Consider the following 57,671-nt stretch of genomic DNA (forward strand, 5'->3'; position numbering starts at 1 on the left):
CAGGACCGTGAAACAACTTTGCGCCGATGATAGTGCTGCAACCAGTGTGAAAGTAGGTTATCGTCAGGCTTGTTATTTGCTGAAACAGCCGCCGGCTGTTTCACCTAGAAAAAAACCCGCTCAGCAATGAGCGGGTTTTTTTTCGTCTGGCGCTTCCTTGCCACTCCTTTCCTTTTCAGGCACCCACCTGGTGTGCATAAAATACAACAACTTTCAGCATTTATATAAGTGCTTATATAAATGCTGTTACTATCGTTACATGAAACAAGGACTCGGAACACAACTACGCCACCTGATCGAACTGCTGGACGGCGCCGTCCAGCAAGCCTACGCGGACGCTGGCCTCGATTATCGGCCACGCTACACGCCCGTGATGCGGGTGCTGGCGCAACAGCAGAGCGCGACCATCGGCCAGCTGGCTGAGCTGGCAGGCATCACGCAGCCAGCGGTCACCCAAACGGTGGCACTGATGAAAAAGGAAGGCTTGCTGCTGGTGGCTGCCGATGGCGAGGATGGTCGCCAGCGCGTGGTACGCCTGAGCAGCAAGGGCGAGGCACTGCTGCCCCGCCTGCAAACTTGCTGGCAGGCGACCAAGTGTGCTGCCGACAGCCTGGATGCGGAATTGGCATTTCCTTTATCCACATGCCTGGCGCAAGCCATCACGATGCTGGAACAGCGCTCATTTGGCGAGCGCATCCGGGATACAAGCAAGCAGGTAAAAACAACGCCCTGAAAACTATCTGAGGAAAGCGACGATGGACAGCACCCTGAGCATGGCAACAAAAAAATCCCCTCTGGCCCGCTTGATGGCCTATCCCCTGGTGCAGATTGTGCTGGGCATGGTTCTCACCTTTGCCGGGATACCGCTGGTGATGGGCATCGCTTCGCAACTGGTGGAAAAGCCCTACCGCATCTTGTGGCCGCAGTTGCTGGCGGCAATACTGGTGTGGTGCGGCTACCGTTTCTATGTGCGCCACATCGAAAAGCGCCAGCCGACCGAGTTGGCAATGCCGGGCATGGCGCGTGAACTGGGGCGTGGACTGCTGCTTGGCGCCGGGCTGGTCTGCCTCACCTTTGTCGTGCTGGCAGCGCAGGGCGTATATCAGTTGAGCGGCGTCAATGCCGTGCATGCCGCGTTGTTGCTACCGCTGGCCGAACTGGTGCTGGTCGGCATGGCCGAGGAAATGATGTTTCGCGGCATCCTGTTCGGCGTGACGGCACGTGCGCTGGGCAGCAAGGCCGCCATCGTGATTTCATCGCTGGTGTTCGCCCTGGCCCATTTGCCCAATGCCGGTTTTTCGCTGCTGGCCATCGCCGCGATTGTCACCTATGGCGTGCTGCAGGCCGCACTGTACATGCGGACGCGCCGCCTGTGGGTTTGCATCGGCACACATGTCGGCTGGAATTACTGTGTCAGCCAGGTATTTTCCTCGACGGTATCGGGCCATGCGGCCACGGATGGCCTGCTGCGCGGCGAACTGGCCGGCAATGTCATGCTGACGGGCGGCGCCTTCGGTGTGGAAGCGTCGCTGGTGACGATCCTGCTAATCGGCGCCGTCGCCGCCTATGTGCTGCGCCTGGCCTTTGCCGGCGCACCACGCTAGGCCGCTGCAGCGGCCTTATTGGCCAGCCACCGCCGGCGTGGCGCCGCTCCTGGCCACCCACTCGATCAGCGCATCGACGGCGGCGCGGCCATTGCCGTTGCCCACCAGGTCGCTATTGATCATGGCGACGACCACGCATAGCTGGTTGTTGGCGTCAGGTACATAGCCGGCGATGGCCACGACATTCTTTAATGTTCCCGTCTTGATGCGGGCGCGCGCGGCGGCCGGGCTGTTCAGCAGGCGCTTGCGCATGGTGCCGTCCAGCGCGACGATGGGCAGGCTGGACTGGAACTCGGGCGCCCACGGACTTTGCTGCATCGCCTGCAGCACGCCGGCCATTTGCGCTGGCGCAATGCGTCCCGTGCGCGACAGGCCGGAACCGTTGTCGACCAGCATGCCCTGGGTGTCGATATGGTGCCGCTGGAACCATTCCTGGATCACTTGCCGCGCCCGCGTGGCCGTGTCTTCCGGCGCCGCCATGGCGACGGGACGGCTGCCCAGCCATCCATCGCTTTGCAAGCTGCCCAGGCTCAGGAACAGGGTGCGGGCCAGGGTGTTGTCGGAGGTCTTGTTGATATCGCGCAAGACTTCCGGCAAGGCGCGCGCCACATGGTCGGCCAGCATGCGCGTGCCCACCGGTTCGGCCGTCGGCGGCAAGCCCGTCAACGGCGCTTCGCGCACCGTGCCCGTGATCGCGCCGCCCAGGCGTTTCCAGGTGGCGCGGAACAGCCGGTCCGCATAATCATTGCGGTCGAGCACATTGATGCTGGTGGCCTTGCTGCAATTTTGCGGGAAGGTGCCGTGCAGTATCACCTGCAGCTTGCCGCCCGCATCGCGCCGGTATTCGGGCGGGCGCCAGCCATCTTCCCATCGCGCGCAATTGCTCTTGACCAGTTTCATGTCGCTCGTGATGCTGACGTTCTCGAGCGCCGGCTGCATCAGGATGCTCAATTGCCGGTCCGTCGAGTTCATGTTGATATCGATCAGATTGGTGTTCAATAACAAGGCATCGGGGATGACGTTGTAGCGGAACTCGGCCGACTCGTCGAACGGTGGCGCACCGAGGTCGGGCCGGGCCGGCTGGAACAGCTGGCGGTCGAGGATCAGATCGCCCTTGATTTTCACGATGCCCTGGTTGCGCAGGGTTTGCAGCATGTGCGCCAGCACGTCCGCGTTGAAATCCGTGTCGGCGCCGCCGCGCAGGATCAGGTCGCCCTTCAGTACGCCATTGATGACGTCGGCGCTGGTGCGCAGTTCCGTGCGGCCGCGGAAGATGGGACCTAATTGCTCCAGGCCCACGGCCGTCGTCACCAGCTTCATGGTGGACGCGGGCTGCATGCTGCGCTCAGCTCCATGCGACAGCACGGTGGCGTTGCCGCGCAAGACGATGGCGCCCATGGCGTCTTCGGGAATATTCGCGCTGCGCAGCAGCAGGCTGACGGATTCGGGCAGTTGCGCCTGCGCATTGGACAAGCCTATGCCAGCCAGCAAGGCGGCGATGAGGATGGGACGAAACATGGCGCTCCTTAGTGGAAAAAGACGTAGGCAACGAAGACGGCCGTGATCACGCCAGCCAGATCGGCGATCAGGCCGGCCGTGATGGCATAGCGCGTCTTGCGGATGCCGACGGAGCCGAAGTACAGGGCCACGATATAGAAGGTGGTGTCGGCCGAACCCTGGAAGACGCAGGCCAGGCGGCCGACAAACGAGTCGACGCCGTAGGTGTTCATGGCGTCGATCATCATGGCTTTCGAGCCGGAGCCGCTGAGCGGCTTCATCATGGCCGTCGGCAGGGCCGGCACGAAGTCCGTATTGATGCCCAGGTTGGCGAAGAACCAGTTCATGCCGCTCATCAGGAAATTGAACACGCCCGCGTTGCGGATCACGCTGATGGCCACCAGCATGCCGACCAGGTAGGGAATCACGGTGATCGAGGTCTGGATGCCGCCCTTCGCCCCCTCAATGAAGGCGTCGTACACGTTCACCTTCTTGCGCAGCGCGCCGATGATGAAGATGGCGATGACGCTGATCAACACCAGGTTGCTGACCACCTTCGAGACCAGCTCGATTTCCTGCTTCGTCAGGTATTGGGTGAAGTACCAGATCATGGCGACGATGGCGCTCGTCATGCCGCCCATCCAGCCCAGCACGACCCTGTTGAGCAGGTTGATGCGCTGCTTGATGGACACCGTGATGATGCCGACCATGGTGGCGACGTAGGTGGCGATCATGCACGGGATAAAGATGTCGGACGGGTCGGCCGCGCCGAGAATCGAGCGCTGCGCCATGATGGCCAGAGGAATCAGGGTCAGGCCCGAGGTGTGCAGCACCAGAAACATGATCTGCGCATTCGTCGCCTCTTCCTTGTTCGGATTCAAGGTCTGCAGGCTTTCCATGGCCTTCAGGCCGAACGGCGTGGCCGCATTGTCCAGGCCCAGCAGATTGGCCGAGAAATTCATCACCATGTGGCCGGTGGCCGGATGGTCTTTCGGAATTTCCGGGAAGATGCGCGAAAAGAAGGGCGCGATGACTTTCGCCAGCCAGCCGACGATGCCCGCCTTTTCGCCGATGTTCATGATGCCCAGCCATAAGGTCATCACGCCCGCCAGCGGCAGGGCGATATCCATCACGCCCATGCGCGCCGTTTCGAAGGTGCCGTCAATGATGCGCTTGAAGATATCGGTATCGCCGAGAAACAGCCACTGCAGCACTGCGGCCAGGAAGCCAACGAGGAAAAAGCCGGACCAGATGTAATTAAGTGCCATATGCGATCAGTTCTGTATTTCGGGGAGGTGAAAAGGTGCTGCAAGCAAAGTATAGAGGCAGCCCGATACGAGTTGATGAAAGAATGCAGCAATCGCATGCCAAAAAGTTATAAGCTGGCAGCCTGTTTTCATTGGCGCCCCGTCGCTTGCCCGCGTAGTGTGGGGGATGCCCGTCGCTTATCGCCGTTCCTTACCCTTGTCTGCAATGGATCACTGATGATGTTTTTACGCAAAACCGCCTGCGCCGCCGGCCTGGCCCTGTTGACGCTATTTACCGCGCCCGGCCATGCCGCCACCGATGCCCGCGCGAACAAGACCTTGCACTTGTTTTTGAGCACCAGCGAGACGGGCCTGGACCCGGCCGTGGCGTCGGACCTGGCCAGTTTAAATTTGATGGAAAACATCTTTGACCCGCTGCTGCGCTATGACTACCTGGCGCGCCCCGTGCAGTTGCAGGGCAACACGGCGCGCGGCTTGCCCACCGTGGAAGATGGCGGCCGCACGTATACCTTTCACTTGCAGCCCGGTATTTTCTTTACCCCCGATCCCGCCTTCAAGGGCCGGCCGCGCGAAGTGACGGCGCAGGACTACGTCTACAGCCTGACGCGGCTGTATGACCCCGGCCTGAAGTCGCCATGGCTGTTCTTGCTGGAAGACAAGCTGGTGGGCGATGCGGCCCTGAAAGCCAAATTCAGCTACGACACGCCGATCGCCGGCTTGCAGGCGCTGGACAAATACACCCTGCGCATCCGCCTCAACGCCATCGATCCGAATTTCCTGTTTTACCTGGCCATGCCGGCCACTGCCGTGGTGGCGCGCGAAGTGGCCGAAGCGTATGCGGCGCCGGGGCAGGTCGGCAACCACCCCGTGGGCACGGGACCGTTCCTGGTGAAGGAGTGGAAACGCAGCGACAAGATCGTGCTGCAGGCCAACCCGACTTTCCGCCCCACCGTGTTCCATACGGAAACCAAGGCGCTGGCCGCCTTGCCGGCCGATGCGCGCGCCATCGCCGCCGCGCTGGAAGGCAGGCAATTACCGCTGGTCGAGCGCATCGAGGTGCGCATCGTTGAGGAATATCAATCGCGCATGCTGGGATTCCTGAAAGGCGAATTCGATTACCTGGAGCAAGTGCCGGAATCGATGACGGACATGGTGCTGGAAAACGGCGCCCTGAAACCGGCGCTGGCCGCCAAGGGTTTGCAGCTGACGCGCTTTCCCGTGCTGCAGACGTATTACATGTGGATGAATATGGACGATCCCGTGCTGGGCGGCACGAGCAAGGACAAGCTGGCCCTGCGGCGTGCCATCGCCCTCAGCTACAACAGCCGCGAAGACATCGCGCTATTAAAAAAGGGGCTGGCCTTGCCGGCGCAGTCGCCGCTGCCGCCGAATGTGCTCGGCTACGACAAGCACTACCGCAGCCCCGTCGGCTACGATCCGGCGCTGGCGCGCGCCCTGCTGGAGCGCTTCGGCTACAAGGCGGGCCCGGACGGCTTCCGCACGCAGCCGGACGGCACGCCCTTGATGTTGACCATGCATACGGAGCCGAGCACGGTGGGGCGGCTGCGCGATGAGTTGTGGCGGCGCAACCTGAACGCCATCGGCCTGCGCGTGGAGTTTAAAAGCGACAAGAAGACGGAAATCATCAAGGCTTCGCGCCTGGGCAAGGTGCAGATGTTCGAGACCAACTGGATCGCCGACTTCCCCGATGGTGATAACTTTATGCAATTGTTGTATGGCGGCAACGTCGGCCGCGCCAACTATGCCCGCTTCAACTTGCCCGATTACAATAAACGCTATGAGGAGGCGCGCCTGCTATCCGATACGCCGCGCCGACGCAGTCTGTACTTCGACCTGTTTCAGCTGATCCACGCTTACACGCCGTGGGTGCTGCTGACGCATCCCATCTCTGCCGACCTGCAGCAACCGTGGCTAAAAAACTACAGGCGCCACCCCGTGGAATTCACGTCCTGGCGCTATCTGGACGTCGATCCCGCCAAGGGCCGCCCCGCAGGCAAGTGACCACGTCGCTGGAAAGGGCATTCATTCCAAAAAGTTATGGTTAGGAAAGCATTTTTCATTGGCTGGGCCCGGATGCATCGCGCTACTCTGAAAATGAAAACAAATAAAGTAAAGCGCTGGCGTCATAAAAAAATGTACTGCGAGACAGACGCCGCGACCTTACAAAACAGCCTGAGCTTGAGAACTCAAGCTTCGATTGCCCAACAAGGAGAGACCAGTGAAATTGAAGAAACTAGCGCAGTTGGTGGCATTGATGGGGGTGGTGGGGCCGGTGATGGCACAGGAAGCGGCTCCATCAGCAATGCAAAGGGTCGAAGTGACGGGCAGCAGCATCAAGCGCGTCGCCAAGGAAGGCGCGCTGCCGGTGCAAGTCATCAGCTTTGACCAGATCGAAAAGCAGGGCATCACGACGGCCGAACAACTGGTGCGCACCTTGTCGGCCAACGGCACGGGCGCCGATAACATGACTTCGGGCAATAACGTGTTTGGCGCCGATGCGGACAGGGTCAGTGGCGGCGCTTCGTTCGCCTCGCTGCGGGGCCTGGGCCCGTCGAGCACCCTGGTACTGCTGAACGGCCGCCGCATCGCCACGCACGGCGCCAGCGGCAAGTCGGTCGACCTGAACTCGATCCCGCTGGGCGCGATTTCACGCGTGGAAATCCTCAAGGATGGCGCTTCGGCCATCTACGGCACGGACGCCATCGGCGGCGTGATCAATTTCATCCTGAAAACCAATTACAGCGGCGTGGAAGCATCCGTTTCCACGAATGACACGCAGGCCGGCGGCGGCGCCACGCGCCGCGCCTCCATCCTGGCAGGCACGGGCTCGCTGGAATCGGACCGCTACAACATCATGGCCAGCCTGACGGTTGATAAAGCGCAACAGCTCAATGGCCGTGACCGCTCCTTCGTCAATGGCTTCCAGCCGGAACGCGGTCTGTCGCCCGATACCACGGGCACGCCGTTCGCGAATCAATTGTCGGGCCCGGGTACGGCCTTGCAGATTCCTGATCCTAAAAATCCAGGGAAATTTATCGGCGGCTATACTTTGCCAGGCGATCCGAATGTGTATTTGCAAGCCAATCCGCTGAGTTTCCAGAGCAAGTGCGACACGATTCCCGGCATGTCGCAATACCAGACGGAACTGTGGAAAGACGTGACCTCGCCGCTGCGCACCAAGTATTCGTGCGCTTATGACTATGGCGCCGACTATGTGCTGCAATTCCCCGTAGAGCGGGCCAATCTGTTGTCGCGCGGCACCTTCCAGCTGGCGCCCGACCACCGCATGTTTGTCGAAGTGCTCGGTTCGCGCACCAAGGCCACGGCGATCCTGACGCCGATGCAGGTTCAGGCGACCGTCGCCAACAAGAATCTGTATCCGGTCGGCGGCGCGTATTACCAGGACTTGTCGGCCTATATCCCGACGTTCGACAAGAGCAAACCGATTTCCTACAAATGGCGCGCCAATGACGTGGGCAACCGCACGCAGGAAAACACGACCGACAATGCGCGCGTGCTGCTGGGTTTTGAAGGCAACTTCGGCAAGTGGGATTACAAGGCCGGCATTTCGCGTGCGGAAAGCAGTACCAAGACCAAGCTGACCGATGGCTATTCCTACACGGACAAGCTGTACGCGGCCCTGGCCACGGGCATCATCAACCCGTGGGTGGGCGCCGGCCAGAGCCAGACGGAAGCGGCCAGGCAATTGATCGAATCGACCAAGTTCCGCGGCGCCTTCCAGCACGGCAAGACGACCCTGACGCAGATCGACGGTTCCGTCTCGGGCGAGCTGTTCCAGCTGCCGGCCGGCGCGCTGGCCGTGGCGGCCGGTTTTGATTTCCGCCGCGAAGGCTATAACTTTGCGCAAGACGTCGATGCCACGCAAATTCTGCTGGCGCCAGGCAATGCAGCACTGAGCGACGCCAGCCGCACCGTCAAGGCCGTGTATGCCGAGCTGCTGGTGCCGGTCATGAAAGACCTGGAAATGCAGCTGGCCATCCGCCGCGACGATTACAGCCTGGTGGGCGCGACGACGAATCCGAAAGTGGCCTTCCGCTACCAGCCGGCCGATTTCCTGCTGTTCCGTGGTTCGGCCAGCAAGGGTTTCCTCGCGCCAAGCTTCCAGCAGCTGTATTCCGGTTCGCTGAGCCAGGAATTGCCGAACGGCGTGGTTGACCAGGAAGGTTGCGCCAAGCATCCGGGCGTGCCCGAATACTGCGCCATCGACCGCCTCGACTACAGGACGGGCGGCAACAAGAACCTGAAGCCGGAAACGTCGAAGCAGGGCAGCGTCGGCTTTGTCATTGAACCGGTGAAGGGCTATTCCGCCTCGTTCGACTACTGGGCCATCAACACCCAGGACCGCATCCTGAACCGCACGCCGCAAATCGTGCTGGCCAACTACCAGGCGCTGAACCAGTACATCCACCGCAATCCGGACGGCACCATCGAGTACGTGCAGGCGGGCTGGATCAATGCGGCAGGCAGCCGCGTGCGCGGCCTCGACGTGGGCTTGCGCGGCGAAGGCAAGATCCGGGACGCGAAATGGACGGCGACCCTGGATGGCACGTATATGGACAGCTTCAAGTTTGCGGAATATCAAGGCCAGGAATACCAGGAACTGGTCGGCAAGTTCTATACGCGCGACCTGTACTTGCGCTGGAAACATAACGCCAGTCTCGGCGTGTCGCGCGGCGACTGGAGCGGCTTGCTGGTGCAGAGTTTCTCGTCGGGCTACAAGGACCAGTTGCCGAACGGCGGCAAGGGTATGCCGCCGCCGGGCTTCAAGCCGGACGTGTCCAGCTACACCACGTATAACTTGTCGGGCACCTACACGGGCTTCAAGAATACCACCATTACCGTGGGCATCCAGAACCTGTTCGACCGCGATCCGCCGTTCACCGCGCACAACGTGGATGAAGTGGTGGGCGCCGGCTGGGACCCGCGCGTGGCCGACCCGCGCGGCCGCTCGCTGTCGTTCCAGCTGAAGTACAAGTTCATGTAAGGCGGCCATGCCGGCGGCAATCCTGTCGGCATGCTAACCTCGTGCGGCGGCGCCTGGCGTCGCCGTTTTTATTCCAGGAAAGGGCCGCATGTCCAGTCAGACCAATCTCAGCCGGCGCCGCTTCGGCGGCTTGCTGGCCGCCACCGTCGGGGCGGCAGGCACACCGGCATGGGCGGCGGCCGCGCAAGGAAAGGGCAAACGCATGCAACAGCAACACGCATTGATCAAACCGGCGCGCCTGCGCGACGGCGACCTGGTGGCCATCATCGCACCGGGCGGCTTTACGGATGAGGAGTCCATCGCCAAGGCCCAGCGCAATATCGAATCGCTGGGACTGCGCGCCAGCCTGGGCAGCAACATCCGCGCCGTGCACGGCAACTATGCGGGCACGGTGCAGCAGCGCCTCGACGATCTGCATGCGGCGTTCGCCGATCCCGAGGTCAAGGCGATCTGGGCCATCCGTGGCGGTTCCGGCTGCATTTCGCTGCTGGCGCTGCTCGACTATGGCTTGATCCAGCGCAATCCGAAAGTGCTGATCGGCTACTCCGACATCACGGCCCTGCATCTGGCCATCGCCAGCCAGACGGGCCTGGTGACTTTCCACGGGCCCGTGGCTTCATCGACGTTTTCCGACTACACGGTGACGCAGCTGCGCAATGTGCTGATGACGCCGCAAGACAGCTACACGATCCCTATGGCGCTGGACAACCACCGCCGCGCGCAGACGCAGCCGAACTTCGCCATCCGCACCGTGCATGGCGGCCAGGCTACGGGACGCTTGACGGGTGGCAACCTGTGCATGGTCAGCGCGCTGGCCGGCACGCCGTATGCGGCCGATTTCCGCGAGCACATCCTTTTCCTCGAAGAAATCAATGAAGTGCCGTACCGCATCGACCGCATGCTGTGCCAGCTCGACCTGTCCGTCGGTTTCAAGCACGCGGCGGCCTTGATGCTGGGCATCTTCGAGCATTGCGAGGCGGCCGAGGGCGACACGGCGCTGAGCCTCGACGCCACCCTGGACCAGCATTTGCAGCCCTTGCGCGTGCCGGCCGTCAGCGGCTACTCGTTTGGCCACATCCGCCACCAGTTCACGCTACCAATGGGCATATTGGCGACCCTGGATGCGGACCGGCAAACCCTGACCTTGCTGGAGCCGGCCGTCTGCTAGCGTACGGTGCAGCGGGGCGCTTGTCAGTATGCTAGTGTGATAAGGCGTGGCACGAGGCCGCGCCGCCTTCTACACCGCACCCGACATGATCAACCGCCACGCCAGTACCTACATCCTCAGCCACCCGCTGGCCTTTGCGCTGCAGGTGCTCAAGGCTTTCCGCGCCAACCAGGGCTTGCTGCTGGCGGGCGCCGTCGCGTATTACTCGCTGCTGTCCATCGTGCCCCTGCTGATGCTGGTGGTGGTGGCCCTGTCGCACGTGATCGCGCAGGATGAGTTGCTGCAAACAATCGGCCATTACCTGGAATGGCTGGTGCCGGGCCAGTCGAAGGCCATCGTGGCCGAGATCGCGCATTTTCTCGACAACCGGGGCGTGATCGGCTGGCTGCTGCTGCTGACCATGCTGTTTTTCAGCTCGCTGGCGTTTACCGTGCTGGAAAACGCCATGAGCGTGATCTTCATTCACCGCGTCGCCATCCGCCGCCGCCATTTCCTCATTTCCGCAGTCTTGCCGTACTGCTACATCTTGTGCCTGGGCGTGGGCATCTTGCTCATCACCGTGGTGGCGGGCAGTTTGCAGGTGATGAGCGAGGAAAGCGTGCGTTTCCTGCGCCACGACTGGGGCCTGGAAGGCGTGTCCGGCGTGCTGCTGTATATGCTGGGGCTGGCAGGCGAAATCCTCGTGCTCAGCTCGATCTACCTGGTCATGCCGGTGGGACGCTTGTCGATCACGCATGCGCTGATCGGCGGCGTGACGGCGGCCCTGCTGTGGGAAATCGCCCGCCATGTGCTGGTCTGGTATTTTTCGACCTTGTCGCAGGTCAATATCGTGTACGGTTCGATGACGACGGCCATCGTTGTCATGTTCAGCCTGGAAATCGGCGCCACCCTGCTGCTGCTGGGCGCGCAAGTGATTTCCGAATATGAAAGAGTGGCCCGCGGCGGCGAAGAGGACAAGCCGCTGGCGCTAAGGACTTGATTTAAAGTATGGCTTCAATTCGTTGTTGCACCGCACAAAAAGCTGTGCTATACTCCGTTCAGTGATTGAGATTTGGCAACAAATCATCTCACCATCCAGGCTCAGCGCGGCGACCGACAGGTGTAATGTCGATGGCGTGACAGTGCGAAAGCGTGGATTTTGTAATTCCGGATACGTTGGTCGATTTACACTTGGAGTCACCATGCAGATAGCATGGGAGTCCGAAAATCAGGAGGCACTTTGCAGATAGCACTGGCGTCCATGACACGATTAAAGCATTGGTAATACATTGGAACGAAGCCTACCCTGAGTAGGCTTTTTTTTCGTCTGGTGGGCGCGTTTATAAACCTACTGCGCAGCCCGCTCTCGAATCGGCGTTACTCGCCGTACCGAAGTACGGCTGCGTTACTCAATCCGATATCGGGCTTGCTCGCTACGGTTTCTAAAAGCGCCGAGACTGTTACTTCCAAATACTTTTACAAGGCCCTGGCGATCAGGATTTTCTGGATATCGCTGGTGCCCTCGTAAATCTGGCATACGCGCACGTCGCGGTAGATGCGCTCGACGGGGAAATCGGACACATAACCATAGCCGCCGTGCACCTGGATGGCGTCCGAGCAGACTTTTTCCGCCATTTCCGACGCAAACAGCTTGGCCATGGCCGCTTCCTTCAGGCAGGGCAGGCCCGCATCCTTCATGGCCGCCGCGTGGCGTATCAGCTGGCGCGCCGCCTCGATCTGCGTGGCCATGTCGGCCAGGCGGAATTGCACGGCCTGGTGTTCATAGATGGGCTTGCCGAAGCTTTCCCGCTCGCGTGCGTACTGCAGGGCCGCTTCATACGCGGCGCGCGCCATGCCCACGGCTTGCGAGGCGATGCCGATGCGTCCGCCTTCCAGGCCGGACAGGGCGATCTTGTAGCCCTGTCCTTCTTCGCCGATCAAATTTTCCGCCGGGATGCGGCAGTTCTCGAACAGGATTTGCGCCGTGTCCGACGAATGCTGGCCCATCTTCTGCTCCAGTCCCGCCACGATGTAGCCTGGCGTGTTCGTCGGCACCCAGAAGGCGCTGATGCCGCGCTTGCCGGCCGCCTTGTCGGTGACGGCCATGACGATGGCCACGTCCGCATACTTGCCGCTGGTAATGAACTGCTTCGTGCCGTTGATCACGTATTCATTGCCATCGCGGCTGGCCGTCGTGCGCAGGGCGGAGGCGTCGCTGCCCGTGTGTGGTTCCGTCAGGCAAAACGCTCCCAGCATCGCGCCTTGCGCCAGCGGACGCAGCCACTGTTCCTTTTGCGCATCGTTGGCATACATCATGGCGATGCTGCACACGGGGCAATTATTCACGGAAATGATGGTCGAGGTGCCGCCATCGCCTGCGGCGATTTCTTCCAGCACCAGGGCCAGCGACACGTAGTCGAGGCCGGCGCCACCGAGCGCTTCCGGCACGGCCACGCCAAAGGCGCCCAGCGCGGCCAGTTCCTGCAATTCTTCCTTGGGGAAATGATGTTCCTTGTCCCAGCGGGCCGCGTTGGGCGCCAGGCGCTCGCGCGAAAAACTGCGCAGCGCTTCCTGGATCATCGATTGTTCTTCATTGAGTATCATGGGACGTCGTCTCGTATATTTTTATAGTGGATTCGGGGAGTTACCAGGCGATGGGCTTGCCGTCGTAGTTGCGGAACACGGCCTTGTCCGTGGCCGGCAGGCTGGCCAGGGTGGCGCGGATGCCGGCGGCGCTTTCTTCCGGGGAAATATCGGCGCCGGCGCCGCCCATGTCCGTGCGCACCCAGCCCGGGTGGAAGGCCACGCAGCTGACGCCTTGCGGGCCATGCACGAGGGACGTGTCGATCAGCACGGAATTCAGGGCGGCCTTGCTGGCGCGGTACAGCGAACCGCTGGGGTTGCCCCGCTCGCTCAGGGAACCCATGTGCGAAGACAGCACGGCCAGCTTGCCCCTGGCATTGGCCACCAGCGGCGCCAATATCGGCAGCAGGCGCATGGCGGCCAGCACGTTGGTGTGCATGACGAGGTCGAAATCGGCCTGCGCGGGAAAACCGTCGTGGCGCGGGCCGTACACGCCCGCGTTGAGGATGGCCACGTCGAGCTTTTCATCGTCGAGCTTCCAGCCCAGGCCGGCACAGCCTTCCACGTCCGTCACGTCGAGCTGGTGCGCTTCGGCGCCCAGTTGCTTGAGGGCCTCGCAGGCGTCCGGCGTGCGCGCCGTGGCGATGACCCGCCAGCCATCGTGGCGGTATTGACGGACGAGCTCGTGGCCGATGCCGCGCGAGGCGCCGATGATCAATGCGGTAGGCATGTTTTTTCTCCCTGGTAGTCAAATGAAAAGGCGCGCACCGTGAACTGCCGTGCGCGCCCGTGCTCAGGAAGAGCTTATACCAGTTCGATCGCCATCGCCGTCGCTTCGCCGCCGCCGATGCACAGCGCCGCCACGCCGCGCTTGCCGCCCGTTTTCTTCAGGGCGCCCAGCAGGGTGACGATGATGCGCGCGCCCGAGGCGCCGATCGGGTGGCCCAGCGCGCACGCGCCGCCGTGGATGTTGATCTTGCTGTGCGGGATGTCGAGGTCGTGCATGGCGGCCATCGGCACGGCGGCGAATGCTTCATTGATCTCGAACAAGTCCACATTGCTGCTGCTCCAGCCCGTCTTGGCGTAGAGTTTTTTCACCGCGCCGATGGGGGCCGTGGTGAACTCGTTCGGCGCCTGCGCGTGCGTGGCGTGGCCGTGGATTTTCGCGAGGATGGTGCAGCCCAGTTTTTTCGCCGTCGATTCGCGCATCAGCACCAGGGCTGCCGCGCCATCGTTGATCGACGAAGACGAGGCGGCCGTGATGGTGCCATCCTTCTTGAAGGCGGCCTTTAACGTCGGGATTTTTTCCAGGCGGGCCTTTTGCGGGCCTTCGTCGATGCTGACGATGGTGTCGCCGCCGCGGCCGGAGACAGTCACGGGCACGATTTCCCAGGCAAAACTGCCGTCCTTGGTGGCCGCTTGCGCGCGTTTCACGGATTCGATGGCAAACGCATCCTGCGCTTCGCGCGTGAAGCTGTACTGGCTGGCGCACTCTTCGGCAAACGTGCCCATCGAGCGGGCATTGCCCTTTTCATCGCGGCTGTAGGCGTCTTCCAGGCCATCCATCATCATGTGGTCGTAGATCATGCCGTGGCCGATGCGGTAGCCGCCGCGCGCCTTCGGCACCAGGTAGGGGGCGTTGGTCATCGATTCCATGCCGCCCGCCACCACCACGTCGGCGCTGCCGGCGAGCAAGGTGTCGTGCGCGAACATGGTCGTCTGCATGGCCGAGCCGCACATTTTCGACAGGGTCACGGCGCCGGTGGAGTCTGGCAAGCCGGCCTTGCGCAAGGCCTGGCGCGCGGGCGCCTGGCCCTGGCCGGCCATCAGGCAATTGCCGAAAAAGACGTGCTCGACGGCGTCCGGCGCGATGCCGGCGCGCTCGACGGCGGCGCGGATGGCGACAGCGCCCAGGTCGCTGGCGGTAACGTTGGCAAAGTCGCCCTGGAAGGCGCCCATGGGGGTGCGCGCGGCACCGACGATTACGACTGGATCATTCATTTGGATCTCCGGTAGGGGGTGGGGATTGCGGCTGCTTACAGAAACGAAGGTGTTGCGGATAGGGAAAAACGTCCTCGATATGGCCGTCGAGGATGCGCTGCTTGCGCGCCTGCCAGTAGGCGGCCGTCAGCAGGTCGGCATGGTGCTGCATGAAATGCTTGCGGATACGGGGATTGCCCAGCAGAAAACTGCCGAATTGTTCGGGAAACACATCGTGCTTGCCGATGGGATACCACGGTTCGGCCGACATTTCCTCCTCCTCTGTGCGCGCCTCGGGGATGGCGCGGAACTGGCAATCGGTGATGTACTCGATTTCATCGTAATCATAAAATACGACACGCTGATGACGTGTCACGCCAAAGTTCTTGTACAGCATATCGCCAGGGAAAATATTCGCCGCCACCAGTTCCTTGATGGCGTTGCCGTATTCCACAATGGCATGCTCGACGAGGTCATCACGACCCTCCTTCTCGGCATTGCTCAGCCACATGTTCAGCGGCACCATGCGCCGCTCGATGTACAGGTGGCGGATGATGATCTGCTCGTGGTCTTCCTCGACCAGCGACGGCGCGAAATGCCTGAGTTCGGCCAGCAGTTCCTCGGCAAAGCGGGCGCGCGGGAAGGCCACGTTGGAATACTCGAGCGTGTCGGCCATGCGGCCCACGCGGTCGTGGTGCTTCACCAGCAAATACTTTTCCTTGACTTGCGCGCGCGTGGTTTCCTTCGGCAGCGGAAAGAAATCTTTGATCACCTTGAAGACGTAGGGAAACGACGGCAGCGCAAACACCAGCATCACCATGCCGCGGATGCCGGGCGCGATCTCGAAATGGTCCGAGGAATGTTTTAAATGCTGCAGGTAATCGCGGTAAAACAGCGTCTTGCCCTGTTTTTGCAAGCCCAGTATCGTATAAATCTCGCTGCGGGGTTTGCGCGGGAGCAAACTTCGGAGAAATTGGACGTAGGCGGACGGCACTTCCATATCGACCAGGAAATACGCGCGCGTAAACGAAAACAGCACGGCGATCTGCTCGTGTTCGAACAGCACCGTGTCGAGCACCAGCTTGCCGTGGCGGTTGTGCAGGATGGGCACGACGAACGGGTATTCGCGGTTGCCGTTGATGCCCTTGCCGACCAGGTAGGCGCCCTTGTTGCGGTAGAACAAACTGGTCAGGACCTGGATCTGGTGGTTCGCTTCCACCCTGTCGCCGCCGAACAGCTGATACAGGCGCGCTTCGACCTGGGCCACGTCGCGGTCCAGGTCGGCAAACTTGCAGTTCAGCTGGAAATTCGTCACCATGCGCTTCAGGGTGAAGCGCAAGCCGTCCTTGCCTGGGTAATACACGCGGTAGGTGGGCACCAGCTCTTCCGTCTCGATGTATTCCGTCGACACGACGGGGCGCACGAAAATATAATCGTTGTGGAAATAGGTGCGGTGCAGGATGTTGCAGCAGACGGAATTGAAGAAGGTTTCCGCCAGTTCCGGCTGCTTGTGGTCGCTCAGCATGCCAATGTAGTGCAGCTTGAGTTCGCGCCACACTTCGTCGCTTAACTCCGACTCTTCGTACTCATCTTCGAGCATCTGCACGCATTCCTGCACGCGCTTGTCATAAAAGCCGATGCGCTCGCGGGCTGCCGTTTGCGCCGCGGCCCACGCGCCCTGCTCGAAATACAGGCGGGCTTGCTGGCTGCTGGCGCGGAACAGCCGGTAATGCTTGTCGAAGCCGTCGCGGATGGTGCGCGCGATATCGAATGCAATCTGTGAAGAAAGCAGTTTAGGGAAGGCAATTTGCGTCATGTGTGTGCTCGCATGAAGACACCCTCACCCAGTCGATATCCGCGCAGCCGCGCTTACTTGGTTTCGGCAAACAACTCTCGGCCGATCAGCATGCGGCGGATTTCGCTGGTCCCGGCGCCGATTTCGTACAGCTTGGCGTCGCGCCACAGGCGGCCGGCGGGAAACTCGTTGATGTAGCCGTTGCCGCCCAGGGCCTGGATCGCCTCGCCGGCCATCCAGGTCGCCTTCTCCGCACTATACAGAATAGCGCCGGCTGCGTCCTTGCGCAGCTGGCGCACGGCTTCCGGCGTGGTGGCGCGGTCGCAAGCCTGGCCCACGGCGTACACATAGGCCTTGCACGCCATCATGGTCGAATACATATCGGCCAGTTTGCCTTGCATCAACTGGAATTCGCCGATGGGCTGGCCGAACTGCTTGCGGTCATGCACGTAGGGCACGACCAGGTCCATGCAGGCCTGCATGATGCCCAGCGGGCCGCCTGACAGCACGGTGCGCTCGAAATCGAGGCCCGACATCAGCACGTTGACGCCCTTGCCCAGGCCGCCCAGCACGTTTTCGGCCGGCACTTCGCAATCCTGGAACACCAGTTCGCCCGTGTGCGAGCCGCGCATGCCCAGCTTGTCGAGTTTTTGCGCGATGGAAAAACCCTTGAAATTCTTTTCGATCAGGAAAGCCGTCATGCCGCGCGGGCCCGCTTCCAGGTCGTTCTTCGCGTACACCACCAGCACGTCCGCGTCGGGGCCGTTGGTGATCCACATCTTGGTGCCGTTCAAGACCCAGCGGTCGCCCTTGAAATCGGCGCGCAGCTTCATGCTGACGACGTCCGAGCCGGCGTTCGGCTCGGACATGGCCAGGGCGCCGATGTGCTCGCCCGTGATCAGTTTCGGCAGGTACTTGGCCTTTTGCTCGGCCGTGCCGTTGCGCTTGATCTGGTTGACGCACAGGTTCGAGTGGGCGCCGTAGGACAGGCCGACGGAGGCCGAGGCGCGCGAGATTTCTTCCATGGCGATGATGTGCGCCAGGTAGCCCATGCCGGCGCCGCCGTATTCTTCGCTGACGGTGATGCCAAGCAAGCCCATGTCGCCCATCTTGCGCCACAGGTCCATGGGGAACTGGTCGGTGCGGTCGATCTCGGCCGCGCGCGGCGCGATTTCGGCGGCGGCAAATTGTTGGATCGCTTCGCGCAGGGAGGCGATGTCTTCGCCGTGGTCAAAGGTCAAGCCTGGGAGATGGAGCATGTCGTCCTCGTCGTTATAAGTGTGGCGCTCATGGGTGCCGGGTCAGTGAAGCTATGATACTCAGTTGTGACGTTTACGTAAACGTAAAGTGATGCGTGTGCGGCCTGCGGCTGCCGCGTGGCCACTCAGTTTGTTTGCGCCTGATCAAGGTTCAAGTCCGCCAGCATGCGCGCGCACGCTTCTTCGTGCGAACTGATTTCCGCCAGCGCCATTTCGATATCGATGCGCTGCTGCTCCAGCGTCTGCCGGTGCTGCGCCAGCACGCCCAGGAAGCGGTCCATCTGCGCGCGCGTGTCCTTCGGCGACTCGTACATGTCGACCAGGCTCTTGATTTCCGACAGGGCCAGGCCCAGGCGCTTGCCGCGCAGGGTCAGCTTCAGGCGGGTGCGGTCGCGCGGCGTGTAGACGCGGTTGCGTCCGCCCGCACCTTCGCGTTTCGGACTGAGCAAGCCCTGGTCTTCATAGAAACGGATGGCGCGCGCCGTGATGTCGAATTCCCGCGCCAGTTCGGTGATGGTATAGGTTGTCATTGTTGCGGGCGGTGTCAGGTGCATGGATGGTCGGTGGCTGGATGGGGGCTGGGCGGTAAGAGGGGGCAAGGTGCCGTTTACGTCAACGTCAATACTATTGTAGCGTGCCCTGCCCGTGCTGCAACAAAAGAAGGCGTAGACGGGGCAATTTGGCGAATAAGGCAACAATTACTGAAAATAAATTGATTCGTCGCCCACAAACGCGCTTAAGATCGAGAGTTGGTGGCCAACATGACACCAAAAAGAGCTTTCTTGGCGTAATGGCGACATTTTTTTCACGTCGATGGCAGTAAAATTTTTTGGCGCCAACACTTGCCAATGAGAACGACCGAAAAACAACGTTTCACTATGGGAACGCCGACATTTATGTTTCTATATTGAAAACAAAATGGCCCTTCTGAAAACTTTGTCTACGAGAAATTGTATTACACGGGCATTGCGCGAATCGGTAGACGAGGGCATTATCCGATACCGTACGTTGTAGTGCCAAACCGAGGCTTTGAATCGTGCTGCAGTGCGAAAATCAAGGCCAGCCGCGAATTTGACCCGAAGCCACGCAGGATCACAAGAGAAAATTCGGCGCAGTTTTTCACCTGAAAAGCCCTGCCGGAGTGTTAATTGTTAATTAATGCATTTTTCAAATGTAACAATCTGTATGGTCATTCAAGAAACTGACTTTCATGTTACAACATGAAATAGTACACCTATGAATTCTTCTAACGAACGCGAAAGCTTCAGCCAGCGACTTCAGTTGGCTCTCAAAAACGCCCATTATTCTCCAGACAGCCCGACCAGACTGGCCCGGGAATTCAATATCCGTTTCGACGGGCGCCCGATTACCGTGCATGCTGCTAGGAAATGGTTGGTAGGTGAAGCAATTCCCACGCAAGAGAAATTGCGCATGATTGCCCAATGGCTGGGCGTGCCTGCGGAATGGTTGCGCTTTGGCGGCCCGGAAAGCGCCACGCCGAATGGCGAAGCGGGCAGCGCCTTGTCGCGTTTTGAGTCCGCCGATGTGAAATTAATTGCCGATTTGCAAAGATTAGATGAACATCATCGTCAAATCGCGCGTGAATTTATTCGCATGCTGGTCAGAGTCAACTACCAAAAGTAATCATTCTGGCCTCTTCAGGCCGGCGCCGTCCGCTTTTCGCTGGCGGCGCATCTTATGTTCTTTTATTTGCGCAGAGTCATACTGGAGACATGATTTTGCCGCACAATAAGACCTCGCATGTTGCGCTGCAGCGGAATTATTTGACAATAATCCCGCCCGCAGCGGCGCAGCGGCCAATACCAGCGCATAATCACAGCAGAAGCAGCCAGTTCATCCACTACGGAGCCGAGCATTTGAGCCGTCTTATGAAAAGTAACTACAGCAATACCGCGCAGCTGAAGGACTTGATGACCGTGCCCCCCATGACTGCCGCGCAGCATGCGGAAGTGATGCGCAAACGGATCGCCCACCGCCGGATGGTGGAAGAGGCCAGGGATTTGAAGCAGGCCAGTGCCCACCAGTTCGACAAGAGGTGAGGGATGCCTGACCAAAGCTGCTGCGCGTCGGCATAGGTAGTCTGTGATGCTCAGCGTACTACAGTACGGTTGCGCTTCTCGACCACCTCTTCCTTCCGCTCGCTACGCTTTTGTCAGGCATCGTGATGCCAGTTAATTCGTGACGCCAACTAGAGGATAGGGGTGTCGCCAGCGGACTTCAAACCATTCCACCGTGGCGCCAGGCTATGCTCGATGCCGAGCAGGTCGATGACGCGCGCCACCGTATGGTCGACCATGTCCGCAATGCTCTGTGGGTGGTGATAAAAGCTGGGCAAGGGCGGGAAGATGATGCCGCCCATTTCGGTGACGGCCGTCATATTGCGCAGGTGCGCCAGGTTGAACGGCGTTTCGCGCACCATCAGGATCAGGCGGCGGCGCTCCTTGAGCACCACGTCGGCGGCCCGCGTGATCAGATTGTCGGACAAGCCATGCGCGACGGCCGCCAGGGTCTTCATCGAGCACGGCGCGACGACCATGCCATCCGATTGAAACGAGCCGCTGGCGATCGAGGCGCCGATGTCGCGCAGCTTGTGCACCACGTGCGCCTGCGCTTCGATTTCCTTGCGCCCCACGCCCGTTTCCTGGTGCAGGGTCAAAACAGCGGCATCGGACAGGACCAGATGCGTCTCGACGCCGGGAGTGGCGCCGAGCACTTGCAGCAGCCGCAAGCCATACACGGCGCCCGTGGCGCCCGTGATGGCCACGACGATACGGCGCGGCCGCTGCGATTGGCTATCAGGCATCGAGCAGGGACTTCAGCTCGCCCGATTCAAACATTTCATTCATGATATCGGAACCACCGATGAATTCGCCTTTGACATACAGCTGCGGAATGGTTGGCCAGTTCGAGTAATCCTTGATGCCCTGGCGCACTTCCGGGTCATCCAGCACGTTGACGGTAGCGATGTTTTCCACGCCGCATGCTTTCAGGATCTGGATGGCGCGGCCGGAAAAGCCGCACTGCGGGAACTGGGCCGTGCCCTTCATGAACAGCACGACTGGCGTGTTCGTCACGGTTTCTTTGATCCAGGTTTGTACGTCGCTCATAGCTGCCTCTGATGGGTAAATAAATAGATGCCGTCATTTTATAAGAAAACGCCGGCACGGGTATGCGCTCAAGTCATAAATCGGGCAAGTCAGCCACGTTGAGGCTCGTTGTGACGAATAACTGCTTGCCCAGGCAGGTCGATTGCGCCGCGCCCACGTATTTGCCCCAGGCAAGGACCGGCACATAGCCATGCCGGGCATAAAACGCCGCGGCGCGGGTATTCGCCACGCGCGTGGACAAATGCAGGGCCTGGTAGCCATGTGTACGCGCCTGCGCCTCCACATGGGCCAGCAGGGCCGCGCCCACGCCTGTGCTGCCGGGGCGCGCATACATGCGCTTGAGTTCGCCTATGGAACTGTCCGGCTCGCCCAGCGGCCGCAGGGCGGCGCAGCCGAGCAGGGCGCCGCTGGCATCGCGGGCCAGATAAAAGCCGCCGCGCGGCATTGCCGCCTCCACGTCGAAGGAGGAGCGGCCGCTGTCGCCATTGATACGCAGCAAGGCTGCCGATAATTCGTCGAGCAGCAACTGCGCATCGGGGCCGGCGGCGTCCACCGCCAGGATGACAAGGTCATGCCTGGCGGCCATGGGCTTAGCCGCGCAGCTTGGCGAAGGCGGCGGCCATGCTGCCGGCCGGCTCGGGCGCGTTGCGCGACTGCGACTGGTGCTGCGCCATGCTGCGGCGGTCGTTGCGGTCGCCACGCTGCTCGGGCTTGCTGCCGGCCTGCGGCGCGCTGTCCGTCAGGCGCATGGTCAGCGCGATGCGCTTGCGCTTCTCGTCGACTTCCAGCACTTTCACGCGCACGACTTGCCCCGCCTTGACCACCGTGTGCGGGTCTTTCACAAACGTGTTCGACAGGGCCGAGATGTGCACGAGGCCATCCTGGTGCACGCCGATGTCGACGAAGGCGCCAAAGGCGGCCACGTTGGTGACCACGCCTTCTAAAATCATGTCCGGACGCAAGTCGCGGATTTCTTCCACGCCTTCCTTGAAGGTGGCGGTGGTGAACTCCGGACGCGGATCGCGGCCCGGCTTTTCCAGTTCCTTCAGAATGTCGGAGATGGTCGGCACGCCGAAGGTGTCATCCGCGTATTTTGCGGGGCTCAGGGTTTTCAGCAGCGCCGTTTCACCGATGACGGCCTTGATGTCCTTCTTGATGTCGGCCAAAATCTTTTCCACCAGCGGGTACGATTCCGGGTGGACGGCCGAGGCGTCCAGCGGGTTCTCGCCGCCCATCACGCGCAGGAAGCCGGCCGCCTGTTCATAGGTCTTGTCGCCCAGGCGCGGCACGGCCTTTAACGCCGCGCGCGAGGTGAACGCGCCCTTCATGTCGCGGTAGGTGACGATGCTTTGCGCCACGCTGGCCGACAGGCCGGAGACGCGCGCCAGCAGGGGGGCGGACGCCGTGTTGACGTCCACGCCCACGGCATTCACGCAATCTTCCACCACGGCATCGAGCGAGCGGGCCAGCTGGCTTTGACTGACATCATGCTGGTACTGGCCCACGCCGATCGATTTCGGGTCAATCTTGACCAGTTCGGCCAGCGGGTCTTGCAGGCGGCGCGCGATCGACACGGCGCCGCGCAAGGACACATCCATGTCCGGCAACTCCTTCGAGGCGAATTCGGACGCCGAATATACCGACGCGCCCGCTTCCGAGACGACGATCTTCGTCATCTTCGCTTCCGGATGCTGCTTGATCAGGTCTTGCGCCAGCTTGTCCGTTTCGCGCGAGGCGGTGCCGTTGCCAATCGAGATCAGAGACACATTGTGCTTGGCGGCAAGACGGCCCAAGGTGTGCAGGGAGCCGTCCCAGTCGTTCTTCGGCTGGTGCGGGTAGATCACGGCCGTGTCGACCACTTTACCGGTGGCATCGACGACGGCGACCTTGACGCCCGTGCGCAGGCCGGGATCGAGGCCCATGGTGGCGCGCTGGCCGGCCGGCGCGGCCAGCAGCAGCGCTTTCAGATTGGTGGCAAAGACGTTGATCGCATCAAGTTCCGAGCGTTCGCGCAGCGCGCCCATCAGTTCCGTTTCCAGGTGCATGAAGCTTTTCACGCGCCAGGTCCAGCGCGCCGTGTCCGCCAGCCATTTGTCGGCCGGGCGGCCTTGCTGCTTGATGCCGAAGCGGGCGGCGATGCGGCCTTCGCACGGGTTGTGCGGCGCGTCCCATTTCGGTTTTTCCGCTTCCGTGTCCAGGCGCAGGGTGACGTCGAGGATGCCCTCGCGGCGGCCGCGCAGCAGGGCCAGGGCGCGGTGCGATGGCACTGTGGAAATGGTTTCCGAGTAATCGAAATAATCGGCGAATTTTTCGCCTTCGTCCTGCTTGCCTTCCACCACTTTCGATTCGACGATGCCGTGTTCCTGCACGTATTCGCGCAGGGTTTGCAGCAGCGTTGCGTCTTCGGCGAAGCGCTCCATCAGGATCTGGCGCGCGCCGTCGAGGGCCGCCTTGGTGTCGGCCACGCCCGGATTATTCCCGTCGGCACTGGTAAACGCCTCGCGCAGGAACTTGCCCGCTTCCGTTTCCGGCGTCAGTTCCGGGTTCTCCAGCAAGCCGTCGGCCAGCGGCATCAGGCCCGCTTCGATGGCGATCTGCGCCTTCGTGCGGCGCTTCTGCTTGTACGGCAGATACAAGTCTTCCAGCCGCGTCTTGTCTTCCGCGTGCATGACGGCGTCCAGCAGCGCGGGCGTCATCTTGTTCTGTTCCGTGATCGAGGCGACGATGGCGGCGCGCCGCTCTTCCAGCTCGCGCAGGTAGCGCAAGCGCTCTTCGAGCAGGCGCAGCTGGATATCGTCGAGGCCGCCGGTCGCTTCCTTGCGGTAACGGGCGATGAAGGGCACGGTGGCGCCTTCGTCGAGCAGTTCGATGGCGGCGGCAACCTGCACCGGTTTGGCGGCAAGTTCAAGGGCAAGGCGTTGTTCGATAGTGGGCAGCATGGTTGTTTCCAGAGCGATCAAGCCTGGAATGATACGCAATCGGCGCGATTGCGCAATCTTGACAGCGCAAATGGACTGTGCGTTGACAACAGCGTCAGCGGGGCGGCAGCAGCGGGCTGGCCGGCGGCGGCGCCGGCGGGCGCTGCGGCGTGACGGATTTGCCAAAGGCATTGCCCATGCGGTGTTCGAGGGCGGCGCGGTTGTACAGGCCCAGCTGGTTCGATGGCCGCAGCACGGTCGCTTCGGCGCCCGACAGGGCGGGCGGACGCCTGGCTGCGGCGCTGGCTGGCGGCAGTAATTTTTCGCTGAGGCAAGACATCGATTGCTCGCGCTTGCCCGCGACCTCCACTTCCACGCAGCCCGTCTCCGGCGCGGCCGCTTTCACGACGACGGTGTTGTCGGCCGCGTGCAGGGGCAGGGCGGCACAGGTCAGAAAAAGAGTCAGCAACAGACGCGTCATGGCGGCTCCCGATATGGGGTGGACAGGCTGCCAGCATAGCAAAGTCATATGTCGCAGTGATGACACGCCAGCCCGCCAACTATGTGACCCATGTCATGCAGTTGTCATTTTATGAAGCTACCATCTTGCCATTCTGCTTGAAACATTGCAGTCAAGACACTTCATACGCAGGCTCTCGTTGATTTCCCTGGAAAATGACACGAACTCACCGCCGCACCGCAACAGGCAACGCCCTGGCCCTGTCCGCTTGTTTGTTGATGACATTCATGACATTCATGCGCCCGGCGGCGGGCGCGGCCGGCAATGACGCCGGCACGCCGGCCACCGTGCGCTTCGACTTGCCCGCGCAGCCGCTCGACGCGGCCCTGGTGGCGTTCGGCGAAGTGACCGGCTATTCCGTGCTGGTCAGCAGCCAACTGGCGGCGGGGCGCACGGCGGCGCCCGTGCGCGGCGACTACACGCCGGCCGAAGCGCTGCAGCGCCTGCTGGCAGGCACGCAGCTGGGCGCGCGCTTCAGCGGCAGCAATGCCTTCACCCTTCTGGCGCTGGCCGACGCCCCCGCGGCGCCGGCGCCTGCACCGGTCGCCGCCCCAGCCGCGCCGCCGCTGCAGGGCTATGCGGCCGTCCTGCAGCGCTCGCTCACGCGCGCGCTGTGCCGCTTGCATCCGGACGCCTTCGGCCGCTACCGCCTGGCCTTCCAGCTGTGGCTTGACGAGCGGGGCAAGGTGCGCGCCGTGCATGTGCTAGAAGCGAGCGGCGTGGCGCAGCGCGACAACGCCGTGGTGCAGCGCCTGCGCAGCCTGCTGATGGACGGTGCGCCACCCATGGGCTTGCCGCAGCCGCTGACGATCCTGCTGACGCCGCGGCCCGACCCCGGCGCCGATTGCGCGCCGTATCTGGCCGTGGCCGGGGTGCCTTGACCATGCCGGAATTGTTGAAAACCACCTTGCGCAAGCTGTTCCTGGAACGCTACGGACAGTTTCGCCGCCACCTGCAGCGCCGCCTGGGCTCGGAAGACCTGGCCAACGACGCGCTGCATGAAACGTATTTGCGGGTGGAAAAGATGAACGCGCCCGAGGCGATCAGCTATCCGTCCGCGTATTTGATGCGCATCGCCATCAATATTGCGGAAGATCAACGACGCGACAATGCACGCCTGCTCAGCCTGCCCGATATCGACGATCTGTACGAGATGGCCGACGAGCTGGCCGATCCGGCCCGCACCTTCAGCGCGCGCGCCGAAATCGAGGAGCTGGAACGGGCCTTGCAGGAGTTGCCGAAACGCCGGCGCGCCATCGTCATCGCCGCCCGCGTCGACCAGTTGCCGCACCGCGACATCGCCGAGCGCTTCGGCATTTCCGCCCGCACGGTGGAGAAGGAATTGCGCGCCGGCCTGGAACATTGCTGCGCGCGCATGGGCCGCGATTTCATCCAACGCTTCGGTCCCGGGGCCGGAAAAACGTCTAAACATCATGACTGAACAAGCGGAAGACGACATGGGTGTCATCGAACAGGAAGCGCAGGCATGGGTGGTGCGGCTGGCCTCGGGCCAGGTGACGGAGCGCGACGCGCAAGTGTTCCGCCACTGGTGCGCGCGCAGCCGCAGGCATGCCAATGCCTTTGCCGAGGCGCGCGCCGTGTGGGGCGCGATGGCGCCGGCCGCGCGCGCCGTCAAGCGGGCGCAGGCGCCCGTGAACGTGGCGCGGCGCGCCTGGCTGGGCGGCGCAGTGGCCGCTTCGCTGGGCTTGCTGGTGCTGCGTCCGCCCACGGACCTGTGGCCGGCCATGGCGGGCCTGGCCGCCGACTACGCCACCGGCACGGGCGAGCAGCGCGCGCTGGCGCTCGACGGCGGCGTGCAGGTGCAGATGAATACGCAGACGCGCCTCGATGCGGCGCCCGTGCAGGACGGCACGGCGGCGCTGGTGCTGCTGGCCGGCGAGGCGGAATTCCAGGCCGGCCCGCGCGGCGCGGCGCGCCTGCGCGTGCAGGCGGGCGACGGCAGCGTGTCGGCCGGCAGCGCGCGCTTCAATATCCGGCTGTTCGGCCAGGAAGTGTGCGTGACCTGCCTGGCGGGCCGCTTGCGCGTGATGCAGGCAGGCAACGATGCGGAACTGGCCGCCGGCGAGCAGCTGCGCTACCGGCCCGAGCATTTCGGCCTCACGCGCGCGGTGGCGGCCAGCGAAGTCAGCGCCTGGCGCCAGCGGCTGCTGGTTTTTAAACAAAGCACCCTGGCCGAGGTGGTGGCGGAAGTGAACCGCTATCGTCCCGGCAAGCTGATCCTCAATGGCGAGACCCTGAAACAGACCCGCGTGCAAGCCAGTTTTTCGCTCGACCGCCTCGAAGACGTGATCGCCCTGATCCAGGATGCGTATGGCGCGCGCGTGACGCGCTTGCCTGGTGGCATCGTGCTGTTCGGCTGAGTCCCGCCTTGGCGCGCCAAGGCGGGGCACCAAGGCGGGGCGCCAAGGCGGTGCGCCAATTATGACATTTTGATGACCTTTTGCAGTCCCGGACCGTATTCCCTGTCAATGCTGCTGGAAGCCGCGAATCAGTGCCTGCCGCCCGCCCCGTGCGTGGTGCGCGCCGCCTCGCGATATCGGTCAGCAACGGAACATGAAAAGGGAATGTCGCCATGCAGCGAAGCAAGTCGGTCACGAAACACGCATCCTCCTCCGCCATGGCGGGCAACCGGACCGGGCGCCCGGTGCGCCTGAAACCGCTGGCGCTGGCCATCGCCATGCTGCTGCAGGCGGGCGGCGCGCAGGCGCAGCAGCCGTTCAGCGGCGCCTGGTTTGCCGGCAAGGGTGCGCAGCAGGGCACGGCCACCGCCACGGGACGCTTGCCGAATGGCCAGCCGGCCACGTCGCTGAACAATCCCCTGCTGCAGCAGCAGAAGGCCGAAGGCAAGCTGCAGCAATCGCTGAACAACCTGTTGCTGGCCGCGCGCGGCATCGCCGCCGAGCAGGCGGTGCAGGCGGCCGCGCGCCAGGCGGCGCTGGCGGCGGGCGGCGCGCCCGATGGCCTGGCCAAGGGCGGCTTGCAGGTCGACACGAACAGCCTGACGGCCGGCTGGCTCAATGCCCAGGGACCCGTGCAGACGCAGGCCGACGGCAAGACCGTCGTGAAGGTCGTGCAGACGGATGACAAGGCGATACTGAACTGGGAAAGTTTCAACGTCGGCAAGAACACCACCTTGCAATTCGACCAGAAATCGAACTGGTCCGTATTGAACCGGGTCAATGATCCGCTGGCGCGCCCCAGCCAGATCCAGGGCCAGATCAAGGCCGACGGCACGGTGATGATCGTCAACCGCAACGGCATCGTGTTTACGGGCAGCAGCCAGGTCGATACGCGCAACCTGGCGGCGGCCGCCATGGGCATGAGCGACAGCCAGTTCAAGAGCGGCCTGTACGGCAAGGCGCAGGGCACGGGCGCCGTGCCGACCTTCGCGAATGACTTGCTGCTGGGCCAGAATACCTCCACGCATGGCAAGGCCGAGGCGGACGTCGTCGTCGCCGCCGGCGCGCGCATCGACACGCGCAAGCCGCAGACGGTGACGGAGGGCGGCGGCTACGTGCTGTTGGCCGGCCGCGGCGTCGACAACGCGGGCGCCATCACCACGCCGAATGGTCAGACCACCCTGGCCGCCGGCGACGCCATCATCGTGCGCCCGGGCCAGGGCACGGACAAGAACCAGTACTCGAGCACGCGCGGCAATGAAGTCGAGATGCTGCGCACGGCCGGCAGCAGCGCGGGCGCCGTCATCAACCGCGGCCTGATCCAGTCGGCCGGCGGCGACATCACGCTGAGCGGCAACTCGCTGCGCCAGGACGGCATGCTGCTGTCGAGCACTTCCGTCAACGGACGCGGCGCCATCCACCTGGCGGCGGCGGGCGAGGATGCCAAGGTCACCATGGGACGCCGCAGCGTCAGCGCCATTTTTATCGACGACAACGGCGCCACGGCGCTCGATGTGCAGCGCGACACGCTGCTGAAAAATACGGGCAAGGGCACGGATACGCCGCAGGACCGGCGCGACCAGTCGCTGGTGCGCATCGTTTCGGCCGGCAACGTGGAGTTCGAAGGCGATTCGCTGACCCTGGCCACGGGCGGCCAGGTGCTGGTCGATGCGGCCCGCCGCAGCCACGTGGCGCGCGACGCCGCCATCGACGTCTCGGGCGCCGTCGGCGTGAAGGTCGACATGAGCAGCAACAATGTGCTGATCAATGTGCAGGGCAACGAACAGCGCGACGCACCGGGCAGCCGCGACGCCAAATACCTGAACAACAGCGACGTGTGGGTCGACCGCCGCGACCTGGTGCTGGTGCCGGCCGGCACCAACGGCTACGCCACCGACCGCTGGTACACGGCCGGCGGCCTGCTGGAAGTGAGCGGCTACCTGAATACCAGCGGCCACGGCATCGGCGAATGGGCGGCCCAGGGCGGCACCGTCGGCTTTGGCGGCGGCGAAGTGGTGACGCAGGCCGGTTCGCGCATCAACATCGCCGGCGGCTCGCTCGACGTGCAGACGGGCATGGTCAAGCAGACGTGGCTGAAGGGCGCCGATGGCGCGATGTACAAGCTGAGCACGGCGCCCGGCGACAACCTGTACACGGGCCTGTACCGCGGCTACGAAAGCACGCATGCGCGCTGGGGCGCGAACACGACGGAGACGTACGCGAATGCCCTGATCGGCCCGCGCGAACGCCTGGAAAACGGCTACACGGTGGGCCGCGACGCGGGCCGCGTGATCGTTTCCACGGGCGCGGCCGTGCTGGAAGGCGATATCGACACCTCCGTCTTCCAGGGCGAGCGCCAGCAGCGCAAGCGCGATGAGGGCATGGATGGCTACAAGCAGGCGCAGACGTCGGCGGCGCGCGCCGGTCAATTGATCGTGGGCAAAATGACGCCCGTCTTCGATACGCGCACGGGCCAGCTGCGCGACAGCCCGCAAGCCGTGCTGGACAAGGTGCAAATCGGCAAGGTGGCGGACATCGCCGATGGCCAGCTGCTGGGTGAAGCCTTGCCGGCCGCGCGCAGCAAGACCCTGCAGCTCGACGCCGACTGGCTCAACGGCCTGGAGCTGGGCGCCCTGAAAATCCATGCCTACGACAGCGTGAGCGTCGACGCCGACGTGCGCGTGGCCGATGGCGGCGACATCGCCCTGCACGCCACCGACGTGGCGATCAAGGCGAACGTGAGCGCGCGCGGCGGCAGCATCGCCGCCGGCGACATCGTTTCGCGCTATCTGGCGGGTGCCGGCGACGTATGGGCTGAAGGCAAGCTGGTGCCCGACAGCCGCCCCACGGGAACGGCCGGCGTGCGCGTGGCGCCCGGCGTGCGCCTCGATGCGCGTGGCCTGTGGAGCAACCTGGAGCTCGATCCGGGCGCCATTGCCGGTTTGCCGTATATCAATGGCGGCAAGGTCACCCTGAAAAGTTCGGGCGGCATCGACCTGACGGGCGGCAGCGTCATCGACGTCTCGTCCGGCGCGGCCCTGATGGGCAATGGCAGCCTGCAGGGCGGGCGCGGCGGCGACATCACCCTGGCGGTCGACCTGCCGACGGAGAAAGCGCCGACGGGCGCCATGCTCAAGCTCGACGGCGAATTGCGCGGCCATGGCGTGAAGGGCGGCGGACGCCTGGTCATCGACAGCGGCGCGGCCGTCAGCATCGGCGGCAAGCTGCTCGAAGGCGACGTATTGCCAGCCGGCAGCAGTTCACCGGTGGCCCTGCGCCTGAGCGACGAATTCCTGATCGCCAAGGGCGAGAAGATCCCCTTCGATTTTGCGCTCAGCACCAGCTTGATCAAGCCGGGCCAGACTCTGGGCAAGCCGGTGACGGCGGACGTGTCGGCGCAGAAACCGCTGGTGCTGGGGGCCGACCTGCTGGTGCCGCCGGGCGCCAATGTCGTCATCAATGGCGGCATGATTGTCTGGCAGGGGGCCATCGCCCCCGCCGGCAGCGTGCTGACGGCCATCAACAACCTGCCGGCCGGCTTCATGGTCTCGGCGGCGGTCTTTCCGAACGGCTTGCCGATCCCGCTGGTGACGACGCAGTATGCGGCCGGCAGCATCGCCGCCGACGACTTGCGCGCGCCGCGCGGCATGATGTTGCCGGCTGGCATGGTGCTGGGACGCGATGTTGCCGTCAAGCCCATGCTGGCGCTGGGCGCCAGCCTGTTACAGAGCGGTTTTGCCGACTACGCCGTCACGGGCCGCGATGGCGTCGTGGTGGTCAAGGATGCGCATATCGACGTCACCATGCCCGTGCTGCGTTTCAATCCCGCCACGGGCCATACGGTGGCAGGCGGCACCGATCCTGGCGCCGCGCTGGAACTGTGGACGCCGGAGCTGTACCAGGAAGATGCGCGCAAGGCCCGTCTGACGCAGCGCACGGGCGCCGACCTGTCGCTGACGGCCGGCAGCGCGCACGTGAAGGGGGATCTGGCGGTGGCGCAAGGCGCCGTCATCACGGTCGATCCGGGCCGTCAGATCAGCCTGACGGGCAATGCGCAGATCACCGTCGATGGCAAGCTCGAAGCCCGAGGTGGCAAGATCGCCATCTTGCCAGGCACGTTTGGCACGGGCAATGAGGTGGATGTACCGAACGGCAAGGGACAAGCCACGTCGATCTGGATCGGCGACAAGGCCGTGCTGGACGTCGCTGGCAGGGCCACGGTCGCCACCGACATGCGGGGCGGGCGCTATGGCCGTGCCGACCAGGGCGGCCGCATCGAAATCGGCGCCCGCTACAAGGCTGACGCTGCCAGCGTCGACGCGGCCGATGCCTTTGTCGTCGTGCGTCCTGGCGCGCTGCTCGACGCCAGCGGCGCGCAAGCGACCCTGGATTTGCCGAACCAGGGCACCGTCAACGTGGCCGGCAACGGCGGTTTGATTTCGCTCAGTTCCTACAACGGCATCTTTGCCGACGGCACCCTGCGCGCCGCTGCCGGCGGCGCCGGTGCGGCCGGCGGCACCCTGGCACTGGCGCTGGACACGCCCAATTACGGCAAGGTCAACCGCTACACCTTGCAAGGCGACAACGTGGACAACGCGGTGCGCGTGCCGCGCGAAATGCAACTGGCGCAGGTGCAGGGCGACAGCGCCTTGCCCGGCGACTTGCGCGCCGGCCAGCAGGACGCGGCATTGCGCTACGGCAGCGCGCGCCTGGGCGCCGACCGCGTGCAGGCGGGCGGTTTCGACAACCTGGCCCTGCATGTGAACGGCATGCTCAGTTTTGACGGCGACGTCAGCCTGTCGCTGGGCCAGAGCCTGCGCCTGAGCGCCTCCTCGCTGGGCCTGGCGCAGCAGCCTGTGCCCGATGGCCAGGACAAGGCGGGCAGCCTTGCCAGCCAGGTGCGCCTGGCGGCGCCGTACGTGCGCCTGGGCACGGCCGTGCGCGCGCAGAAGGACGACTACATCGTGCCCAATGCCGTGAAAGGCTCGAAGAACCTGGGCAAGGGACGCGGCATGCTGGGCGTGCCGCTGGTGGCCGAGGATTCCCTGCTGCAGATCGATGCGGGCATGCTCGATATCGCGGGCGAGGTCAACATGGGTACGCGCGGCACCATTGCGCAGAGCAGCGGCGCCGACCTGGTGGTCGAACGCGATGCCTTCGAGCAGCTGACCCTGAACAGCCGCGGCGACATGCGCCTGTCGAACAGCGCCGCCCTGTACCAGCCTGGCAATGCCACGCTGGTCGCCGCGCAGATCTACCCGGCCACGGGCGACAGCGGCATGGTCACGGTGGGCCAGAAGAGCGGCATCGACGAATATGGCAATATCCGCGTCTCGCTCGACCCGTTGCGCACGCTCAATGTCGGGCGCAGCGGCGACGGCGCCATGCCGAACCAGCCGTTCTCCGTGTTCGGCACCCTGAGCCTGGTTGCGCCCACCATCAACCAGCATGGCGTGCTGCGCGCGCCGCTGGGCCAGATCAACCTGGGCGCCGAAGGCTTTGAAGCCAATACGGGCCGCGTCAATCTGTTGCCTGGCAGCCTGACGTCCGTCAGTGCGAAAGGCTTGACGATGCCCTACGGCGGCACGCTCGATGGCTTGAGCTACCTGTATGACGGCAACGATGTCGTGTTCAAGGGCGTGGGCAACGGCCCCGAGATCGCCTTGACGGGCGCCGCCATCGACGTGCAACAAGGCGCCGTGCTCGACATGTCGGGCGGCGGCACCTTGACGGGCGCGGCCTTCCTGGCCGGACGCGGCGGCTCCACCGACGCGCGCCTCAATCCGCTGGTGCAGATGAAGCCGAACGGCGGTTTCACCCTGCCCGGCCTGAACACCAACCCCGTGTACGCCATCCTTCCCGGCGTGCAGCCGGACGTGGCGCCGTTGACGGCCGAGCAGGGCGCGGGCAAGCCCGCCGTGGGACGCCAGATCACCATCGGCGCGGGCGTGCCCGGCCTGGCGGCCGGCACCTACACCTTGCTGCCATCGAATTTCGCCCTGCTGCCCGGTGCTTTCCGCGTGGAACTGAATGGCCTGGCCGGCGCCGTCGAGACGGGCGGCACGATCGCCATGCGCAATGGCTCGTTTGCCACGGCGGCGCAGACGGGCGTGGCGGGCACGGCGATCCGCGACGTGGTGGCGCAACAAGCCATCCTGACGCCGGCCGACGTGCTGCGCAGCTATTCGCAATACAATGAAACGGGGTATGCCGCCTTTGCCGTGGCGCAGGCCACGCGCGACGGCGTGCCGCGCGCCGCGCTGGAGCGCGATGCCAAGGGCGTGCGCGTGCAGCTGATCGCCCCGTCCGTGCACAGCGTCAAGGACAACCATACGCCGTTGATGATGGATGGCAGCGCCCTGTATGCGCCGGCCGAGGGCGGCTTCGGCGGCTCCCTGCTGCTGGGCACGGGCAATCATGCGTCGACCCGCTACGAAGTGTTGGCCGACGGCACGGCGCCGCTGGCCGATTTCAATGGCGTCTCCGTGCATGCGTCGCAGATCAATGCCTTCGGCGCCCAGCGCGTGGGCATCGGCGGCTTGCCGCGCGTGAACTACAGCGAATTTGGCACGGGCAGCAACCAGCGCGCCAATATTGCCGCCATCAAGGAATCGGCGGGCGGCATCGTGCTGCGCGACGGCGCCGTGCTGAAGGCGGCCGAAGTGTTTCTGGTGACGGCGAGAAAAGACGACGGCATCATCCTGGAACAGGGCTCCGGCATCAATACGCTGGGCCGCGGCAAGGCCGCCTGGGATTCGCGCGACGGCTATGTGTACGAACCGATGGGCAGCGTGCTGGCCGTCTCGAACGGCTGGCTGGACATGCTGCCGGCCGCGGCGCCGTCGTCCGAATCGTATGGCCCCGGCATCATCGATATCGGCGCCTGCGCGAAAACGGGCGGCGCCTGCAGCGGCAGCACGTCGCTGTATTCCGAGGGCACCATCGCCGCCGTGACGGAGCGCGCGTTTACCCTGCGCGACAACGTGCGCTACGGCACGCGCAACCTGGTGCTGGCGATGGGTTCGATCAATGTCGGCAGCGAGGCGTCCCTGGCCGACGCCAGCGCCCGCGGCGCCTTGCCGGACGGCCTGGCGCTGAACCAGGGCGTGCTCGACCGCCTGCTGCGCGGCGACACCAGCACGGGCGCACCGGCGCTGGAAAACCTGGGTTTGACGGCGCGCAATTCCTTCAACTTCTATGATTCGTCGCAGCTGTCGACCATCGATGCGGCCACGGGCAAGTCGTCGCTGTCGCGCCTGGTGCTCAATACGCCCGCCATCTACGGCTATGGCGGCACGGACGCGCTGGCGCGCATCCACACGGACACCCTCGTGTGGCAGGGCGCGACGAATGCGCCTGGCGCCGTCGTCGCCAATGGCCCCGGCACGGGCAGCGGCCGTTTGCAGGTCGACGCCAGGCGCATCGAGTTCGGCTTCACGCCGGACAGCCGTCCCGACACCATCCACAAGCTGGACCGCCTGGTGCTGGGCTTCGGCCAGGTGGCACTGAATGCCAGCGAACAGCTGACGGCCAACAACAAGGGCAGCCTGTCCGTCTACCAGTCGCAGAGCGCGTGGGATACGGCCACCAATGGCTATCACTACAGTGGCGGCGATTTGCTGATCAGCACGCCGCTGTTGACGGGCGCGGCCGGCTCCGTCAACCGCCTCACGGCGGGCGGCGCCGTCAAGGTGAGCGCACCGGCCGGTGCCGCTGCCGCCACGCCGACGAATGCGGCGCTGGCCGGCGCCCTGGGCGCCGAAGTGGCGCTGAGCGGCAACAGCGTCAGCGTGGATACCTCGGTGGTCTTACCGAGTGGAAAATTGACCCTGTCGGCCGAGCGCGATGTATTGCTGGGCGACAAGGCCAAGCTGGACCTGGCGGGCCGCAAGATCGATTTCTACGACACGAGCAAATACAGCTGGGGCGGCGACGTGATCCTCGACAGCCGCGAGGGAGACGTACGCCAGGCGGCCGCTTCCGTGATCGACGTGTCGGCCGTGAACAACCGCGCCGGCAAGCTCAGCGTGATCGCCGCGGGCGAGGCGGCGGGCACGGCCGACTTGCGCGGCACCCTGCTGGGCGGCGCCAGCGGCAGCTATGACGCGGGCGGCACTCAGGTAGCCTACGCGGCGGGCGGCCTGGAGTTGCGCGCCCAGCATGTCGCCGACTTTGCCGGCCTGAACCAGCGCCTGAACACGGGCAAGGTGTTCGGCAGCCGCAGCTTCCAGCTCAAACAGGGTAATTTGACCATCGGCGACGAGCTCAAGGCGCGCGAAGTGAACGTCTCCATCGATGGCGGCAGCCTGACGGTGAACGGCCGCATCGACGCCAGCGGCGAACAGGTGGGGAGCATCCGCCTGGCCGGCCGCGACGGCGTCACTATCCAGTCCGGCGCCGTGCTCGATGCACACGGCACGGTGCTGCGCACGGACAGCTATGGCCAGGTGATCGAGGCGCCGAACCGCGCCGTGATCGAACTGGCCGCGCCCGGCGGCCGCCTGACCCTGGAAAACGGCGCGCGTTTCGACCTGCGCAGCGGAGACAAGGGCGGCAACTACGGCAGCATCGACCTGAACGCGCGCCGCCTGGGCGGCGCCACGGGCGACGACATCGACATCGACGCGGCCGGCGCGCTGAACATCGCCGGCGCGCGCACGATCAACGTCAATGCCTTCTGGCAATACAAGGATGCGCCAGCGGGCACGGGCAAGGATGCGGACGGCCGCAGCTACCAGGGCATCAACCAGGCTTACCTGAACGAAAAGCACGCGGACAGTCAGGCTTTCATGCTACACGCGCTGGCGAACGGCAATTTGATGAACAACAAGCTGCGCGGCTTGCGCGGCGACGCCAACGCTTTCCATGTGCGCCCTGGCGTCGAGATCGTCAGCGCCACGCCGGGCGGCGACCTGCATATCGATGGCGACATCGACCTGTCCGGCCACCGCTACGACGGCGTCAATCCGCTGGCGCGCCTGAGCGGCGTGTACGGCTCGGGCGAGGCCGGAGCGCTGGTGCTGCGCGCCGGCGGCAAGCTCAGCGTCTTTGGCAGCATCACCGATGGTTTCGATACCAGCGTCCTGCCCGTCACGATGGATGACAAGGGCTGGCAGCTGGTGAAAGGCCGGCTGCCGTGGGGCGGCGAGGTCGTCGTGCCGCAGGCGGGCCTGGTGACCCTGGCCGAAAACACGTACTTCAAATCGGGCACGAGCGTCAATTTTGCCGTGCCGATGAAAGCCATGGAGTTGCGCAGCGGCACCTTGCTGGCGGCGCGCGCCACCTTGACGGCGGAGTTGAACTTGCCTGCAGGCAGCGTGCTGGGCGGCGCCGTGCGCAATGCCGACGGCAGCGTGCTGTACGCGGCCGGCACGGTCTTGCCCAAGGCGCTGACCTTATCGAGCGGGATGCAGCTCGATGCCGGCCTGCGCCTGCCTGGCGCGGCCCGGGTGGCGGCCATGGTGTGGCCGGCGAACGTGGCCCTGCCTTTCCCGGAAGGCCGGCCGTGGGACGTGGCCGATAGCACGAATGCCGTCAATGGCGTGGTGCTGGCCTCGGCGCTGGCGCTGGACAAGGGCAGCGTGCTGCCTGCCGGCACGGTGGTCAGGCTGCCGGGCGACGTCACCATGGTGTCGCTGCGCAGCGCGGATGGCAGCGGAAGCCAGGGCCGCAACCTGGCGCTGGCGCCCATGCTGGCCCAGGGTTCGCAAGCGTGGTCGCTGCGCCTGGTGGGTGGCGCCGATACGGCGGCGGCCGACACGCGCGCGTTGAAGCCAAATGCGAAGGACGCGCATCTGATGCTGGCCGATGCGCATTACGGCCTGGGCGCGGTGACTTCCATCGTGCCGGGCACGGGTTCGCCAAACAAATATATCTTCAGCGAGGCGGCGATTGCCGAAGGATGGCCGGAAGGCGAGGTTAACATCAGCTGGTTTGGCGACGAGGCAAACATGCTGGAAAACTATGGCTATCTGGTGGTCAAGGTGGCCGACGGCACGCCGCCTGAGAAGGTGACCAGCGTGGAGCCGGCGCGCCAGCCCCTGTTCAGCGTGCTGCGCACGGGCACGGGCGACCTCGATTTGCTCGCCGCGGGCGACTTCGACATGCGTTCGCTGTATGGCGTCTACACGGCGGGCACGCAGTCGGCCTCGCCGCTGGTCAATGGCAAGGATCTGTTCAACCTGCCGCGCGGCCTGAACGCCAAGGGCCAGCTGCTCGGTGCGCTGGGCACGGACTTTACGCCGTTTGTCGATGGCGGCAGCCGGAGCCTGTACCGCGCCTGGTATCCCGAGCACGGCGGCAATCTGCTGCTGCGCGCCCAGGGCGACGTCAAGGGCGATACGCTGGGCACCTCCACGCAACGCCGCGAGGATGCCATCGGCTGGCTGCGCGCGCAGCAGGACACCAGCGACATCGGCACCTGGCTGTGGCGCCAGGGCAGCGGCAGCACGGGGGGCGGCGTGCCGACGGCATGGTGGATCAATTTCGGCACCTATGTCGCGCGTCCCGAAGGCGTCGACCTGTTCTCGGGCTTGCCGGGGCTGTCGGGCTTTACGGGCATCGGCACCCTGGGCGGCGGCAATCTGCTGCTGCAGGCGGGCGGCGACGCCGGCATGCTGGCCTCGCGCGCCGATCCGGGCGGCGAGTTCGCGCCGCGCAGCCAGGGCCTGAACGTGGCCGTGGGCAGCACGGGCAGGGTGACGCCGGACGGCAAGCTGCTGCTGACGGGCGGCGGCGACCTCGATATCCGCATCGGCGGCGGGCTGAACCCCGTGGCCGAGGTGCGCAGCTTCGACAGCAATAGCGACCGTCCTAACCCGAACACGCGTTTCGAACGCCAGGTGCCTGGCCTGAACAGCACGCTCACCAACCTGCGCGGCGCGCTGCGCCTGGAGGCGGGCGCCGTGGGCGGCATCGAATTGCGCTTCGACCGCGCCGATCCGACGGAATCGCGGCCGTATGAAACCTACACGGCGGGCACGGCGATCGCCAGCGGCGGGCCCATCCTGGTACCGGGGGACAGCGGCGTGCGCATCGATGCGCGCGGCGACGTGGTGCTGGGCGGCGTGGCCGATGCGGGCCGCGTGAAGCAACTGGGCTATGGCTCGCCGTTCAGCTACCAGGGCGTGGAGCGCACCGGCGAAGGCTGGAGCTGGTTCTCGCTGTGGACGCCGGCCACGGCCATCGACCTGTTCAGCGCGGGCGGCAACCTGACGCCCACCTCGTCCTGGATCAATGCGACGCCCGGCGACAACCACGCGCCGACGGACGGGCGCTTCGTCATGCCGTCCGTGCTGCGCGCCGTGGCCGCCAGCGGCAGCTTGTACTACGGCAATGCCAGCCTGGGCAGGCTGGGTGGTGATGGCGGCAAGGTGGACATGCCGCAAAACGGCGTGATCCTGGCGCCGTCGCCGGTGGCGCCGCAATTTGTCAGGACGGGCACGGGCCAGCTGGAAATGCTGGCCGCCGACTCCATCCATGCGGCCGGTTATCCGATCACGCCATCGGGCGCCGACCCGCGCATGCTGCCGAATCCGTTCAATCCGGGCTTCGTCGGCGCACTGAACAAGGTCTGGTTCGGCCTGCTGCCGCTGCATAACGTCAGCGCCGATGCGCTGGCGCCGGGGGCATTGAAATGGTTTGGTACGACGTCGAATGGCGCCAGCGATGCCAATCAGCAAGTGTATCCGCTGTTCAGCATGACCCCGCCGACGGTCTCCGACTATGTGCCGGCAGGCCAGTTGCCCGCGCACTTCTATGCCAACAGCGGCGACATCGTCGGCCTGCGCACGGGCGGTATCGTGTACCGGGGCAACCTGAAAGGCGTCAGCGGCGCCCTGGGCCTGTGGTACGAGGGCGGCGGCGCCGTGGCCGTGCGCGCCGGACGCGACATCGTCAACTCCGGCACGCCGCTCGGCAACGTCGAGAGCGTGCCGGACGGCGCGGCGGGATGGACCGGCCAGCCCTTTGCCAACAGTCCCGAGCTGCCGGAAAAGCCGGTCGTCTTCGGCAGCTCGTCGGCGCGCGGCAACCTGTTCGTGCACCGCCATGCCGACGACGTTTCCGTCGTCAGCGCCGGGCGCGACATCCGCTACAGCACCTTCTATGTGGCGGGGCCGGGCCAGCTCAATGTGAGCGCCGGGCGCGACCTGTACATGGCCGACAAGGCGGAATTGCGCAGCCTCGGCTCCATCGTCCATGTCGGCCAGGACAAGCGCGGCGATGGCGCCGGCATCAGCGTGGCCGCCGGCGTGGGCCGCAACGGTCCCGACTATGCGGCTTTCGCGGCGCGCTACCTGGATCCGGCCAAGCTGGCCGATCCAGGCAAGCCGCTGGCCGACCAGGCCGGCAGCGCCGTATATGTCTACGGCGGCAAGCTGACCCTGGCCGACTGGCTGCGCGGCCAGTTTGCCTACAGCGGCGACGAGGCGGGCGCTGCCGCCTTCCTCGGCACGAAGCAGGCCGAACTGGAAAAGGCAGGGGCGCAGACGGGCGGCGTGCGGCGCGACCTGGCGCGCGAATACGCGCAGGTCAGCCAGCTGCACCTGGTGAACTGGCTGACGACGCGTTTTGGCGGCGACAGCGGCCTGGGCATCCGCTACGACCCGGCCACCGATGCGCGCAGCTTCTTTGCCGCCTTGCCGAAGGAACAGCAGCAGGTGTACCTGAGCAACGTCTACTTCGCCGAGCTGAAGGCGGCCGGGCGCGAGTACAACGATCCGGACGGCGTGCGCCGCGGCAGCTATCTGCGCGGCCGCGAAGCCATCGCCACCCTCTTCCCGGCGCAGGACAAGGCGGGCAAGAAGATCGAGTACAAGGGCGACCTGACGATGTTCAGCAGCGCGCTGTACACCGTCAGCGGATACAGCGGCGTGTACACCAAGCGGCCCGTCGCGGGCGTGCGCTACCTGAGCCCGCAGGAATGGGCCGAGGCGGGCCGTCCTGACTACAACGTGCCTTACGTGACCGTCAACGACACCGGCATCCACACGGATTTCGGCGGCGACATCGGCATCACGGTGCCGGGCGGGCGCGCGCTGATCGGCGTGGACGGCGGCTATGCGCCGGGCGAAGGCTCGGGCGTGCTGACGCAGGGACAGGGCGACATCCAGATGTATGCGAAAGACAGCATCCTGCTGGGCCAGAGCCGCATCTTTACTACCTTCGGCGGCAACATCCTGGCCTGGTCGGCCACGGGCGACATCAACGCGGGCCGCGGCACCAAGTCCACCGTCGTCTATACGCCGCAGCGCCGCGCGTACGACAGCATCGGCCTCGTCAGCCTGTCGCCGAGCACGCCGACGACGGGCGCCGGCATCGCCACGCTCAATCCGATCCCGGAGGTGCCGCCCGGCGACATCGACCTGATCGCCCCGCTGGGCACCATCGACGCGGGCGAGGCGGGCATCCGCGTCTCGGGCAACGTCAACCTGGCAGCGCTGCAGGTGGTGAATGCGGAAAACATCCAGGTGCAGGGCAAGGCCACGGGCGTGCCGACCATCGCCTCGGTGAACGTGGGCGCACTGAGCAACGCCAGCGCGGCCGCGACGCAAGCCGTGACGGCGGCGCAGGACGTGCTGCAGCGCGAACGGGCCGCCGCGCGCCAGGCGCAGCCTTCGCTGTTCACGGTGAAAGTGTTGGGTTTTGGCAACGAGCAGGCGGACGAGGGCGGCGCCGGCAAGGGCAAGGGCAGCGAGCCGCAGGCGTCGAACTACCAGCCGGCAGGCGTGGTGCAGGTGCTGGGCGCGGGGCCGTTGACGGCGCCGCAGCTGCAGGCGCTGACGCCGAACGAGCGGCGCGGCCTGCAGCCGTAAGGCCTGGCTGACCGCGCAGCTTCGCCATTCCGGCCGCGGCGCCAGCGTCGCGGCCGGAGTTTTATGAACATTTGATGACAAACGGCAGTCCGCGCGCGCGGCGCGCGTCTAGGAACTGTCTTGCTGAACATGGCGCTCAGCACCGCGCTACCGGGTAGGGCAACCGATTGAATTTGAGGTGAATGGAATATGCGTGAGATGAAGAAACGAGGTAATGGCGCGCCGCAGGCGCCAGCTACCGCCTTGAGCCTGCTGTGCCTGGCGATGCTGGCCCTGCCCGGCATGGCGCGCGCCCAGGATGCGGTCCCGGCGGCCGCTCCCGTGGCTGGGCCGGAACGGCAAGTGACGATCGAGGAATACCTGGTGCGTGGCAATACCGTGCTCGACGCCCGCGCCATCGAAGCGGCCGTCACGCCCTTCCTGGGGCCGGGCCGCACTTTGAAGGATGTGGAAGGGGCGCGCGACGCCCTCGTTGCGGCATATCAAGCCCGAGGTTATCAATCCGTCTATGTCGACTTGCCCGAACAGCAGGTGGAGCAGGGCGTGGTGGTGCTGCAGGTGAGCGAAACCAAGGTGGGCCGCCTGCGCGTGGTCGGCGCGCAATACAACTCGCCGCTCGACGTGCGCCAGCAGGTGCCGGCCTTGACGGAAGGCACGGTGCCCGACTTTACCCAGGCGCAGGTGGAACTGACGGCGCTGAACCGCGGCCCCAAGCGCCAGGTGATGCCGCTGGTCAAGCAAGGCAGCCTGCCCGGCACCATGGACGTGGACCTGAAAGTCGACGACAGCAGCCCGTGGCGCGCCAGCGTGGGCCTGAACAACGACTACAGCGCCGATACCAAAAAGTTGCGTACCAGCATGTCGGTGGGCCACGACAACCTGTGGCAGCTCGGGCATAGCGCCACCATCAGCTTTTTCGGCACGCCGGGCGACCTGAACCAGACCCGCGTGTGGTCCGCCTCCTACGTGGCGCCGATCGGCACACAGGGCTGGAGCGTGGAAGCGAACGGCTATAAATCCAACAGCAACGTGGCCAGCACGGGCGGCACGAGCGTGCTGGGCAAGGGCCACGCGCTGGGCATGAAGCTCAATTACACGGTGCCCAACAGCGGCATCTGGTGGCACAGCTTTTCCGCCGGCATCGACTTCAAGGATAACCAGGAAGCGCTCAAGCTCAATGGCACGGGCAGCAATATTCCGCTCAAGTACGTGCCCCTGAGCGTGTCCTACAACGGCTATGCGCAGACGGAGGCGGCGACGTATGGCCTGGGCCTGTCGCTGGTGGCCGGCACGCGCGCCTCGTTCGGCTACGGCAGCAACAGCGCGGCCTATGACGACAAGCGCTACAAGGCCTCGCCCAGCTTCCTCGTGCTCAAGGGCGACGCCAACGCCACCTACACCCTGGGCAGCGGCGCCCAGCTGCATGGCCGCATGTCGGGCCAGCTGGCCGATGCGGCGCTCGTGTCGGGCGAGCAGATGGCTGCCGGCGGCGCCAACTCCGTGCGCGGCTATCTGTCGGCCGAGGCGACGGGCGACTACGGCGTGTCCGGCACCGTTGAATGGCGCACGCCGCAGCTGACGTATTTCAGCCGCCTGGAGAACTGGCGCCTGTATGCGTTTGCCGATGGCGCGCGCCTGCGCCTGCGCGATCCGATGCTGGAACAGAAAGACCTGTTCGGCCTGGCGTCCGTGGGCGTGGGCAGCAGCTTCCAGTTCCTGCGCTACCTGAATGGCCGCATCGATTTTTCGTATCCGCTGCGCGAAGGCCCGCGCACGCACAAACACGTGCGCCGCATCAACTTCAACCTGTCGGCCAGCTACTGACGGGCCAGCTCAACAGCACTGCACTTTTCTAGACTTTTCTTCGGAGAATCACTGTCATGCAACGTTTTCTTTTTCTGCTCACGATCCTGGGCACGCTCGTTCCCGGCCTGGCGCATGCCTGGTGGCAGCCCGACTGGGCTTACCGCAAACCCGTCACCGTCGACGCCGGTCCCAAGGCGGGCGCCGTGGGCGGCGATCCCGGCCGCATTCCCGTGCTGCTGCGCTTGCATTCGGGCAATTTCAACTTTGAAGGCGTCAGCGACAACGGCGCCGACCTGCGCTTCGTGGCCGGCGACGATAAAACCGTCCTGAACCACCAGATCGAGCAATTCAACCCGCTGCTGGGCATCGCCCTGATCTGGGTCGACGTGCCGGCCCTGACGGCCGGTACGCCGCAGCAGTTGTGGATGTACTACGGCAACCCGAAGGCGCCCGCCTCCGGCAATGGCCAGCGCACCTTCGATCCCGATTACAGCCTGGTGTACCACTTCACCGAACCTGGCGTGCCCTCGCGCGACAGCACCGCCTACGGCAACCATGCGCAGACGGCCGTGCCGGCACTCGATGGTTCCGTCATTGGCGCCGGCGCCCGCCTGGGCACCACGCCATTGATGCTGCCCGCCTCGCCATCGCTGGCGCTGGCCGCCGGCGCGCCATTCACCTTCTCGGCCTGGGTGCGCCCGGACAGCCTGGGCGCGCAGCAAGTGCTGTATGCACGCCGCGACGGCGCCAGTGAATTGCTGATCGGCGTGGACCAGGGCGTGCCGTTCGTGCAGGTCAATGGCCAGCGCAGCAAGCCCGGCCAGCCTATCCAGGCCGGCCAATGGTCGCACCTGGCCGTCAAGGCCGATAAAGCCAATGTGGCCCTGTACGTGGGCGGCCGTCCGGCCGTGTCGCTGGCCACCGCCCTGCCGGCCTTCGCCACGGCCGCCGCCGTCGGTGCCGATGCGTCGCCGGCCGCTTCCGGCGCCGCCATCCTGGCCAACTTCACGGGCGCCATCGACGAATTGCGCCTGTCGCGCACGGCCCGTCCCGACGCCCTGCTGCTGGCCGACGCCGTCTCGCAAGGTTCCGAATCGCGCCTGGCCGTGTTTGGCGCCGACGAACAGCAGGCGGGAAAAAGCCATTTCGGCTTCATCATCGCCGCCATGCCGCTCGACGCGTGGATCGTCGTCGGCGTGCTGGGCCTGATGATGGTGTTGTCGTGGATCATCATGATCGGCAAGGGCCGCAGCTATGGCGCCATCTCGCGCGCCAATGCGCAGTTCATGCAGTCGTTCCACGAAGCGGCCGGCGCGCCGCTCGACCACCTGGCGCGCAATGGCAAGCTGAGCACTGCCGTGAAGACGGATTCCTCGCTGTGGCGCCTGTATGACGTGGCCATCGACGAGATGCGCCGCCGCCATGACCGCGGCTACGACCTGAACGCCGTGTCGAACGCCACCATCGGCGCCATCCGCGCCGCCATGGATGGCGTGATGGTGCGCGAAAGCGAGCGCATGTCCAAGCGCATGATCTGGCTCTCGACCACCATCGAAGGCGCGCCGTATGTGGGCCTGTTCGGCACCGTGATCGGCATCATGCTGGTGTTCGTCGTGGCGGCCATGGCCGGCGCCGTGGACATCAACTCGGTGGCGCCGGGCATGGCGGCAGCGCTGCTGTGTACGGCTGCCGGCCTGGGCGTGGCGATTCCCGCGCTGTTCGGCTACAACTGGCTGTCGTCGCGTTCCGACGCCATCGTCGCCGATATGGCCGTCTTTGTCGACGAATTCGCCACGCGCCTGGCTGAAGAGCAGGGCGACGGACGCCAGATGCGTCCCGTGCTGCAGCAGGCGTGAGGGGCGCATAACCATGGCCACCTCCGCCAAGTTTACCCCCCGCAAGCGTAGCGGCGGCATCAACATCACGCCCTTCGTCGACGTGCTGCTGGTGGTGCTGGTGATTTTCATTCTGACCAGCAACGCCAGCATTCCCGGCATCAAGGTCGACCTGCCCAAGGCCAGTTCGGCCATGGCGCTGGAAAAACCGAAGACCAAGGCCATCACCATCGACAACGCAGGCCAGGTCTTCCTCGACGCCTATCCCGTCACCCTGCCCGAGCTGGAAGAGCGCTTGCGCACGGAAAAGGCCCTGACGCCCGACTTTCCCGTGATCGTGCGCGGCGATGCCGCCGTGCAATACGCGAAAGTGGTCGAAGTGCTCGATCTGCTGCGCCGCATCGACCTGAACCAGGTGGGCCTGGTGACCGGCAAGCCGGCATGAGGAGCGCAAGGTGAAGCGTGACGAGATGATGAAGATGGCGGCGCCGGCGCCGTCGGGCGCCGCGCAGTGGTGGCGCCGCTGGGGCGGCGTGGCCGGCGGCGCGCTGCTGGCCGGCGCGCTGGCCGCGCTGGTCTGGTATTTGCTGTCCGATACGGCGGCCACCAAGCGCGAGGTGGTGGCCACGCCCATGCTGATGCTGCCGCCCCCGCCGCCCCCGCCGCCGGAACCGGAAAAACTGCCGGAACCGACGCCCGACAAGGTGGTGCCCGAGGTATCGGAGCCGGAACCGACGCCGGCCGACAAGCCCATGGATGACGCGCCGGAAAGCCCGTCGCCGGACAAGGGCGACCCCGTCACCATCGACGGTGCGGCGCAGGCCGGCAGCGACGCCTTCGGCATCCAGGCCGGGCGCGGCGGCGGCATGACGGGCGGCGGCGGTGGCGGTGGTCTCGGCGCCGGTTCGTACGGCCGCTATGTGGCCAACGCCTTGCAGATGGCGTTTGCCCGCGATCCGCGCACGCGCCAGCTGGCGTTCTCCGACATCCGCGTCGACCTGTGGCTCGATGCGGACGGCAAGACGACGAAAGTGCTGCTGGTGCAGGGCACGGGCAATGCGCAGACGGATGAGCAGGTGCTGGCCATGGTGCGCGATTTCCGCGCCGATGAGCGGCCGCCGGCGTCCCTGCGTTTCCCGGCGCGCGTATCGATCAAGGGCCGCCGGCCGTGAACACCCGACCAAACCTGCTGCGCGTTGTGATTTGCGGCCTGCGATGCTCACTGTGCATGCGCACAGCTGCGCTTCCCGGCCACAACTCACTGCCGCTCGCGACGGTTTTGTCAGGCGTTCTTTACGACATCCATATTAATTTTTACCGAAAGAAGCGATGAACCTCCTAATTTCTTCCCCACAGCGCCTGCGCCGCCTTCCGCTGGCGCTGGCCGCCCTGGCCCTGAGCGTGGCGGCCGGCGCGGTGCAGGCGCAGGCCGTCCCGGCCGACAGCACCATGGTCAAACTGATCCGCGGCCTGATCCAGAGCGGCGCCCTCAACAAGGATGCCGGCGAGGCGCTGCTGGCGCAGGCGCAGAGCGAGGCGCTGGCCGCCGCGCAAGCCCGTCCGGCGGCAGCGCCGGCCGCGCTGGCGCAGGTGCAGCCGGGCGACGTGCGCGTGCCCTACATTTCGCAAACCGTGCGCGAGCAGATCCGCGATGAAATCAAGGGCCAGGTGCTGGCCGAAGCCAAGGCCGGCGGCTGGGCGGCGCCGAATGAAACGCCGGAATGGAGCAAGCGCATCCGCGTCGAAGGCGATGTGCGCGCGCGCTATGAATCGCGCTATTACGACATGGCCAACAGCAATATCGAGATCGACTGGCGCTCGCTCAACAGCGGCAGCGGCTACGACGTCAATTCGAATACCAACCTGGCCCTGCCGGCGCTGCTGAACACGCGCCAGGACCGCAAGAATTTGCTGCGCGCGCGCGCCCGCCTGGGCATCCTGGCCGACATTTCCGAGAACACGCAAGCGGGCATCCGCCTGGCCAGCGGCAACGACGACAGCCCGGTTTCGACCACGCAAACCCTCGGTGGCGGCCTGGGCAAGAAAAACATCTGGCTGGACCAGGCCTGGCTGTCGTACCAGCCCGCGTCCTGGCTGAAACTGACGGCCGGCCGCTTCGACAACCCGTTTGTTTCCGGCGACGAACTGTTTTCCAGTGAACTCAATTTCGACGGCATCGCCGCCAAGGTGCAGCAGCCCGTGGGCGCGAACAAGGATGTCACCGTCTTCGGTACGCTGGGCATCATTCCGCTCGAATACTCGTCGGACAACGCACCTAGCCGCAGCCAGGCAAAAATGGCGAGCGAAAACAAATGGCTGCTCGGCGCGCAAGTGGGCGCCTCGTGGAAGATCAATAGCGACCATCAATTGCGCGGCGCCCTGGCCTACTACAACTTCCGCAACATCAGCGGCGAGTATTCGCAGCCGTGCGCGCTGTACGCGGGCGCCGATGGCTGCAGCACGGACTGGTCGCGTCCGTCGAGCATGCAAAAGGGCAACAGTTTGATGCTGTTGCGCAATATCGCACTGAACCCGCTGGACCCGGCGAACACGCCGCAGCCGCAATTCGTGGGCCTGGCCTCGAAATTCCGCCTGGCCAACCTGAATGCGCGCTGGGATAGCAAGGTCGCGGGCGGCAAGGACTTGCGCATCGAGGGCGATTATGTGCGCAACATGGCCTACGACAAGAATGAAATGTGGGCGCGCGCCAAGGGCGGCATCATGAACAACTTCGGCGGCACGGGCGGCGTCTCGCAGGCCGACTTCAGGAGCGGCGGCAACGCCTACATGCTGCAGGCGACCCTGGGCAAGGCGAACACGCAGGCGCGCGGCGACTGGAACGTGCTGCTCGGCTACAAGCGCATCGAGCCGGATGCCTTGCCTGACGCCTACAACGATTCCACCTTCCACCTGGGCGGCACGAATGCGCGCGGCTACTACCTGGGCGGCGCGTATGCGATCGACAAGAACACCTGGTTCAGCGGCCGCTGGACGTCGAGCCGCGAAGTGTTCGGTTCGGCCCTGTCGATCGACACCCTGCAAATCGAACTGAACGCGCGTTTTTAAGGAGCCATGATGTTGATATTCAACAAAACGCGCTTGCCGGCTTTGCTGCTGATGCTGCTGGCCGGCGGCGCAGCCCAGGCGCAGGGACAGAAGGGGCTAAGCATGGAAGAGCGCCTGCGCGCCGAGTTGCGCAATGTCACGGCGCAATTGCAGCAGACCCGCGGCGAACTGGAATTGCTGAAAGCCAAGGGCGCGCCGGTGGCCAGGGCGGCGCCGGAGGCCGCGCCCGCCAGCGACGGCTTGAAAAAGGAACTGGCCCGCAGCCAGTCGCAGCTGGCGCAGGAGCGCGCGCAGCGGGAAAAACTGGCCGCCGAGCAGCAGCGCGGCGCCGCCGCCGCGCAAGAGGCGGCCGCCAGCCTGGCGCAGTACCGCCAGGCCGGCGAGCAGCTGGCCGCCAGCGGCAAGCGGCTGGAAGCCGAGCGCGCGCGCCTGGACGGCGAAGTGGCGGCGCAGCGTGGCGCCTTGTCGCGCTGCGAAGCCAAGAATGCCCAGCTGTATGCAACCGGGCAAGAAATCCTGCAAGCGTATGAATCGCTCGACGTGCTGGGCGTCATGAAGGCGCGCCAGCCGTTCGCCGCGCAAAGCCGGGTCAAGCTGGAACAAATCGCCCAGCAGTATGGCGACCAGCTGTACCAGGGCCGCTTTGATGCGCGTCAAACAGAAACGCCTGCCGTGCCCGCGCCGGCACCCCAATAAATTGACTTTTTTTTGAAATGAATGGAATGACGATGGAAAACACGAATAACTTGCTGACCACCCTGAATGCCGAGCAAATGGCCGACGCCATCAAGACGGCCGGCTGCGCCGTCACCAGCATCGAACACGACGGCGTGGTGCGCCTGCACAGCGCCAGCCACGGCATCGGCTTTCAGGTGCTGTGGGGTAACGAAGCTGCGCCGGGCCAGTATGCGGACCTGACCCTGAGCTGCCCGCTGCGCGTGCAGGGCGGCGACTTGCCGGCCGGCTTGCTGGCCGAATGGCACCGCAGCAAGCGCTTCGCCCGCGTGGCCCAGCATGGCGATTTCGTCGTGCTGGAAATGGATGTGCTGGTCGCCGGCGGCGTCAGCAAGGAGTACCTGAATATCAATCTGCAATTGTGGACGCAGATGATGGGCCAGTTTTTCTTGTTCCTGCGCAACTTTACGCCGGCCGATGCGGCGCCAGCCGCCCCAGAGGCGGCCGCCAGCGTGACGGAAGAAGAAAGCGTGCCAGCCTGATAAGTCGCCCGCAGGCGGCGGAAATGGCCGACGGCGGGCCATTTTTGCCGCCTGCGCGGCAAGAGTGTCGTATTAAATACTTATTTTTTAGGCATCGCGCATTAAAACTGCTCAAAGAGCGTGTGTGAATCAAGCCAGCAACGCCTGTATGGCGGATAATATTGCCTGTTGCCGATTTGGATACGACCTTTACACAATAATGCGCCCCATGGATTTTACCCGCGACGAAACCAGTGAAACCCCAGTTGCCCCGGCCAGTACGCCGGGAGCGCCTTTGCCGTATGCCGTCGCCACCTGGCTGCAGCGGGTGGAGGCTGCCGCTCATCCGAAGGCCGTGCTGACGATAGCCGAGCCTGATCCCAAACTCAACGCGCATCGCCTGATCTACGTGCTGGCGCCCACCAGCGGCGGCCGCCACGTGGCCCTGTGCCTGTACAAGGCGCGCCTGCGGCCGAACGGCGACGTGGCGGCCGCTTCGCCCATCAGCGAAATCTTTTCCCTGCTGTCGGCGCCGCCCACGTTTTTGACGCCGGCCGATGAAGACCTCGTGCGCTTCTTCGTGGCCATGCGCAGCGGGCAGAACTCGCAGACGGGCAGCGCCACGGAACCGAAAGGCAAGGTGGGCGCGGCCCTGCTGAAAATGCTGGCCGAGCAGGATAAATTGCTGTGGGCCAATTCCTGGGCCGACGTCGGCAATGGCCTCGTGTATCCATTGAAGGAAGGTCCCGTGCGCCCGGCGCGCCTGTTCTGGCGCGACGAGGGCAAGACCATGCGCCTGGGCTGGCAAGTGGACCCGCCGGAAGGCGCGAAGCACCATGGCGCCGACCAGATCGACTACATGCTGCCCACGGACCCGCCGTGGTACATCGACAACCTGTCGTGCGGCGTGCTGGAACTGAACCAGGGCGGCTCCGACATTTCCCTGGCCGACCTGCAGGCGCTGGTGGCGCAGGCGCCGCCCTTGAACGCGAACGACAAGGTGCGCGTGTCGCAACTGCTGCTGGCGCAGGGGCTGCAGCACCTGATGCCGCTGCCGCAACCGCTGCCGCAGCGCTTGCGCAAGGACGTGCCGGCGCAACCGGTGTTGCTGCTCGACAGCGCCATGCTGGCCGACGGCAGCCTGCAGCGCTGGCATGACTTCGCCGTGCTGTCCTACGACTATGATGGCGAGCGCGTCTCGTTCGATCCGTCGCAGCGCGTGGTGCGGCAAGTGGGCGAGGTGACGGAAATTATCCAGAGAAATACGGTCGACGAGGCGCGTGCCCTGGCCACCCTGGCCGAGCTGCAATTCAAGAAGCCGGGCTCGGCCCCCTTGAGCGGGCTGAAAGGCGCCTTGCTGCTGCCTTCCCAGGCGGAATGGCTGCGTTTTGCCGAGTCCGGCATCGACGCCTTGCTGGAGCAGGGCTGGATCGTGGAAAAGACGGCCAAGTACCGCTACGATGTGAGCGACGTGGGCGACTGGTACGCGGAAATCGACGACCAGGACCCGGACAGCGGCAACGCCTGGTTCGAGCTGGAGCTGGGCATCGTCGTCAACCACGAGCGCGTGCCGCTGCTGCCCGTGCTGGTGCAGCTGATCCGCAACGCGCCCAACGATTTCAACCCGAAAGTCATCGAAGCGCATGCGGACGATGACCAGATGCTGGCGACCTTGCCGGACGGCACGCGCGTGGCGCTGCCGTGGGGCCGCGTGCGTCCCATTCTCAGTACCCTGGGCGAACTGTATTTCGGCGACAAGATCAGGCATGCCGTGCGCATGTCGACCCTGGACGCGGCGCGCCTGGAAGACCTGGCGCGCGGCCTGGAGCTGCAATGGACGGGCGGCGAGCAGCTGCGCGCCATGGGCCGCAAGCTGAGCCAGTTCGGTTCCGTGCAGAAAGTGGCGGCACCGGCCGGCCTGCAGGCCACCCTGCGCGACTACCAGGCCGATGGTCTGGCGTGGATGCAATTCCTGCGCGACCACGACCTGGCGGGCATCCTGGCCGATGACATGGGCCTCGGCAAGACCGTGCAAACGCTGGCGCATATCCTGGTGGAAAAGGAAGCGGGCCGCCTCACGCATCCGGCCCTCGTCATCGCGCCGACCAGCCTGATGGGCAACTGGCAGGACGAGGCGGCAAAATTTGCGCCCGGCCTGAAGGTGCTGCTGCTGCAAGGCAAGGACCGCGCCCAGCAATTCGACCAGATCGACCAGTGCGACCTGGTGCTGACGACCTACGCGCTGTTGCCGCGCGACGAGGAAACCCTGCGCGAGCATGATTTCCACCTGGTCATCCTCGATGAATCGCACTACATCAAGAATACGCGCAGCAAGGCGGCGCAAAGCGCGGGCCTGCTGCGCGCGCGCCACCGCCTGTGCCTGTCCGGCACGCCGCTGGAAAATCATCTGGGCGAATTGTGGTCGCAATTCCACTTCCTGCTGCCGGGCTTGCTTGGCGACGAGAAGACCTTCAATACGCAGTTCCGCCATCCGATCGAGCGCCAGGACGACCCGCTGCGGCGCATGCTGCTGAACCGCCGCATCAAGCCGTTCCTGCTGCGCCGCACGAAGGACAATGTGGCCAAGGAACTGCCGCCGAAGACGGAAATGGTGCGCAAGGTGGAATTGACGGGGCCGCAGCGCGACCTGTATGAAACCGTGCGTCTTGCGATGGATCAAAAGGTGCGTGAAGAAATCGACAAGAAGGGCGTGGCGCGCAGCCAGATCGTCATTCTCGAAGCGCTGCTGAAACTGCGGCAAGTGTGCTGCGACCCCCGCCTGGTGAAATCGCTGCCGGCCAAGAAGCAGTCGGCCGGCTCGGCCAAGCTGCTCGACCTGATGCAGATGGTGGAAGACTTGCTCGACGAAGGGCGCAAGATCCTCGTCTTCTCGCAATTTACCAGCATGCTGGAATTGATCGAGGAAGAGCTGGAATCGCGCGACATTCCCTACGCCCTGCTGACGGGCGAGACGAAGGACCGGGGCGCGCAAGTGGCGGCCTTCCAGCAGGGCGCCGTGCCCATCTTCCTGATCAGCCTGAAAGCGGGCGGCGTGGGCCTGAACCTGACGGCGGCCGACACGGTGATCCACTACGATCCGTGGTGGAATCCGGCGGCGGAAAACCAGGCCACGGACCGCGCCTGGCGCATCGGCCAGGACAAGCCCGTGTTCGTGTATAAACTGATCGCGAAGGGCACGCTGGAAGAAAAGATCCAGCTGCTGCAGCAAAAGAAATCGGAGCTGGCGCAATCGATCCTGGCCGAAGGCGAATCGCAGAAGATGGCCCTCACGCAGGAAGACTTGCAGCAGATTTTCGCCCCGCTCGAGGATTAACCATGTGGCAAGCTCTATACTTGGCGTTTTGATCTTGCCAGGTGTAAAGCATGCTGCCCTTCCTGCCGTTCCTTTTACTGCTGCTTGCCGGCGCCATCCTCATGGCGCTGCGTTTCGTCCAGCTGCGCCGCGCCCTGCTGCGCGCGCGCGGGGGCGAAGCGCAGTTCCGCCTGCTGCTTGAACACGGCCGCGACGCGGTTTTCCTGCTCGACGCCGCCACCCTCGACCTGATCTACATCAGCCCCGCCGCGCAGCGCCTGACGGGCCACGACTTGCCTGCCTTGCGCGAACACGCGGCGCGCCTGGCGGCGGATGTGCCGGCCCGCTTGCAGCGCTGGCGCGACGGCGACGCCAGCCGCGTGACCTTGCTGCGCGAAGTGGCACTGGCGCACGCCGACGGGCATGCGCTGGCGCTGGAAATCAGCTCGACCATCTTGCCAGCCGCGCACGGGCGCGGCGTGACCCTCGCCGGCAGCGTGCGCGACGTCAGCGCGGCGCACGCGCAGGAAGCGGCGCGGGAACAGGAGCAGAAGCGTTTCGCCTCGATGCTGTCGCATGAATTCCGCACGCCGCTGGCCACCATCGACGGCGCCATCCAGCGCCTGGTGTCGACTTCCGCCGAGGCTGACGAGGCTACGCGCAAGCGCTATGTGAAAATCCAGACGGCTGTCGACCGTCTGCTGGCCATGATCGATGATTATTTGTCGCCCGAACGCATGGCGGCCATCGGCCGCGAGCGGGCCGCCGACGGCATCGCGCCGCTGGCCCTGCTGCAGCAGGCGGCCGCCACCGTGCCCGCCAGCCACCGCGTGCGGCTGGAACTCGATGAAGACTTGCCGGCCCGGCTGCGCTGCGACGTGCCCGGCATGGCCCTGTGCCTGAAAATCCTGCTCGATAACGCCGTCAAGTTCAGCCCGCCGGGCAGCAGCATCACCGTGGCGGGACGGCGGGCCAGCGCCGGCGGCGTGGAACTGTGCGTGCGCGACGAGGGTCCCGGCGTGCCGGAGGCGGAACTGGCGCATATCTTCGAAAAAGGTTTCCGCGGAACCCATGCCGCGCATCCGGGCGCGGGCCTCGGACTGTACATGGCCCGCGCCGTCGTGGACGTGCATGGCGGGAGTTTGCAGGGGCATAATCTGCCCGAAGGCGGGGCAGTTTTCCGGATTTGGCTGCCGCTTCCTGTCTAGACAAGGAAAAGCCTTGCTTCCGCTGAAGTCAACCGTGATAATTCCTTGACGTAAACCTATCAGCCCGTCCATCATGGTGCAGAAGTGAATGGCATGGTTTGCCCACGGTTTGCTTACTAACAAAGAATGGCGTAGCAATGACGAAAATATTGATCGTCGAAGACAATCTGGACTACGCCGAAGACATGGCGGAATTCCTCGTTGAGCTCGAGCACGAAGTGCATATCACCAGCTCCGCTGGCGGCATGTGGACTGCATTGAGCCATGGAAATGTGGGCGTGGTCGTGCTCGACCTGGGCTTGCCCGATGAAGACGGCTTCAATGTCATCCCCCGCATGCGCCAGCTGTATCCGCAAATCGGCGTGCTGGTGCTGACGGGGCGCGTCGCCTTCGACAGCCGCATCCTCGGCTTGCGCCTGGGCGCCGACCATTATCTGACCAAGCCGATCAAGTTCCCCGAGCTGGCGGCCCACATCGAGGCGCTCGACCGCCGCGTCGGCCCGCAAGACCCCGTGCCCGAGCCGGGCAAGTGGACCTTGAAAGTGAGCGCTCGCCAACTTGAACTGATGGGCGCCGTCATCGCCCTGACGGAAAAGGAATTCAACTTCCTGCACCTGCTGACCATCAACACCCGCCCCGTGCCGCGCGACGTCATCGTGGCCGGCATGGGCGGCGAAGACCCCGATGCGGGCCGCCGGGTCGACATGCTCGTGTACCGGCTGCGCAAGAAAGCCAAGACAGGCCTGGGCCAGGACTTGCCGCTGCGCAGCGCGTATGGCGAGGGCTACAGCCTGTCGGCCAGCTTCAATTTGTCCTGATCGCCAGAGCGGTCCACATGAAACTGCGTTTCCTGCTTGGGCTGTTGCTGATCGTTGGGGCGTCCAGTGCTGTCCTGTGGCTGCGTCAGGAATGGGAAATCGACAGCTGTCTCGACAATGGTGGCCGCTGGAACTATTCACTTAGTGTTTGTGAGGGGGCATGAGCATCCTGTTCTCAAATCAAGGGACAGAGTCAATCGCTTTTTCAGGTATTTCAAATAAAACAGGGTCAGAGTCGCGTCCTGCGCGCGCAAGTGTGTAAAATCAAGGCCTTAGCCTTCATTTCATGATTTCTGCCATGGCCCGTTTGCCCCGCCTCATCATTCCCGCACTGCCCCATTACGTGATCCAGCGCGGCAGCAACCGCCAGAGCGTGTTCCAGGATGCACTCGATTACGCGCAATTTTTGTCCTGGCTGAAAACGGGCGCGAAAATGTTCAAGGTGGCCATCCACGCCTATGTTTTGTTGCCCGATCAGCTACATTTATTGGCCACCCCCAGCGATGCGACGGGCCTGGGACAGCTGATGCAGTGGCTGGGACGCTATTACGTGCCGTATTTCAATCAAAAATACGGCCGTGAAGGGGCGCTGTGGCAGGGACGCTACAAAACTTCCGTCATCGATCCCGACAATTTCTTCCTCACCTGCTGCCGCTACCTGGAGTCCGTGCCCGTGCAGACGGGCCTGGCGGGCCAGGCGCTCGATTACAGCTGGTCCAGCTATGCCCACCATGCGGGCGTGCGCCCCGATCCCGTGATCACCGACCATGCGCTGTACTGGGCGCTGGGCAACACGCCGTTCGACCGCGAAGCGGCGTACCTGCGCCTGTTCGAGCAGGGCCTGGGCAGCAGCCAGGTCAAGGTGGTGGAACAGGCTGTATTGAAGGGCTGGCCCCTGGGTTCCGACGCGTTCAAGCAGGCGCTGGAACTGAAAATGCAGCGGCAAGTACTGCCTGCCAAGCGGGGCCGTCCCCGCAAAACCGTGGCCGCATCGGACGCCAATTGAAAAGCATTCACATTTAAAACAAAAATGGTTTCATTCTGACGATTTATTGAAATGGCTTCGACTATGTCCCTATTAAATTTTTCGGGAGACGCAAACCAATTTAATTCGACTCCGACCCTAATTGTTCTGGTTGAGTTTTTTGTTGCGTTGCACTACTCTAGTTTTTCGATATCCATACGCAGCGGAGAAGCCCATGAAAGCGCAAGGCCTGTACGACCCAGCCAATGAACACGATGCCTGCGGCGTCGGTTTCGTCGCCCATATCAAGGGCAACAAGACCCATTCGATCGTCGAACAGGGTTTGCTGATTCTGAAAAACCTCGATCACCGGGGCGCCGTGGGCGCCGATGCGCTGATGGGCGATGGCGCCGGCATCCTGATCCAGATTCCCGACCAGTACTACCGCGAAGAAATGGCCAAGCAGGGCGTGGAATTGCCGCCGCCTGGCGAATACGGCGTGGGCATGGTCTTCCTGCCGAAGGAACACGCGTCGCGCATCGCCTGCGAACAGGAAATCGAACGCGCCGTGCGCATCGAGGGACAAGTCGTGCTGGGCTGGCGCAACGTGCCCATCGATACGGACATGCCGATGTCGCCCACCGTGCGCGCCAAGGAACCCGTCATCCGCCAGATCTTCATCGGCCGCGGCCCGGACATCATGGTCACCGACGCGCTCGAGCGCAAACTGTATGTGATCCGCAAATCGTCGGGCCACGCCATCCAGGCCTTGAAACTGCTGCACGGCAAGGAATTCTTCGTGCCGTCGATGTCGGCCCGTACCATCGTCTATAAGGGCTTGCTGCTGGCCGACCAGGTGGGCGTGTACTACAAGGACTTGCAGGATGCGCGCTGCATCTCGGCCCTGGCCCTCGTGCACCAGCGCTTCTCGACGAATACCTTCCCCGAATGGCCGCTGGCCCACCCCTACCGTTTGATCGCGCACAATGGCGAGATCAACACGGTGAAAGGCAATTTCAACTGGATGCGCGCGCGCGAAGGCGTGATGAAGTCGGCCGTGCTGGGCGACGACCTGCAGAAACTGTTCCCGCTGATCTATGAAGGCCAGTCCGACACGGCCTGCTTCGACAATGCGCTGGAACTGCTGCTGATGGCCGGCTATCCGATCGCCCAGGCGATGATGATGATGATTCCGGAAGCGTGGGAAAACCACACGACGATGGACGACAACCGCCGCGCCTTCTATGAATACCACGCGGCCATGATGGAACCGTGGGACGGCCCGGCCGCCATGGCGTTCACGGACGGCCGCCACATCGGCGGCACGCTGGACCGCAACGGCTTGCGCCCGGCCCGCTACATCGTCACGGACGACGACCTGGTGGTGATGGCGTCCGAATCGGGCGTGCTGCCGATCCCGGAATCGAAAATCATCCAGAAATGGCGCTTGCAGCCTGGCAAAATGTTCCTGATCGACCTGGAAGCGGGCCGCATCATCGACGACCAGGAATTGAAAAACACCTACGCCAACGCCAAGCCGTACAAGGCGTGGATCAACTCGGTGCGCATCAAGCTCGACGAGATCAAGCTGGCCGAAGGACAAGCGAAACTGGACCGCGCCCAGGGCGAAAAGGCCCAGCCGTCGCTGCTGGACCGCCAGCAGGCGTTCGGCTACACGCAGGAAGACCTGAAATTCCTCATGGCGCCGATGGCACTGGCCGGCGAAGAGGCGACGGGCTCGATGGGCAATGACTCGCCGCTGGCCGTCATGTCGAACAAATTGAAGCCTTTGTATAACTACTTCAAGCAATTGTTCGCGCAAGTGACGAACCCGCCGATCGACCCGATCCGCGAAGCGATGGTGATGTCGCTGGTGTCCTTCATCGGCCCGAAACCGAACTTGCTCGATACCAACAACGTCAACCCGCCGATGCGCCTGGAAGTGGCGCAGCCCGTGCTGGGCTTTGACGACATGGCGCGCTTGCGCAATATCAGCGCCCACACGGGCGGCAAGTTCAAGTCGTACGAACTGGACATCTGCTACCCGCTGGCCTGGGGCAAGGAAGGCGTGGAAGCGTGCCTGGCCTCGCTGTGCGCGGAAGCCGTCGACGCCGTCAAGTCCGGCCACAACATTTTGATCGTCTCGGACCGCGCCATCTGCGCCGACCAGGTGGCGATCCCCGCGCTGCTGGCCACCTCCACCGTGCACCAGCACCTGGTGAGCAAGGGCTTGCGCGCCTCCACCGGCCTCGTCGTGGAAACGGGTTCGGCCCGCGAAACGCACCACTTCGCCCTGCTGGCGGGCTATGGCGCGGAAGCCGTCCACCCGTATCTGGCCATGGAAACTCTGGTCGAGCTGGCGCACGGCTTGCCCGGTGACTTGTCCGGCGACAAAGCCATCTATAACTACACGAAGGCGGTGGGCAAAGGCTTGATGAAAGTCATGTCGAAGATGGGCATTTCCACGTATATGTCGTACTGCGGCGCGCAGATTTTCGAAGCCATC

General features: G+C 64.3%; 38 protein-coding genes (1 of these 38 running past the window's edge). 25 read left to right on the forward strand and 13 right to left on the reverse strand.

The window, feature by feature from the left end; genetic code table 11:
- Nucleotides 1–259 precede the first annotated feature (259 nt).
- Both AC07VI_RS20485 and AC07VI_RS20490 read left to right on the forward strand, forming a co-directional pair.
- Nucleotides 260–733 carry a MarR family winged helix-turn-helix transcriptional regulator gene (locus tag AC07VI_RS20485; RefSeq protein WP_086148097.1) on the forward strand — a complete coding sequence of 158 codons (474 nt, stop codon included), beginning with the start codon at nucleotides 260–262 and terminating at the stop codon, nucleotides 731–733.
- A gap of 22 nt (nucleotides 734–755) precedes the next feature.
- Nucleotides 756–1,604, forward strand: coding sequence for a CPBP family intramembrane glutamic endopeptidase (locus AC07VI_RS20490; RefSeq protein ID WP_492991902.1), 849 nt, complete (start codon nucleotides 756–758; stop codon nucleotides 1,602–1,604).
- Nucleotides 1,605–1,619: 15 nt separating this feature from the next.
- On the opposite strand, the gene dacB is transcribed toward AC07VI_RS20490, so the two are convergent.
- Both dacB and AC07VI_RS20500 read right to left on the reverse strand, forming a co-directional pair.
- A complete protein-coding gene (gene dacB / locus AC07VI_RS20495; RefSeq protein WP_492991900.1) occupies nucleotides 1,620–3,122 on the reverse strand; it encodes a D-alanyl-D-alanine carboxypeptidase/D-alanyl-D-alanine endopeptidase in 1,503 nt (500 codons plus the stop codon).
- A gap of 8 nt (nucleotides 3,123–3,130) precedes the next feature.
- On the reverse strand, nucleotides 3,131–4,369 hold the full coding sequence (locus tag AC07VI_RS20500) for a nucleoside recognition domain-containing protein (protein ID WP_034753725.1): 1,239 nt from the start codon (nucleotides 4,367–4,369) through the stop codon (nucleotides 3,131–3,133).
- A 219-nt stretch (nucleotides 4,370–4,588) separates the two neighbouring features.
- Between AC07VI_RS20500 and AC07VI_RS20505 the strand changes: the two genes are divergently transcribed.
- The 4 genes from AC07VI_RS20505 to AC07VI_RS20520 all read left to right on the forward strand — a co-directional run bounded on the left by AC07VI_RS20505 (nucleotide 4,589) and on the right by AC07VI_RS20520 (nucleotide 11,542).
- Nucleotides 4,589–6,391, forward strand: coding sequence for an ABC transporter substrate-binding protein (locus AC07VI_RS20505; RefSeq protein WP_086148098.1), 1,803 nt, complete (start codon nucleotides 4,589–4,591; stop codon nucleotides 6,389–6,391).
- A gap of 217 nt (nucleotides 6,392–6,608) precedes the next feature.
- Nucleotides 6,609–9,395 carry a TonB-dependent receptor gene (locus tag AC07VI_RS20510; protein WP_492991897.1) on the forward strand — a complete coding sequence of 929 codons (2,787 nt, stop codon included), beginning with the start codon at nucleotides 6,609–6,611 and terminating at the stop codon, nucleotides 9,393–9,395.
- An 88-nt stretch (nucleotides 9,396–9,483) separates the two neighbouring features.
- Entirely contained in the window at nucleotides 9,484–10,563 is a 1,080-nt protein-coding gene (locus AC07VI_RS20515; protein ID WP_086148092.1) for a S66 peptidase family protein, read from the forward strand.
- A gap of 85 nt (nucleotides 10,564–10,648) precedes the next feature.
- Nucleotides 10,649–11,542: a YihY/virulence factor BrkB family protein gene (locus tag AC07VI_RS20520; protein ID WP_086148091.1), complete on the forward strand. Its 894-nt coding sequence runs from the start codon at nucleotides 10,649–10,651 to the stop codon at nucleotides 11,540–11,542.
- 476 nt (nucleotides 11,543–12,018) lie between these two features.
- Here AC07VI_RS20520 and AC07VI_RS20525 read toward each other — a convergent pair whose 3' ends face one another.
- The 6 genes from AC07VI_RS20525 to AC07VI_RS20550 all read right to left on the reverse strand — a co-directional run bounded on the left by AC07VI_RS20525 (nucleotide 12,019) and on the right by AC07VI_RS20550 (nucleotide 18,689).
- Nucleotides 12,019–13,146: an acyl-CoA dehydrogenase family protein gene (locus AC07VI_RS20525; RefSeq protein ID WP_086148090.1), complete on the reverse strand. Its 1,128-nt coding sequence runs from the start codon at nucleotides 13,144–13,146 to the stop codon at nucleotides 12,019–12,021.
- Nucleotides 13,147–13,186: 40 nt separating this feature from the next.
- Nucleotides 13,187–13,855: an SDR family oxidoreductase gene (locus tag AC07VI_RS20530; RefSeq protein WP_086148089.1), complete on the reverse strand. Its 669-nt coding sequence runs from the start codon at nucleotides 13,853–13,855 to the stop codon at nucleotides 13,187–13,189.
- A gap of 74 nt (nucleotides 13,856–13,929) precedes the next feature.
- On the reverse strand, nucleotides 13,930–15,126 hold the full coding sequence (locus tag AC07VI_RS20535; protein ID WP_099375456.1) for an acetyl-CoA C-acyltransferase: 1,197 nt from the start codon (nucleotides 15,124–15,126) through the stop codon (nucleotides 13,930–13,932).
- A complete protein-coding gene (gene aceK / locus AC07VI_RS20540) occupies nucleotides 15,119–16,921 on the reverse strand; it encodes a bifunctional isocitrate dehydrogenase kinase/phosphatase (protein ID WP_086148087.1) in 1,803 nt (600 codons plus the stop codon). Before aceK ends, AC07VI_RS20535 begins: the two co-directional genes overlap by 8 nt.
- 53 nt (nucleotides 16,922–16,974) lie before the next feature.
- On the reverse strand, nucleotides 16,975–18,159 hold the full coding sequence (locus AC07VI_RS20545; protein ID WP_077398251.1) for an isovaleryl-CoA dehydrogenase: 1,185 nt from the start codon (nucleotides 18,157–18,159) through the stop codon (nucleotides 16,975–16,977).
- A gap of 125 nt (nucleotides 18,160–18,284) precedes the next feature.
- Nucleotides 18,285–18,689: a MerR family transcriptional regulator gene (locus tag AC07VI_RS20550; RefSeq protein WP_086148086.1), complete on the reverse strand. Its 405-nt coding sequence runs from the start codon at nucleotides 18,687–18,689 to the stop codon at nucleotides 18,285–18,287.
- A gap of 706 nt (nucleotides 18,690–19,395) precedes the next feature.
- On the opposite strand from AC07VI_RS20550, the gene AC07VI_RS20555 reads away from it, so the two are divergent.
- Nucleotides 19,396–19,803, forward strand: a complete 408-nt coding sequence (locus tag AC07VI_RS20555; RefSeq protein WP_034753756.1) for a hypothetical protein — start codon at nucleotides 19,396–19,398, stop codon at nucleotides 19,801–19,803.
- A gap of 89 nt (nucleotides 19,804–19,892) precedes the next feature.
- Nucleotides 19,893–20,219, forward strand: a complete 327-nt coding sequence (locus AC07VI_RS20560; protein ID WP_086148085.1) for a hypothetical protein — start codon at nucleotides 19,893–19,895, stop codon at nucleotides 20,217–20,219.
- Nucleotides 20,220–20,368: 149 nt separating this feature from the next.
- On the opposite strand, the gene AC07VI_RS20565 is transcribed toward AC07VI_RS20560, so the two are convergent.
- From AC07VI_RS20565 to AC07VI_RS20585, 5 genes are all read right to left on the reverse strand, one after another.
- Nucleotides 20,369–20,983, reverse strand: coding sequence for a UbiX family flavin prenyltransferase (locus tag AC07VI_RS20565; RefSeq protein WP_492991893.1), 615 nt, complete (start codon nucleotides 20,981–20,983; stop codon nucleotides 20,369–20,371).
- Nucleotides 20,976–21,287: a Grx4 family monothiol glutaredoxin gene (gene grxD, locus AC07VI_RS20570; protein WP_034753766.1), complete on the reverse strand. Its 312-nt coding sequence runs from the start codon at nucleotides 21,285–21,287 to the stop codon at nucleotides 20,976–20,978. Before grxD ends, AC07VI_RS20565 begins: the two co-directional genes overlap by 8 nt.
- Before the next feature lie 73 nt (nucleotides 21,288–21,360).
- The gene (locus tag AC07VI_RS20575) at nucleotides 21,361–21,873 is read right to left on the reverse strand and encodes a GNAT family N-acetyltransferase (protein WP_492991891.1); all 513 of its coding nucleotides are present in this window, start codon (nucleotides 21,871–21,873) and stop codon (nucleotides 21,361–21,363) included.
- Nucleotides 21,874–21,877: 4 nt separating this feature from the next.
- A complete protein-coding gene (locus AC07VI_RS20580; protein ID WP_086148082.1) occupies nucleotides 21,878–24,226 on the reverse strand; it encodes a Tex family protein in 2,349 nt (782 codons plus the stop codon).
- Between the two features lie 94 nt (nucleotides 24,227–24,320).
- The gene (locus tag AC07VI_RS20585) at nucleotides 24,321–24,686 is read right to left on the reverse strand and encodes a hypothetical protein (RefSeq protein WP_099375459.1); all 366 of its coding nucleotides are present in this window, start codon (nucleotides 24,684–24,686) and stop codon (nucleotides 24,321–24,323) included.
- A 266-nt stretch (nucleotides 24,687–24,952) separates the two neighbouring features.
- Between AC07VI_RS20585 and AC07VI_RS20590 the strand changes: the two genes are divergently transcribed.
- From AC07VI_RS20590 to AC07VI_RS20670, 17 genes are all read left to right on the forward strand, one after another.
- Nucleotides 24,953–25,606, forward strand: coding sequence for a secretin and TonB N-terminal domain-containing protein (locus AC07VI_RS20590; protein ID WP_193068928.1), 654 nt, complete (start codon nucleotides 24,953–24,955; stop codon nucleotides 25,604–25,606).
- 2 nt (nucleotides 25,607–25,608) lie between these two features.
- On the forward strand, nucleotides 25,609–26,166 hold the full coding sequence (locus tag AC07VI_RS20595; protein WP_086148570.1) for an RNA polymerase sigma factor: 558 nt from the start codon (nucleotides 25,609–25,611) through the stop codon (nucleotides 26,164–26,166).
- Nucleotides 26,159–27,106, forward strand: coding sequence for a FecR family protein (locus AC07VI_RS20600; protein WP_099375461.1), 948 nt, complete (start codon nucleotides 26,159–26,161; stop codon nucleotides 27,104–27,106). The genes AC07VI_RS20595 and AC07VI_RS20600 overlap by 8 nt, the downstream gene beginning before the upstream one ends.
- Before the next feature lie 212 nt (nucleotides 27,107–27,318).
- The gene (locus AC07VI_RS20605; RefSeq protein ID WP_492991888.1) at nucleotides 27,319–40,959 is read left to right on the forward strand and encodes a filamentous hemagglutinin family protein; all 13,641 of its coding nucleotides are present in this window, start codon (nucleotides 27,319–27,321) and stop codon (nucleotides 40,957–40,959) included.
- A 198-nt stretch (nucleotides 40,960–41,157) separates the two neighbouring features.
- The gene (locus AC07VI_RS20610) at nucleotides 41,158–42,783 is read left to right on the forward strand and encodes a ShlB/FhaC/HecB family hemolysin secretion/activation protein (RefSeq protein WP_226936348.1); all 1,626 of its coding nucleotides are present in this window, start codon (nucleotides 41,158–41,160) and stop codon (nucleotides 42,781–42,783) included.
- A 56-nt stretch (nucleotides 42,784–42,839) separates the two neighbouring features.
- Entirely contained in the window at nucleotides 42,840–44,621 is a 1,782-nt protein-coding gene (locus AC07VI_RS20615) for a DUF2341 domain-containing protein (protein WP_086148265.1), read from the forward strand.
- 13 nt (nucleotides 44,622–44,634) lie between these two features.
- Nucleotides 44,635–45,045 carry an ExbD/TolR family protein gene (locus tag AC07VI_RS20620; protein ID WP_034753784.1) on the forward strand — a complete coding sequence of 137 codons (411 nt, stop codon included), beginning with the start codon at nucleotides 44,635–44,637 and terminating at the stop codon, nucleotides 45,043–45,045.
- Between the two features lie 10 nt (nucleotides 45,046–45,055).
- Nucleotides 45,056–45,772, forward strand: coding sequence for an energy transducer TonB (locus tag AC07VI_RS20625; protein ID WP_492991885.1), 717 nt, complete (start codon nucleotides 45,056–45,058; stop codon nucleotides 45,770–45,772).
- Nucleotides 45,773–45,929: 157 nt separating this feature from the next.
- Complete coding sequence (locus AC07VI_RS20630) at nucleotides 45,930–47,666, forward strand: putative porin (RefSeq protein ID WP_099375463.1); 1,737 nt, start codon at nucleotides 45,930–45,932, stop codon at nucleotides 47,664–47,666.
- A gap of 6 nt (nucleotides 47,667–47,672) precedes the next feature.
- Nucleotides 47,673–48,362, forward strand: coding sequence for a hypothetical protein (locus AC07VI_RS20635; RefSeq protein ID WP_099375464.1), 690 nt, complete (start codon nucleotides 47,673–47,675; stop codon nucleotides 48,360–48,362).
- A 32-nt stretch (nucleotides 48,363–48,394) separates the two neighbouring features.
- Nucleotides 48,395–48,883, forward strand: a complete 489-nt coding sequence (locus AC07VI_RS20640) for a YbjN domain-containing protein (protein ID WP_226936350.1) — start codon at nucleotides 48,395–48,397, stop codon at nucleotides 48,881–48,883.
- Between the two features lie 208 nt (nucleotides 48,884–49,091).
- Nucleotides 49,092–52,196, forward strand: a complete 3,105-nt coding sequence (locus AC07VI_RS20645; protein ID WP_086147048.1) for a DEAD/DEAH box helicase — start codon at nucleotides 49,092–49,094, stop codon at nucleotides 52,194–52,196.
- A gap of 50 nt (nucleotides 52,197–52,246) precedes the next feature.
- A complete protein-coding gene (locus AC07VI_RS20650; RefSeq protein ID WP_086147047.1) occupies nucleotides 52,247–53,383 on the forward strand; it encodes a PAS domain-containing sensor histidine kinase in 1,137 nt (378 codons plus the stop codon).
- A 137-nt stretch (nucleotides 53,384–53,520) separates the two neighbouring features.
- On the forward strand, nucleotides 53,521–54,201 hold the full coding sequence (locus AC07VI_RS20655; RefSeq protein ID WP_034753797.1) for a response regulator transcription factor: 681 nt from the start codon (nucleotides 53,521–53,523) through the stop codon (nucleotides 54,199–54,201).
- A 17-nt stretch (nucleotides 54,202–54,218) separates the two neighbouring features.
- Complete coding sequence (locus tag AC07VI_RS20660; RefSeq protein ID WP_492991882.1) at nucleotides 54,219–54,365, forward strand: hypothetical protein; 147 nt, start codon at nucleotides 54,219–54,221, stop codon at nucleotides 54,363–54,365.
- A 134-nt stretch (nucleotides 54,366–54,499) separates the two neighbouring features.
- Complete coding sequence (locus AC07VI_RS20665; protein ID WP_086147053.1) at nucleotides 54,500–55,207, forward strand: transposase; 708 nt, start codon at nucleotides 54,500–54,502, stop codon at nucleotides 55,205–55,207.
- Nucleotides 55,208–55,400: 193 nt separating this feature from the next.
- Nucleotides 55,401–57,671: the start of a glutamate synthase-related protein gene (locus AC07VI_RS20670; protein WP_099375467.1), read on the forward strand. Its footprint extends 2,430 nt past the window's final position; the window shows 2,271 of its 4,701 coding nt (coding positions 1–2,271); the start codon lies at nucleotides 55,401–55,403; its stop codon lies off the right edge, out of view.

The organism is Janthinobacterium sp. GW821-FHT03A03 (genome assembly GCF_059421435.1).

Excerpts from the sequence above, each read along its gene's own strand:
- dacB (WP_492991900.1), bottom strand. The coding sequence starts at position 3,122 with ATGTTTCGTCCCATCCTCATCGCCGCCTTGCTGGCTGGCATAGGCTTG.
- AC07VI_RS20525 (WP_086148090.1), bottom strand. The coding sequence starts at position 13,146 with ATGATACTCAATGAAGAACAATCGATGATCCAGGAAGCGCTGCGCAGT.
- AC07VI_RS20545 (WP_077398251.1), bottom strand. The coding sequence starts at position 18,159 with ATGCTCCATCTCCCAGGCTTGACCTTTGACCACGGCGAAGACATCGCC.
- AC07VI_RS20655 (WP_034753797.1), top strand. The coding sequence starts at position 53,521 with ATGACGAAAATATTGATCGTCGAAGACAATCTGGACTACGCCGAAGAC.
- AC07VI_RS20505 (WP_086148098.1), top strand. The coding sequence starts at position 4,589 with ATGTTTTTACGCAAAACCGCCTGCGCCGCCGGCCTGGCCCTGTTGACG.
- grxD (WP_034753766.1), bottom strand. The coding sequence starts at position 21,287 with ATGAGCGACGTACAAACCTGGATCAAAGAAACCGTGACGAACACGCCA.
- AC07VI_RS20595 (WP_086148570.1), top strand. The coding sequence starts at position 25,609 with ATGCCGGAATTGTTGAAAACCACCTTGCGCAAGCTGTTCCTGGAACGC.
- AC07VI_RS20665 (WP_086147053.1), top strand. The coding sequence starts at position 54,500 with ATGGCCCGTTTGCCCCGCCTCATCATTCCCGCACTGCCCCATTACGTG.
- AC07VI_RS20630 (WP_099375463.1), top strand. The coding sequence starts at position 45,930 with ATGAACCTCCTAATTTCTTCCCCACAGCGCCTGCGCCGCCTTCCGCTG.
- AC07VI_RS20550 (WP_086148086.1), bottom strand. The coding sequence starts at position 18,689 with ATGACAACCTATACCATCACCGAACTGGCGCGGGAATTCGACATCACG.
- AC07VI_RS20605 (WP_492991888.1), top strand. The coding sequence starts at position 27,319 with ATGCAGCGAAGCAAGTCGGTCACGAAACACGCATCCTCCTCCGCCATG.
- aceK (WP_086148087.1), bottom strand. The coding sequence starts at position 16,921 with ATGACGCAAATTGCCTTCCCTAAACTGCTTTCTTCACAGATTGCATTC.
- AC07VI_RS20530 (WP_086148089.1), bottom strand. The coding sequence starts at position 13,855 with ATGCCTACCGCATTGATCATCGGCGCCTCGCGCGGCATCGGCCACGAG.
- AC07VI_RS20590 (WP_193068928.1), top strand. The coding sequence starts at position 24,953 with ATGACATTCATGCGCCCGGCGGCGGGCGCGGCCGGCAATGACGCCGGC.
- AC07VI_RS20490 (WP_492991902.1), top strand. The coding sequence starts at position 756 with ATGGACAGCACCCTGAGCATGGCAACAAAAAAATCCCCTCTGGCCCGC.
- AC07VI_RS20500 (WP_034753725.1), bottom strand. The coding sequence starts at position 4,369 with ATGGCACTTAATTACATCTGGTCCGGCTTTTTCCTCGTTGGCTTCCTG.
- AC07VI_RS20520 (WP_086148091.1), top strand. The coding sequence starts at position 10,649 with ATGATCAACCGCCACGCCAGTACCTACATCCTCAGCCACCCGCTGGCC.
- AC07VI_RS20535 (WP_099375456.1), bottom strand. The coding sequence starts at position 15,126 with ATGAATGATCCAGTCGTAATCGTCGGTGCCGCGCGCACCCCCATGGGC.
- AC07VI_RS20580 (WP_086148082.1), bottom strand. The coding sequence starts at position 24,226 with ATGCTGCCCACTATCGAACAACGCCTTGCCCTTGAACTTGCCGCCAAA.
- AC07VI_RS20615 (WP_086148265.1), top strand. The coding sequence starts at position 42,840 with ATGCAACGTTTTCTTTTTCTGCTCACGATCCTGGGCACGCTCGTTCCC.
- AC07VI_RS20585 (WP_099375459.1), bottom strand. The coding sequence starts at position 24,686 with ATGACGCGTCTGTTGCTGACTCTTTTTCTGACCTGTGCCGCCCTGCCC.
- AC07VI_RS20575 (WP_492991891.1), bottom strand. The coding sequence starts at position 21,873 with ATGGCCGCCAGGCATGACCTTGTCATCCTGGCGGTGGACGCCGCCGGC.
- AC07VI_RS20640 (WP_226936350.1), top strand. The coding sequence starts at position 48,395 with ATGGAAAACACGAATAACTTGCTGACCACCCTGAATGCCGAGCAAATG.
- AC07VI_RS20660 (WP_492991882.1), top strand. The coding sequence starts at position 54,219 with ATGAAACTGCGTTTCCTGCTTGGGCTGTTGCTGATCGTTGGGGCGTCC.
- AC07VI_RS20635 (WP_099375464.1), top strand. The coding sequence starts at position 47,673 with ATGATGTTGATATTCAACAAAACGCGCTTGCCGGCTTTGCTGCTGATG.
- AC07VI_RS20555 (WP_034753756.1), top strand. The coding sequence starts at position 19,396 with ATGAATTCTTCTAACGAACGCGAAAGCTTCAGCCAGCGACTTCAGTTG.
- AC07VI_RS20600 (WP_099375461.1), top strand. The coding sequence starts at position 26,159 with ATGACTGAACAAGCGGAAGACGACATGGGTGTCATCGAACAGGAAGCG.
- AC07VI_RS20650 (WP_086147047.1), top strand. The coding sequence starts at position 52,247 with ATGCTGCCCTTCCTGCCGTTCCTTTTACTGCTGCTTGCCGGCGCCATC.
- AC07VI_RS20620 (WP_034753784.1), top strand. The coding sequence starts at position 44,635 with ATGGCCACCTCCGCCAAGTTTACCCCCCGCAAGCGTAGCGGCGGCATC.
- AC07VI_RS20485 (WP_086148097.1), top strand. The coding sequence starts at position 260 with ATGAAACAAGGACTCGGAACACAACTACGCCACCTGATCGAACTGCTG.
- AC07VI_RS20610 (WP_226936348.1), top strand. The coding sequence starts at position 41,158 with ATGAAGAAACGAGGTAATGGCGCGCCGCAGGCGCCAGCTACCGCCTTG.
- AC07VI_RS20560 (WP_086148085.1), top strand. The coding sequence starts at position 19,893 with ATGATTTTGCCGCACAATAAGACCTCGCATGTTGCGCTGCAGCGGAAT.
- AC07VI_RS20515 (WP_086148092.1), top strand. The coding sequence starts at position 9,484 with ATGTCCAGTCAGACCAATCTCAGCCGGCGCCGCTTCGGCGGCTTGCTG.
- AC07VI_RS20565 (WP_492991893.1), bottom strand. The coding sequence starts at position 20,983 with ATGCCTGATAGCCAATCGCAGCGGCCGCGCCGTATCGTCGTGGCCATC.
- AC07VI_RS20645 (WP_086147048.1), top strand. The coding sequence starts at position 49,092 with ATGGATTTTACCCGCGACGAAACCAGTGAAACCCCAGTTGCCCCGGCC.